Annotated in this window: 51 protein-coding genes, 4 tRNA genes and 1 other annotated feature (1 of these 56 running past the window's edge); of the genes, 45 read left to right on the top strand and 10 right to left on the bottom strand. The window is 49.6% G+C overall.

From position 1 onward, the window contains the following. The 3 genes from pyrG to queE form a co-directional block, all read left to right on the top strand. Positions 1 to 896, top strand: partial view of a glutamine hydrolyzing CTP synthase gene (gene pyrG / locus ACMV8I_RS19500; RefSeq protein WP_498866847.1) — the 3' portion only. It extends 742 nt beyond the left edge of the window; only the last 896 of its 1,638 coding nucleotides appear in the window; its start codon lies off the left edge, out of view; it ends in the stop codon at positions 894 to 896. 198 nt (positions 897 to 1,094) lie between these two features. Further along, positions 1,095 to 2,399, top strand: a complete 1,305-nt coding sequence (gene eno, locus ACMV8I_RS19495; RefSeq protein WP_498866846.1) for a phosphopyruvate hydratase — start codon at positions 1,095 to 1,097, stop codon at positions 2,397 to 2,399. Between the two features lie 169 nt (positions 2,400 to 2,568). Further along, a complete protein-coding gene (gene queE / locus ACMV8I_RS19490) occupies positions 2,569 to 3,240 on the top strand; it encodes a 7-carboxy-7-deazaguanine synthase QueE (protein WP_498866867.1) in 672 nt (223 codons plus the stop codon). Between the two features lie 130 nt (positions 3,241 to 3,370). On the opposite strand, the gene queD is transcribed toward queE, so the two are convergent. Next, the gene (gene queD / locus ACMV8I_RS19485; RefSeq protein WP_498866845.1) at positions 3,371 to 3,733 is read right to left on the bottom strand and encodes a 6-carboxytetrahydropterin synthase QueD; all 363 of its coding nucleotides are present in this window, start codon (positions 3,731 to 3,733) and stop codon (positions 3,371 to 3,373) included. Positions 3,734 to 3,981: 248 nt separating this feature from the next. On the opposite strand from queD, the gene ACMV8I_RS19480 reads away from it, so the two are divergent. The 4 genes from ACMV8I_RS19480 to ACMV8I_RS19465 all read left to right on the top strand — a co-directional run bounded on the left by ACMV8I_RS19480 (position 3,982) and on the right by ACMV8I_RS19465 (position 9,692). After that, the gene (locus ACMV8I_RS19480; RefSeq protein WP_498866844.1) at positions 3,982 to 4,983 is read left to right on the top strand and encodes a hypothetical protein; all 1,002 of its coding nucleotides are present in this window, start codon (positions 3,982 to 3,984) and stop codon (positions 4,981 to 4,983) included. Between the two features lie 217 nt (positions 4,984 to 5,200). Further along, positions 5,201 to 7,006: an NADPH-dependent assimilatory sulfite reductase flavoprotein subunit gene (cysJ, locus tag ACMV8I_RS19475; protein ID WP_498866866.1), complete on the top strand. Its 1,806-nt coding sequence runs from the start codon at positions 5,201 to 5,203 to the stop codon at positions 7,004 to 7,006. Between the two features lie 182 nt (positions 7,007 to 7,188). Then, positions 7,189 to 8,925, top strand: coding sequence for an assimilatory sulfite reductase (NADPH) hemoprotein subunit (gene cysI / locus ACMV8I_RS19470; RefSeq protein ID WP_498866843.1), 1,737 nt, complete (start codon positions 7,189 to 7,191; stop codon positions 8,923 to 8,925). A 35-nt stretch (positions 8,926 to 8,960) separates the two neighbouring features. Beyond that, complete coding sequence (locus ACMV8I_RS19465; protein ID WP_498866842.1) at positions 8,961 to 9,692, top strand: phosphoadenylyl-sulfate reductase; 732 nt, start codon at positions 8,961 to 8,963, stop codon at positions 9,690 to 9,692. A 148-nt stretch (positions 9,693 to 9,840) separates the two neighbouring features. Here ACMV8I_RS19465 and ACMV8I_RS19460 read toward each other — a convergent pair whose 3' ends face one another. Next, on the bottom strand, positions 9,841 to 10,875 hold the full coding sequence (locus tag ACMV8I_RS19460) for an aminopeptidase (protein WP_498866841.1): 1,035 nt from the start codon (positions 10,873 to 10,875) through the stop codon (positions 9,841 to 9,843). A gap of 299 nt (positions 10,876 to 11,174) precedes the next feature. On the opposite strand from ACMV8I_RS19460, the gene cysG reads away from it, so the two are divergent. The 13 genes from cysG (at position 11,175) to rpoS (ending at position 22,381) form a co-directional block, all read left to right on the top strand. After that, on the top strand, positions 11,175 to 12,599 hold the full coding sequence (gene cysG, locus ACMV8I_RS19455) for a siroheme synthase CysG (protein ID WP_498866840.1): 1,425 nt from the start codon (positions 11,175 to 11,177) through the stop codon (positions 12,597 to 12,599). A gap of 9 nt (positions 12,600 to 12,608) precedes the next feature. Beyond that, positions 12,609 to 13,517: a sulfate adenylyltransferase subunit CysD gene (cysD, locus tag ACMV8I_RS19450; RefSeq protein ID WP_498866839.1), complete on the top strand. Its 909-nt coding sequence runs from the start codon at positions 12,609 to 12,611 to the stop codon at positions 13,515 to 13,517. A 12-nt stretch (positions 13,518 to 13,529) separates the two neighbouring features. Then, entirely contained in the window at positions 13,530 to 14,957 is a 1,428-nt protein-coding gene (gene cysN / locus ACMV8I_RS19445; protein WP_498866838.1) for a sulfate adenylyltransferase subunit CysN, read from the top strand. A gap of 1 nt (position 14,958) precedes the next feature. Then, the gene (gene cysC, locus ACMV8I_RS19440) at positions 14,959 to 15,579 is read left to right on the top strand and encodes an adenylyl-sulfate kinase (protein ID WP_498866837.1); all 621 of its coding nucleotides are present in this window, start codon (positions 14,959 to 14,961) and stop codon (positions 15,577 to 15,579) included. Between the two features lie 61 nt (positions 15,580 to 15,640). Further along, entirely contained in the window at positions 15,641 to 15,997 is a 357-nt protein-coding gene (locus tag ACMV8I_RS19435) for a DUF3561 family protein (protein ID WP_498866836.1), read from the top strand. A gap of 164 nt (positions 15,998 to 16,161) precedes the next feature. Beyond that, complete coding sequence (gene ftsB, locus ACMV8I_RS19430; RefSeq protein WP_498866835.1) at positions 16,162 to 16,485, top strand: cell division protein FtsB; 324 nt, start codon at positions 16,162 to 16,164, stop codon at positions 16,483 to 16,485. A gap of 2 nt (positions 16,486 to 16,487) precedes the next feature. Continuing rightward, a complete protein-coding gene (gene ispD / locus ACMV8I_RS19425; protein ID WP_498866834.1) occupies positions 16,488 to 17,207 on the top strand; it encodes a 2-C-methyl-D-erythritol 4-phosphate cytidylyltransferase in 720 nt (239 codons plus the stop codon). Further along, positions 17,207 to 17,680, top strand: a complete 474-nt coding sequence (gene ispF, locus ACMV8I_RS19420; RefSeq protein WP_498866833.1) for a 2-C-methyl-D-erythritol 2,4-cyclodiphosphate synthase — start codon at positions 17,207 to 17,209, stop codon at positions 17,678 to 17,680. Before ispD ends, ispF begins: the two co-directional genes overlap by 1 nt. 19 nt (positions 17,681 to 17,699) lie before the next feature. Continuing rightward, on the top strand, positions 17,700 to 18,746 hold the full coding sequence (truD, locus tag ACMV8I_RS19415) for a tRNA pseudouridine(13) synthase TruD (protein WP_498866865.1): 1,047 nt from the start codon (positions 17,700 to 17,702) through the stop codon (positions 18,744 to 18,746). Further along, positions 18,727 to 19,491 (top strand): 5'/3'-nucleotidase SurE, encoded by a 765-nt coding sequence (gene surE / locus ACMV8I_RS19410; protein WP_498866832.1) that lies wholly within the window; start codon positions 18,727 to 18,729, stop codon positions 19,489 to 19,491. The genes truD and surE overlap by 20 nt, the downstream gene beginning before the upstream one ends. Further along, the gene (locus ACMV8I_RS19405) at positions 19,481 to 20,107 is read left to right on the top strand and encodes a protein-L-isoaspartate(D-aspartate) O-methyltransferase (RefSeq protein ID WP_498866831.1); all 627 of its coding nucleotides are present in this window, start codon (positions 19,481 to 19,483) and stop codon (positions 20,105 to 20,107) included. The genes surE and ACMV8I_RS19405 overlap by 11 nt, the downstream gene beginning before the upstream one ends. Positions 20,108 to 20,324: 217 nt before the next feature. Continuing rightward, positions 20,325 to 21,329, top strand: a complete 1,005-nt coding sequence (gene nlpD, locus ACMV8I_RS19400) for a murein hydrolase activator NlpD (RefSeq protein ID WP_498866830.1) — start codon at positions 20,325 to 20,327, stop codon at positions 21,327 to 21,329. Between the two features lie 50 nt (positions 21,330 to 21,379). Next, a complete protein-coding gene (gene rpoS / locus ACMV8I_RS19395; RefSeq protein WP_498866829.1) occupies positions 21,380 to 22,381 on the top strand; it encodes an RNA polymerase sigma factor RpoS in 1,002 nt (333 codons plus the stop codon). A gap of 118 nt (positions 22,382 to 22,499) precedes the next feature. On the opposite strand, the gene mutS is transcribed toward rpoS, so the two are convergent. Then, positions 22,500 to 25,055, bottom strand: a complete 2,556-nt coding sequence (gene mutS / locus ACMV8I_RS19390) for a DNA mismatch repair protein MutS (protein WP_498866828.1) — start codon at positions 25,053 to 25,055, stop codon at positions 22,500 to 22,502. An 843-nt stretch (positions 25,056 to 25,898) separates the two neighbouring features. Here mutS and ACMV8I_RS19385 point away from each other — a divergent pair. The 15 genes from ACMV8I_RS19385 (at position 25,899) to luxS (ending at position 38,892) form a co-directional block, all read left to right on the top strand. Further along, positions 25,899 to 27,143: a mechanosensitive ion channel family protein gene (locus ACMV8I_RS19385; RefSeq protein ID WP_498866827.1), complete on the top strand. Its 1,245-nt coding sequence runs from the start codon at positions 25,899 to 25,901 to the stop codon at positions 27,141 to 27,143. A gap of 234 nt (positions 27,144 to 27,377) precedes the next feature. Then, positions 27,378 to 28,484: a lytic murein transglycosylase B gene (gene mltB / locus ACMV8I_RS19380; protein ID WP_498866826.1), complete on the top strand. Its 1,107-nt coding sequence runs from the start codon at positions 27,378 to 27,380 to the stop codon at positions 28,482 to 28,484. A gap of 176 nt (positions 28,485 to 28,660) precedes the next feature. Then, positions 28,661 to 29,155 (top strand): nicotinamide-nucleotide amidase, encoded by a 495-nt coding sequence (gene pncC / locus ACMV8I_RS19375; protein ID WP_498866825.1) that lies wholly within the window; start codon positions 28,661 to 28,663, stop codon positions 29,153 to 29,155. Between the two features lie 110 nt (positions 29,156 to 29,265). Further along, positions 29,266 to 30,333, top strand: coding sequence for a recombinase RecA (gene recA, locus ACMV8I_RS19370; protein WP_498866824.1), 1,068 nt, complete (start codon positions 29,266 to 29,268; stop codon positions 30,331 to 30,333). Between the two features lie 229 nt (positions 30,334 to 30,562). After that, positions 30,563 to 31,108, top strand: a complete 546-nt coding sequence (gene recX / locus ACMV8I_RS19365; RefSeq protein ID WP_498866864.1) for a recombination regulator RecX — start codon at positions 30,563 to 30,565, stop codon at positions 31,106 to 31,108. Positions 31,109 to 31,245: 137 nt separating this feature from the next. After that, positions 31,246 to 33,873: an alanine--tRNA ligase gene (alaS, locus tag ACMV8I_RS19360; protein WP_498866823.1), complete on the top strand. Its 2,628-nt coding sequence runs from the start codon at positions 31,246 to 31,248 to the stop codon at positions 33,871 to 33,873. A 256-nt stretch (positions 33,874 to 34,129) separates the two neighbouring features. Continuing rightward, positions 34,130 to 34,315: a carbon storage regulator CsrA gene (gene csrA, locus ACMV8I_RS19355; RefSeq protein WP_013574027.1), complete on the top strand. Its 186-nt coding sequence runs from the start codon at positions 34,130 to 34,132 to the stop codon at positions 34,313 to 34,315. A 324-nt stretch (positions 34,316 to 34,639) separates the two neighbouring features. Continuing rightward, positions 34,640 to 34,732, top strand: a tRNA-Ser gene (locus ACMV8I_RS19350). 8 nt (positions 34,733 to 34,740) lie between these two features. Further along, positions 34,741 to 34,817, top strand: a tRNA-Arg gene (locus ACMV8I_RS19345). A 113-nt stretch (positions 34,818 to 34,930) separates the two neighbouring features. Continuing rightward, positions 34,931 to 35,007, top strand: a tRNA-Arg gene (locus ACMV8I_RS19340). Positions 35,008 to 35,194: 187 nt separating this feature from the next. Continuing rightward, positions 35,195 to 35,271 (top strand) — tRNA-Arg (locus tag ACMV8I_RS19335). A gap of 308 nt (positions 35,272 to 35,579) precedes the next feature. Then, a complete protein-coding gene (yqaB, locus tag ACMV8I_RS19330; RefSeq protein ID WP_498866822.1) occupies positions 35,580 to 36,146 on the top strand; it encodes a fructose-1-phosphate/6-phosphogluconate phosphatase in 567 nt (188 codons plus the stop codon). Then, positions 36,143 to 36,571, top strand: a complete 429-nt coding sequence (locus ACMV8I_RS19325) for a YqaA family protein (protein WP_498866821.1) — start codon at positions 36,143 to 36,145, stop codon at positions 36,569 to 36,571. The genes yqaB and ACMV8I_RS19325 overlap by 4 nt, the downstream gene beginning before the upstream one ends. Positions 36,572 to 36,655: 84 nt before the next feature. Next, a complete protein-coding gene (gene gshA, locus ACMV8I_RS19320; RefSeq protein ID WP_498866820.1) occupies positions 36,656 to 38,221 on the top strand; it encodes a glutamate--cysteine ligase in 1,566 nt (521 codons plus the stop codon). A 155-nt stretch (positions 38,222 to 38,376) separates the two neighbouring features. Further along, positions 38,377 to 38,892 carry an S-ribosylhomocysteine lyase gene (gene luxS / locus ACMV8I_RS19315; protein WP_498866819.1) on the top strand — a complete coding sequence of 172 codons (516 nt, stop codon included), beginning with the start codon at positions 38,377 to 38,379 and terminating at the stop codon, positions 38,890 to 38,892. A 79-nt stretch (positions 38,893 to 38,971) separates the two neighbouring features. On the opposite strand, the gene ACMV8I_RS19310 is transcribed toward luxS, so the two are convergent. Both ACMV8I_RS19310 and ACMV8I_RS19305 read right to left on the bottom strand, forming a co-directional pair. Beyond that, positions 38,972 to 40,261, bottom strand: coding sequence for an HlyC/CorC family transporter (locus tag ACMV8I_RS19310; RefSeq protein WP_498866818.1), 1,290 nt, complete (start codon positions 40,259 to 40,261; stop codon positions 38,972 to 38,974). A 34-nt stretch (positions 40,262 to 40,295) separates the two neighbouring features. Further along, complete coding sequence (locus ACMV8I_RS19305; protein ID WP_497231029.1) at positions 40,296 to 41,090, bottom strand: cytochrome c biogenesis protein CcsA; 795 nt, start codon at positions 41,088 to 41,090, stop codon at positions 40,296 to 40,298. A gap of 163 nt (positions 41,091 to 41,253) precedes the next feature. Between ACMV8I_RS19305 and ffh the strand changes: the two genes are divergently transcribed. The 5 genes from ffh (at position 41,254) to rplS (ending at position 44,881) form a co-directional block, all read left to right on the top strand. Then, positions 41,254 to 42,615, top strand: a complete 1,362-nt coding sequence (gene ffh, locus ACMV8I_RS19300; RefSeq protein ID WP_498866817.1) for a signal recognition particle protein — start codon at positions 41,254 to 41,256, stop codon at positions 42,613 to 42,615. A 189-nt stretch (positions 42,616 to 42,804) separates the two neighbouring features. Beyond that, entirely contained in the window at positions 42,805 to 43,053 is a 249-nt protein-coding gene (gene rpsP / locus ACMV8I_RS19295; RefSeq protein ID WP_104924471.1) for a 30S ribosomal protein S16, read from the top strand. Between the two features lie 18 nt (positions 43,054 to 43,071). Continuing rightward, complete coding sequence (gene rimM / locus ACMV8I_RS19290; protein WP_498866816.1) at positions 43,072 to 43,620, top strand: ribosome maturation factor RimM; 549 nt, start codon at positions 43,072 to 43,074, stop codon at positions 43,618 to 43,620. Positions 43,621 to 43,702: 82 nt separating this feature from the next. Further along, entirely contained in the window at positions 43,703 to 44,446 is a 744-nt protein-coding gene (trmD, locus tag ACMV8I_RS19285) for a tRNA (guanosine(37)-N1)-methyltransferase TrmD (protein ID WP_498866815.1), read from the top strand. A gap of 78 nt (positions 44,447 to 44,524) precedes the next feature. After that, positions 44,525 to 44,881 carry a 50S ribosomal protein L19 gene (gene rplS / locus ACMV8I_RS19280; RefSeq protein WP_188473327.1) on the top strand — a complete coding sequence of 119 codons (357 nt, stop codon included), beginning with the start codon at positions 44,525 to 44,527 and terminating at the stop codon, positions 44,879 to 44,881. A gap of 215 nt (positions 44,882 to 45,096) precedes the next feature. Here rplS and ACMV8I_RS19275 read toward each other — a convergent pair whose 3' ends face one another. Both ACMV8I_RS19275 and ACMV8I_RS19270 read right to left on the bottom strand, forming a co-directional pair. Next, complete coding sequence (locus ACMV8I_RS19275; protein WP_498866863.1) at positions 45,097 to 45,570, bottom strand: GNAT family N-acetyltransferase; 474 nt, start codon at positions 45,568 to 45,570, stop codon at positions 45,097 to 45,099. 145 nt (positions 45,571 to 45,715) lie between these two features. Next, a complete protein-coding gene (locus ACMV8I_RS19270) occupies positions 45,716 to 47,059 on the bottom strand; it encodes an anaerobic C4-dicarboxylate transporter (protein WP_498866814.1) in 1,344 nt (447 codons plus the stop codon). 456 nt (positions 47,060 to 47,515) lie between these two features. Between ACMV8I_RS19270 and ACMV8I_RS19265 the strand changes: the two genes are divergently transcribed. Both ACMV8I_RS19265 and tyrA read left to right on the top strand, forming a co-directional pair. Then, positions 47,516 to 48,592, top strand: a complete 1,077-nt coding sequence (locus tag ACMV8I_RS19265; RefSeq protein ID WP_498866813.1) for a 3-deoxy-7-phosphoheptulonate synthase — start codon at positions 47,516 to 47,518, stop codon at positions 48,590 to 48,592. A gap of 7 nt (positions 48,593 to 48,599) precedes the next feature. Next, positions 48,600 to 49,721, top strand: coding sequence for a bifunctional chorismate mutase/prephenate dehydrogenase (gene tyrA, locus ACMV8I_RS19260; RefSeq protein WP_498866812.1), 1,122 nt, complete (start codon positions 48,600 to 48,602; stop codon positions 49,719 to 49,721). A gap of 72 nt (positions 49,722 to 49,793) precedes the next feature. Here the strand turns inward: tyrA and pheA are convergent, their stop codons facing one another. The 3 genes from pheA to bamD form a co-directional block, all read right to left on the bottom strand. Further along, positions 49,794 to 50,951, bottom strand: a complete 1,158-nt coding sequence (gene pheA / locus ACMV8I_RS19255; protein ID WP_498866811.1) for a bifunctional chorismate mutase/prephenate dehydratase — start codon at positions 50,949 to 50,951, stop codon at positions 49,794 to 49,796. Positions 50,952 to 51,003: 52 nt separating this feature from the next. Continuing rightward, positions 51,004 to 51,129: a sequence feature (Phe leader region), on the bottom strand. A 131-nt stretch (positions 51,130 to 51,260) separates the two neighbouring features. Further along, positions 51,261 to 51,608, bottom strand: coding sequence for a ribosome-associated translation inhibitor RaiA (raiA, locus tag ACMV8I_RS19250; RefSeq protein WP_498866810.1), 348 nt, complete (start codon positions 51,606 to 51,608; stop codon positions 51,261 to 51,263). Between the two features lie 317 nt (positions 51,609 to 51,925). After that, positions 51,926 to 52,660 (bottom strand): outer membrane protein assembly factor BamD, encoded by a 735-nt coding sequence (bamD, locus tag ACMV8I_RS19245; RefSeq protein WP_188473312.1) that lies wholly within the window; start codon positions 52,658 to 52,660, stop codon positions 51,926 to 51,928. A 130-nt stretch (positions 52,661 to 52,790) separates the two neighbouring features. Here bamD and rluD point away from each other — a divergent pair, with 130 nt between their 5' ends. The 3 genes from rluD to clpB all read left to right on the top strand — a co-directional run bounded on the left by rluD (position 52,791) and on the right by clpB (position 57,210). Then, on the top strand, positions 52,791 to 53,768 hold the full coding sequence (rluD, locus tag ACMV8I_RS19240) for a 23S rRNA pseudouridine(1911/1915/1917) synthase RluD (protein WP_498866809.1): 978 nt from the start codon (positions 52,791 to 52,793) through the stop codon (positions 53,766 to 53,768). After that, positions 53,768 to 54,505 carry a purine nucleoside phosphorylase YfiH gene (gene yfiH, locus ACMV8I_RS19235; RefSeq protein ID WP_498866808.1) on the top strand — a complete coding sequence of 246 codons (738 nt, stop codon included), beginning with the start codon at positions 53,768 to 53,770 and terminating at the stop codon, positions 54,503 to 54,505. Before rluD ends, yfiH begins: the two co-directional genes overlap by 1 nt. A 131-nt stretch (positions 54,506 to 54,636) precedes the next feature. Further along, positions 54,637 to 57,210, top strand: a complete 2,574-nt coding sequence (clpB, locus tag ACMV8I_RS19230; RefSeq protein WP_498866807.1) for an ATP-dependent chaperone ClpB — start codon at positions 54,637 to 54,639, stop codon at positions 57,208 to 57,210. Positions 57,211 to 57,671: the final 461 nt, after the last annotated feature.

Genomic DNA, 57,671 nt, shown 5'->3' with positions numbered 1-57,671 from the left:
CGGCTCTATTGAAATCTCAGGGTCTTGACGACTATATTTGTAAGCGTTTCAACCTGACCCCGCCGGAAGCCAATCTTAGCGAATGGGAACAGGTTGTTTATGAGGAAGCTAATCCTGGTGGTGAAGTCACTATCGGGATGGTAGGCAAATATATTGAGCTGCCAGACGCTTACAAGTCTGTGATTGAAGCGCTCAAACACGGTGGGCTGAAAAATCGCCTGACAGTGAACATTAAACTTATCGATTCTCAGGATGTCGAAACGCGTGGTGTAGAAGTATTGAAAGGGCTGGACGCGATCCTTATCCCCGGTGGTTTCGGCTACCGTGGTGTGGAAGGCAAAGTGACCACCGCCCGCTATGCGCGTGAAAACAACATCCCTTACCTCGGCATCTGTCTGGGTATGCAGGTGGCATTGATGGAGTTTGCTCGCAACGTAGCGGGCATGGAAAATGCCAACTCAACCGAGTTTATGCCAGACTGTAAATTCCCTGTTGTTGCGCTGATCACCGAATGGCGCGATGAAGAAGGGAATGTTGAAGTTCGTTCTGAAGAGAGTGATTTAGGCGGCACCATGCGTGTGGGTGGACAGCAATGTCACCTTACAGAAGGTAGCTTGGTTCGCGAGATGTATGGCGAGCCGACAATAGTTGAACGTCATCGTCACCGTTACGAAGTAAACAATATGCTGCTCAAACAAATCGAAGCCGCAGGTTTACGCGTTGCAGGACGTTCTGGCGATAAGCAATTGGTGGAAATTATCGAGTTGCCAAACCATCCATGGTTTGTGGCTTGCCAGTTCCACCCTGAATTTACGTCAACGCCGCGTGATGGTCATCCGTTGTTTGCAGGCTTTGTGAAGGCTGCCGGTGAGTATCAGAAGCGTCAGGTAAAATAAAATACCAGGGAAGTGACGTTACAACGTTACGAGCCCAAAATAATTCGAATTGCATCAAGGCGGTAACTGAATGAATCCCTGGAGCTTACTCAGGTAAGTGACTGGGGTGAATGAAGGCAGTCAACGCAGAGGCAGTTTGAAGGATGAAGGGGCGTCACTTGTCTGAAGCTTTAGTTAACTTGTACTGAGGAAATCATAATGTCCAAAATCATTAAAGTCATTGGTCGTGAAATCATCGACTCCCGTGGTAACCCGACCGTAGAAGCTGAAGTTCATCTGGAAGGCGGTTTTGTTGGTCTGGCAGCTGCACCATCAGGCGCATCTACCGGTTCCCGTGAAGCACTGGAACTGCGTGACGGTGACAAATCTCGTTTCCTTGGCAAAGGCGTACTGAAAGCCGTTGCTGCAGTGAATGGCCCGATTGCTCAGGCTGTGATGGGTAAAGACGCGAAAGACCAAGCTAATATCGACAAGATCATGATCGATCTTGACGGTACTGAGAACAAATCTCAGTTCGGTGCCAACGCGATTCTGGCTGTTTCCCTGGCTGCTGCGAAAGCGGCTGCTGCTTCTAAAGGTCTGCCACTTTACGCTCACATCGCAGAACTGAACGGCACCCCAGGCAAATATTCTATGCCACTGCCTATGATGAACATCATCAACGGCGGCGAACATGCTGATAACAACGTTGATATCCAAGAGTTCATGATTCAGCCTGTTGGCGCAAAAACGCTGAAAGAAGCTGTTCGCATGGGTTCTGAAGTGTTCCACACCCTGGCTAAAGTTCTGAAGTCTAAAGGTATGGGTACTGCTGTTGGTGACGAAGGTGGCTACGCGCCAAACCTGGGTTCTAATGCAGAAGCTCTGGCTGTTATCGCTGAAGCGGTAAAAGCAGCAGGTTACGAGCTGGGTAAAGACATTACTCTGGCGATGGACTGTGCGGCATCAGAATTCTACAAAGACGGTAAATACGTTCTGGCTGGCGAAGGCAACAAAGCCTTCACTTCTGAAGAGTTTACTCACTTCCTGGAAGACCTGACCAAACAGTATCCAATCGTTTCTATCGAAGACGGTTTGGACGAGTCTGACTGGGATGGTTTTGCTTACCAGACTAAAGTTCTGGGCGACAAAATCCAGCTGGTGGGTGACGATCTGTTCGTAACCAACACCAAAATCCTGAAAGAAGGTATCGATAAAGGCATCGTTAACTCCATCTTGATCAAATTCAACCAGATCGGAACACTGACCGAAACTCTGGCTGCGATCAAAATGGCGAAAGATGCGGGTTACACTGCCGTTATCTCTCACCGTTCAGGCGAAACCGAAGATGCAACTATTGCCGATCTGGCAGTAGGTACTGCAGCAGGCCAGATCAAGACTGGTTCTATGAGCCGTTCTGACCGTGTTGCTAAGTACAACCAGCTGATTCGTATTGAAGAAGCGCTGGCTGCTCAGGGTACACCTGCGCCGTTCAACGGTCTGAAAGAAGTTAAAGGCCAGTAATTACTGCGCTTTTTAGACACTTTCATAAAAACCCGCTCCGGCGGGTTTTTTTATGGCTGAAATAAAGAGGCAGAAGAATTCTGCCATACTCATTTACAGCACAAGTTTGGCCTCGCTGGTCATATCTGTGATAATGCGCACTGATTTTTTAGATATGACTGAGAAGCCCATGCAGTACCCGATTAATGAGATGTTTGAAACCCTGCAAGGGGAAGGTTTTTTTACCGGCGTGCCGGCTATCTTTATTCGCCTGCAGGGCTGCCCGGTGGGGTGTAGCTGGTGCGACACTAAACATACCTGGGATAAAATTGCCGAGCGGGAAGTCGATGTGCAACGCATTCTGGTTAAAACAGAAGAGAGTGATGCTTGGGGAAATGCCACTGCCGAACAATTACAGCAGATTATTGAGCAGCAAGGTTATACCGCACGCCACATTGTTATCACCGGCGGCGAGCCATGCATTTACGATCTGTATCCTTTGACATCATTGCTGGAGCTGAACGGCTACAGTTGCCAAATTGAAACCAGCGGTACGCATGAAGTCCTCTGCTCAGTGAATAGCTGGGTGACGGTTTCACCGAAGGTGAATATGCGTGGTGGTTACGACATTCTGCCGCAGGCCTTGAAGCGTGCTGATGAAGTGAAGCATCCGGTAGCCCGCCAGCGTGACATCGACGCACTGGAGGCCTTACTGGCGACGTTGACGGACGACAAGTCACGCATTATTGCTCTTCAGCCGATCAGTCAAAAAGAAGACGCCACCAAATTGTGCATTGCGACCTGCATTGCAAAAAATTGGCGGCTATCAATGCAGACCCATAAGTACCTAAACATTGCCTGATCTCCTTTATCCTTCACGCTAACTCTGCGTTGGCTGCGCTTGTTCACCCCAGTCACTTACTTATGTAAGCTCCAGGGATTTACTCGCTTGCCGCCTTGATTTAGCGCGAATGATTTTGGAGATCTCGGTTCTAGTTACCTTTATATACGCAGCCCGCTGTGCAGGTTTCTTTCACGCGCACGGCGGAGAGCAGAGGCAACTTCGGTTTCATCTCATTCCAGATCCACTCTGCCAGAACTTCGCTGGTCGGGTTTTCTAATCCCGGAATATCATTCAGATTGTAGTGATCCAGGCGTTCGAGGGTTGGGTTGAACGCGGCTTTCAGATCGGCGAAATCCATCACCCATCCTGTATGCGGGTCCACTTCACCGGTAATTTCTATACGCACAGTGAAAGAGTGGCCGTGCAGGCGACCGCATTTATGGCCAGCCGGGACGTTCGGTAAATGGTGTGCGGCTTCGAACTGAAAATCTTTAAATAATATGGTGGTCATGATGTGGTCTCATTGCTCAAAAAACGCGGCATAGTAGCGGAAATCAGTCTTTCATGCCACGAATACCCTTCATGCTTCACGTCGCCTGGAGGCGCCTACTGTTGGTGCAGGGTGTTAGTGGTGACGTGCAGGATGAAGGGTACTGTACATGATTTCAGGCTGTACAAGGCGTTACCAATCGTTGCTTTACTCACCCCGTTTTACTGGCTTAAAGTGAAGTCAGTAAGCCTAACCTGTTGAGAGTTTGAATGATTACTGTGCTGCGTTGCGCGCTATTATCGCTGCTGTTCTCTGCAGGCGTTAGGGCTGAAACCCCTCCACCGCCTGTTGCAGCAGACTTACACCCAGCGGTTGTCGCTAAAGTTGAGGTGAAAGCTGCGGTTGCAGCGCCCGTCGCTAAGGCGATTGCTCTGGCCTTTCCGCCGGGATCTGGCAGCATGCACATCCCGCTGGGGCAGGGCACAAAGTCTCTGGAAGTTTTCACCTATCAGCCGTCTGGCGCTGATGCGTCCACGCCGATTGTGATGGTGATGACCGGCGTTGACCGTAATGCGGCCACTTACCGTAATGACTGGATTAGCGTAGCGGATCAATATCATTTACGGGTGGTCGTTCCGCATTTTAGCGAACAGGAGTTTCCGGGAGCTGCCGGTTACAATCTTGGCAATCTTGTGGATGGCAAAACGCATCGTAAACTTCCGCCTTCCCAATGGGCGTTCACTATCGTTGATACTCTATTCAGCCAGTTGCAGAAACAGGGTATCACCAACCAGCCGCAATATTATTTGTTCGGTAACAGCGCGGGCTGCCAGTTTGTCCACCGCATGTTAACGTTGCTGCCTCAACCTCAGGTAAAAGCTGCCGTCTGTGCCGCCGCTGGCTGGTGGACGTTGCCAGACACCGATCAGCACTGGCCTTATGGGTTGCGGCAGTCGCCGGTGGCCGTTAGCCAACAACAGTTGGCCAGTTACTTTGCTAAACCGATGCTGATTGCCGTTGGCAGCGAAGATGATGATCCCGAAAACCATTCGTTGCGCCGTTCAAAACAGGCGATGGCGCAGGGCAGTAACCGCCTCGAACGGGCTGAAAGTTACTTCACCACTTCTCAGCAACGCGCCGAGCAAAATAATACGCCGTTTAACTGGCATTTTATCGACTTGCCAGACACCGGACACAGCGGCAGTAAAATGTCAGTCTTTGCTGCCGGGCAATTTTCCTGGTTTGAACAGCATGGCGAATTCCATCTCTAAAGGTGCCTGCGAAGCACTCATGTAAACCTCGCTCCTGCGGGGTTTTCTTTCTACCACTTTTAGCGGTTATTCCTATCGCAAAAACCACTTAGTCATTTTGGTTATTATTTATTTCCATCACTTCTTTAATTGTTACTATCTGGCTGGTTAACCTACACACTCTCCAGGCCTTTTATGTCGGCCGGAATGGCTTATGCATAAGGGAATTCGTACCGTAATGACGACTCAGGCTCCTCTAACTTCTTTGCTCCCGTTATCGCCGGAGCAACTGGCCCGCCTTCAATCGGCGATTGGTGAATACTCACCCACCCAACTGGCCTGGCTTTCTGGTTATTTCTGGGGGATGGTTAATCAGCAACCTGGCGCTGTTGCAGCCTCAACTCCGGTGCAGGTTGCCGCTTCGGTCACGCTGATTTCCGCTTCGCAGACCGGTAATGCCCGCCGGCTGGCTGAACAGCTGCGTGATGATCTGGTTGCAGCAAAACTGAACGTTAATCTGGTTAATGCGGGTGATTACAAATTCAAGCAAATCGGCCAAGAGAAACTGCTGCTGATTGTCGCCTCTACGCAGGGCGAGGGTGAGCAGGCGGAAGAAGCCGTTGCGTTGCATAAGTTCCTGCAATCCAAAAAAGCCCCGCAGATGAAAGACACCGCGTTTGCGGTGTTTGCGTTGGGCGATACCTCCTACGAATTCTTCTGTCAGGCTGGTAAAGATTTCGATACCCGCCTCGGCGAACTGGGCGCGGAACGTTTGTTAGATCGCGTTGATGCCGATGTCGAATATAAAGAAGTGGCAGAAGAGTGGCGTAAACGTATCGTAGATGTGCTCAAACAGCGCGTGCCTGCTGATACGAATGCCGGGCAGCCTGCCGCGACGCTTGCCGGTGCTGTCAACCAAATCGACAGCAGCCCCTACACGAAAGATCAGCCACTGACCGCACTGTTGTCTGTAAACCAGAAAATAACCGGCCGTAATTCAGACAAAGATGTGCGCCATATCGAAATTGATCTGGGAGATTCCGGCCTGCGTTACCAGCCTGGCGATGCACTGGGTATCTGGTTTGCAAATGATCCGGCGCTGGTAGAGGAGTTGGTCGAATTACTGTGGCTGAAAGGCGATGAGCCGGTTGATGTGAATGGCACCCAATATGCGCTTCGCGAAGCTTTGCAGCATCATATTGAACTGACCCAAAACACCACGCCGATTATCGAGAAATATGCCACTTTATGTCGCGACGAAAAACTCATGGCGATGCTGGCAGATAAACAGGTGTTGCAGCAGTTCGCGCAAAATACGCCGTTTGTCGACATGGTGCGTCAGGCACCGACTGAGCTGGATGCACAGCAATTGATTGACCTGCTGCGCCCGCTGACGCCGCGGTTATATTCTATTGCGTCTTCACAGGCAGAAACCGAGTCCGAAGTGCATATCACCGTGGGTGCCGTACGTTACGAAATTGAGGGGCGTGCCCGCTCTGGCGGCGCTTCTGGCTATCTGGCAGACCGTCTGGTAGAGGATGACGAGGTGCGGGTGTTTATCGAGCACAACGATAATTTCCGCCTGCCATCCAATCCGCAAGTGCCGGTGATTATGATTGGCCCTGGTACCGGCATCGCGCCATTCCGCGCCTTTATGCAACAGCGTGAAAACGAGGCGGCGCCTGGCAAAAACTGGCTGTTCTTCGGTAATCCGCACTTTACCGATGATTTCCTCTATCAGGTCGAATGGCAGCGTTATGTTAAAGATGGACTGCTGACCAACATCGATCTGGCGTGGTCACGCGATCAGGCTGAGAAAGTTTACGTACAGGACAAACTCCGTGAGAAGGGCGCTGAAGTCTGGCAGTGGTTGCAGGAAGGCGCACACGTATATGTCTGCGGCGATGCCAACCGTATGGCGAAGGACGTAGAGCAGGCGCTGTTGGAAATTATCGGCCAATACGGTGTGATGGATCTGGAAACGGCTGACGAATACCTCAGTGAGCTACGTCAGGATCGCCGCTATCAGCGCGACGTTTACTAATACCCTGCATCCTTCAAGTTGCAGGGGTGTTGGCTTCCTTTATTCACCCGAATCACTGACTGTAGTTATGAACCTAAAAGTCAGCTCATCGGGATTCCTTCAGTTGCCGCCTGCCCGCACCAAAAGTAGGCGCCTCTAGGCGACTAGAATGATTTTGGGTATAAAGTTATGAGCGAGAAATTATGAGCAAAAAGTTGTGGAGTGAACTGAATCCTGGTCCTGGCCCTTTGGTGGTTGATGCGCCGTTGGCTGACGCTGAACGTCTGAAAAAGGAAAGCAATTTCCTGCGCGGGACCATCACCGAAGACCTGAAAGACGGGCTGACCGGCGGCTTTAACGGTGACAACTTCCTGTTAATTCGTTTTCACGGCATGTATCAGCAGGATGACCGGGATATCCGAGCTGAACGCGCTGAACAGAAGCTCGAACCGCGTCATGCCATGATGCTACGTTGCCGCTTGCCGGGCGGCGTGATGACGCCTTCACAGTGGCTGGGCATCGACAAATTTGCCGAAGAGAGCACGCTGTATGGCAGCATTCGTATCACCAACCGTCAGACTTTCCAGTTCCACGGCATCCTGAAGCCTAATGTCAAACCGGTACATCAGTTGCTGAATAAGCTGGGACTGGACGCACTGGCGACTGCCAACGACGTTAACCGCAACGTACTTTGTACGTCGAATCCAGTCGAGTCCGAACTGCATCAGGAAGCTTATGCATGGGCTAAGAAGCTTTCGGAGCATTTGTTACCGCGCACCCGTGCTTACGCTGAAGTGTGGTTGGATCAGGAGAAGGTCGAAACCACTGACGTTGAGCCCATCCTCGGCGCGACTTACTTGCCGCGTAAATTCAAAACCACGGTGGTGATCCCACCGCAAAATGACGTCGATCTGCATGCCAACGATCTCAACTTCGTAGCGATTGCGGACAACGGCAAGTTGGTGGGTTTCAACGTACTGGTAGGCGGCGGATTGTCTATCGCTCACGGCGACAAAGCGACTTATGCGCGCACTGCCAGTGAACTGGGTTTTATCCCGCTGGAAAATACGCTGGCGGTTGCTGAAGCGGTAGTCACCACTCAGCGCGACTGGGGGAACCGAACCAACCGTAAAAATGCCAAAACCAAATACACGCTGGAACGCGTCGGCGTGGAAGTCTTCAAGGCCGAAGTGGAAAAGCGCGCAGGCATCGAGTTTGCTGATGTGCGCCCTTATGAATTTACCGGTCGCGGCGATCGCATTGGCTGGGTAAAGGGTATCGACAACCAGTGGCATCTGACGCTGTTTATCGAAAATGGTCGTATTTTGGACTATCCGGGCAAACCGCTGAAAACCGGTTTAGCAGAAATCGCCAAGATCCATAGAGGCGATTTCAGGCTTACTGCTAATCAGAACCTGATCGTCGCCGGTGTTGCCGAACAGGATAAAGACGCGATTGAAACGCTGGCCCGTGACCACGGGCTGATCGACGATAGCGTTAGCGATCAGCGCAAGAACTCGATGGCTTGCGTCTCGTATCCAACCTGTCCATTGGCGATGGCTGAGGCAGAACGGTTCCTGCCGGAGTTTGTCACCAAGGTCGAAGGCATTATGCATAACCATGGCGTCGGTAAAGAGCACATTGTTTTGCGCGTTACTGGCTGTCCGAACGGCTGTGGCCGTGCGCTGCTGGCCGAGATAGGCCTGGTGGGTAAAGCGATGAACCGTTACAACCTGCATCTGGGCGGTAACCGCGCGGGTACGCGGATCCCGCGCATGTATCGCGAGAACATTTCTGATACTGAAATTCTGACCGTCATCGAAGAGCTGGTGGGGCGCTGGGCCAAAGAACGTGAAACAGACGAAGGTTTCGGTGACTACGTGATCCGTGCTGGGATCATTCGTCCGGTACTCGATCCGGCCCGGGATTTTTACGATTAATAACGGTACGACTGAATCTGAAAGACGGAGAGTGTATGAGTTTGCTTACTCTTGCTGAACTGAATGAATTACCCAAGTCTGGGCAGGCGCTGGCGCTGGCTGAAACCAATGGTCAGTTGGAAAAGCTCTCTGCACAGGATCGCGTCAACTGGGCGCTGGAAAATTTGCCGGGAGAGTTCGCTCTCTCTTCAAGCTTTGGTATTCAGGCTGCGGTATGTCTGCATCTGGTCAACCGTCAGAAAGCTGATATTCCGGTGATCTTAACTGACACCGGTTATCTGTTTCCTGAAACCTATCAGTTTATCGACCAGCTTACTGAACAACTCGATCTCAACCTTCAGGTGTTCCGCGCAGCCCATTCGCCAGCCTGGCAGGAAGCGCGCTATGGCAAACTGTGGGAGCAGGGCGTAGAAGGGATCGAGCGCTATAACGACATCAATAAAGTCGAACCGATGAACCGTGCACTGGAAACACTCGGTGCGAAAACCTGGTTCGCGGGACTGCGCCGTGAACAGTCAGGTAGTCGGGCCCATCTGCCGGTGCTGGCAGTGCAGCGCGGGGTGTTTAAAATCTTGCCGATCATTGACTGGGATAACCGGCAGATCTTCCAATATCTGAAAGAGAACGGCCTGAGCTATCACCCGCTATGGGAGCAGGGCTATTTATCCGTGGGCGATACTCACACCACTAAAAAGTGGGAAGAGGGTATGAGCGAAGAGGAGACGAGATTTTTCGGGCTTAAGCGCGAGTGCGGCTTACACGAATAAATCCCCGTCATACTTCCAGCTGCAGATGCGTTGGCTGCGTGCACTTACCCCGGTCACATAGTTATCTATGCTCCCGGGGATGCGTTTACTTGCCGCCTTCCTGCCGCTCGAATTATTTAGGGGACTGTGCAATATCAGGACTAGCCAGTCAGACCGGTTTAACTGGCTTCGCCAGCTCTTTAATCAACGGCAATAAAATCTTAACGCTCTCTTTGGCGCGTTTATCGATGCGGCCGGGCAGTACGCGATCCAGATATTGCAGGTTATCCAGTTGTCCCTGATGACGGGATGTCCCCGCCGGGAAATGCGCGCTGATGGCACGCTGCTGTGTGCCGTCTTTCTTGCCTAATGCATAATCGGTTGCGTTGACTATTAGCAGGGGAATATGTGCATCATCCAGCGCCTGCATACCGCTACAGCAATCTTTGCCAGCGTAGCTCTCAGCGGCAATGCCATAACGGTGTGCTAGTTTAACTGCCCGGTCACGGGTCAGTTTGGTCACGGCTGCTGAGGTGTTTTTACCACTTTTGAAATAGAGCTTATCGCCAACAATCAGTGAATCGAGGTCCACGGCCAGCAGGGTATTTTTTCTCTCTTCCAGCGACATCCGCTGAACATAATTCTCAGCACCTTGCGCACCGGTTTCCTCCGCACTGAGTGCCACAAAGCGCAAACTGTAGTGTGTCTTCACTTTGCTGAGCTGTTCGGCCAACTCCAGCATGACACCCACGCCTGAGGCATTATCGTCTACACCCTGCAATGTCAGACCACCGAGATTGTGGTCTGAATCTGCGTCGCTTTGCGGCAGATAAGTGTCGAAGTGCGCCATAACAAGAATCTGCTGCGGTACCTCACCGGCCCTGGCCGCTATCACCGACGTGGCGTGTACGTTATGCCAGCTCTGTTTGCCATCTTTGCTGCTATAGAGATAGCGGGTGTCAAAACCGCGTAAATCACTCTGGTAACCCAGTTTGGCGAAGTACTGATTCAGATACTCTGCGGCGATAAGTTCGCCCGGACTGCCTGCCATTCGCCCCGGGAAATAGGTCGCAATATGGCGGATTTGCGCCGCGGCGATAACGCCAGGAGCTGGCTCAACCGCAGGCTTAATCGCATGAGCAAAACCCACGCAGCTGATACTGATAGCCAGCAGTGCGAGCTTCATGCGTAAAGTGGAAAACATAGCCGAAAAATCCTTATCAGAAGATCTGGGAGGCCGGAGGATATCATCCGTCATCCTGTAAATATGCAGCAGGCTGCTTTGGTGGTCTCTAGTGCACAATAGTATGCGACTGCGGAGCCGAATAGACAATTTATCGTCATCTCAAATGGCTCTTTTTGTTCCTGAAAAACGTAATCTTCTGAAGAATTTTGCGGCCTATATTCCATTCTGGAACTATTCATTCCATTTCGTCATTTCAGATCAATTATTACCACCACGTATAGTCATGTGAATTCTCTTCGCTATTAAATAAGGCCGTTGTGGACTATCTACCTATTTTCGCCGACCTCAGACAGCGCCCTGTGCTGGTCGTAGGAGGCGGTGAAGTTGCAGCACGCAAGATTGATCTTCTCCTGCGTGCCGGCGCTACAGTGCGCATCGTCTCACAATCACTTTCTCCGGAACTCGAACAGCGTCGTCAGGCATCGCAGGTGATCTGGCTGGCAGAACGTTTTGTGCCACAACAGCTTGATGACGTTTTCCTGGTGATTGCTGCAACGGATGACGCGCTGCTTAATGCCGAAGTCTTCGAGCAGGCCAACCAGCGTCAGTTATTGGCTAACGTGGTGGATGACCAGCCAAAGTGCTCGTTTATTTTTCCGTCAATTGTCGACCGTTCACCGATTGTAGTGGCCATCTCGTCGAGCGGTACCGCACCGGTGCTGGCACGCATGCTGCGTGAAAAATTTGAAACTTTACTGCCAGCCAGCCTTGGCAAAATGGCTGAAATTGCGGGAGGCTGGCGCGAAAGAGTGAAACAGCGGTTTAGCTCAATGAGAGCCCGGCGCCGTTTCTGGGAGCAGGCATTCGACGGCAGCTTTGCCTCACTGGTGAATGCGGGACAGATTCCACAGGCTGAGCAGGTGTTGCAGCAACAGTTAGATAACCCTGAATCCATCGCGCAAAACGGAGAAGTGACGCTGGTTGGTGCAGGACCGGGTGATGCAGGATTGCTCACTTTGCGCGGTTTGCAGGTTATGCAGCAGGCTGATGTGGTGTTGTATGACTATCTGGTCAGCGAAGAGGTTTTAGATCTGGTGCGCCGTGATGCAGATAAAATTTGCGTTGGTAAACGAGCCAGCAGCCATTCAGCGGCGCAGGATGATATTAATCGTCTGCTGGTTAAACTGGCGCAGCAGGGCAAAAAGGTGGTGCGTCTCAAAGGTGGCGATCCGTTTATTTTTGGTCGTGGTGGCGAAGAGTTACAGGCGCTGAAAGCGGCGGGCATTCCTTTCCAGGTTGTCCCCGGCGTCACCGCAGCGGCGGGGGCTACGGCTTACGCGGGTATTCCGCTGACGCACCGTGATCACGCGCAGAGCGTGGTATTCGTGACCGGCCATTGCCGCCCTGAAGACAATGGCGTGCAGTGGGAAACGCTCGCGAAGGGCAAGCAGACATTAGCCATTTACATGGGCACGCTTAAGGCTGCGGAGATCAGCCAGCAGCTGATCGCTTATGGTCGTGCGGCTTCCACTCCGGTGGCTGTCATCGGGCGAGGTACTCGTGCAGACCAACAGGTACTGACGGGGACTCTGGCTAATCTTGAACACTTAGCTCAACAGGCGCCGACACCGGCGCTACTGGTGATCGGTGAGGTGGTAGCACTTCACTCTCAACTTGCCTGGTTTGGGCATCATCCACAGGCTGGCGGCGTTCAGCGCCCGACAGTCGTGAATTTGGCTTAAGGATCTGTTATGGACGAAAAACGACTCACACATTTGCGGCAACTGGAGGCGGAGAGTATCCATATCATCCGTGAAGTCGCGGCTGAATTTGCCAACCCGGTGATGATGTACTCTATCGGGAAAGACTCGTCGGTAATGTTACATCTCGCGCGTAAAGCTTTCTTTCCCGGCAAGCTGCCTTTCCCTTTACTGCATGTGGACACCGGCTGGAAGTTCCGCGAGATGTACGCGTTTAGAGATCGTACTGCCAAGAATTACGGTTTTGAATTGCTGGTGCATAAGAACCCGGAAGGTGTCGCAATGGGCATCAATCCATTTGTGCATGGCAGCGCCAAACATACCGACATCATGAAAACTGAAGGCCTAAAGCAGGCGCTGAATAAATACGGTTTCGATGCTGCCTTTGGTGGTGCGCGTCGTGACGAAGAGAAGTCGCGTGCGAAAGAGCGTATTTACTCGTTTCGCGACCGTTTTCACCGCTGGGATCCGAAGAATCAGCGCCCGGAGTTGTGGCATAACTACAACGGTCAGATTAACAAAGGCGAAAGCATCCGTGTCTTCCCGCTATCTAACTGGACTGAACTGGATATTTGGCAGTATATCTATCTGGAAAATATAGAGATTGTTCCACTCTATTTGGCTGCACCACGTCCGGTACTAGAGCGTGACGGAATGTTGCTGATGGTGGATGACGATCGCATTGACCTGCAAGCGGGTGAAGTGATTGAACAAAAAATGGTGCGTTTCCGTACCCTTGGCTGCTGGCCACTCACCGGCGCGGTTGAGTCTGAAGCGCAGACGCTTCCTGAGATCATCGAAGAGATGCTGGTGTCGACCACCAGTGAGCGGCAGGGTCGGGCAATTGACCGTGACCAGGCCGGTTCGATGGAACTGAAAAAACGTCAGGGCTATTTCTGAGGAGCGACCAAAATGAACAATGCTATTGCACAACAAATTGAAGAACAGGGCGGCGTAGAAGCCTACCTGCACTCACAGCAACATAAAAGCCTGCTGCGTTTCCTGACCTGCGGCAGCGTCGATGACGGAAAAAGTACCCTGATTGGTCGCTTGCTGCACGACACCCGTCAGATTTATGAAGATCAGCTTTCATCTTTGCATAACGACAGCAAGCGTCATGGAACACAGGGCGAAAAACTTGATCTGGCACTGCTGGTGGATGGTTTGCAAGCCGAGCGTGAACAGGGCATCACCATTGACGTGGCGTACCGCTATTTCTCCACCGAGAAGCGTAAATTCATTATTGCTGACACGCCGGGACATGAGCAGTACACCCGCAATATGGCCACCGGAGCCTCAACGTGCGATCTGGCGATTTTGCTGATTGATGCACGTAAAGGCGTGCTGGATCAAACGCGTCGCCACAGCTTTATCGCCACTCTGTTAGGGATCCGCCATCTGGTGGTGGCCGTCAATAAAATGGATCTGGTTGACTACAGCGAAACCATTTTCGAACAGTTCAAGGCAGATTATCTCGACTTTGCCCAGCAACTGCCGACCGATCTGGATATCAAGTTTGTACCGCTGTCCGCCCTCGAAGGTGACAACGTGGCAAGCCCGAGTGATAAAATGGGCTGGTATACCGGTCCTACACTGCTCGATGTGCTGGAAACCGTGAATGTCATTAATATCCGCGAACAACAACCGATGCGTTTCCCGGTGCAATACGTTAACCGGCCTAACCTCGATTTCCGTGGTTATGCCGGTACGCTGGCATCCGGCTCCATTCGTGTCGGTCAGAAAATTAAAGTATTGCCTTCTGGTGTTGAATCAACCATTGCGCGCATTGTGACGTTTGACGGTGATCTGCAGCAAGCCTGGGCTGGCGAAGCCATTACGTTGGTGCTGGCGGATGAACGCGATATCAGTCGGGGAGATTTGCTGGTTGATGCTGGTGAAACCGTTAAAGCCGTGCAAAATGCCAAAGTAGATATCGTGTGGATGGCTGAGCAATCTCTGAGTGTCGGGCAGAGCTACGACATCAAGGTCGGCGGTAAAAAAGCCCGCGCTCGCGTTGAAAATATCGAATATCAGGTGGAGATTAATTCGTTGGCCCAGCAAACCGTTGATAGCTTGCCGCTCAATGGCATCGGTTTGGTCGAACTGACCTTCGATGAGCCTCTGGCATTGGATAACTACCAAAACAATGCGGTAACCGGCGGAATGATCTTTATCGATCGGCTGACCAATGTCACCGTGGGTGCTGGCCTGGTGCGTGAAGCGCTCGAGCAGGTATATCAGGAATCAGACAAGTTCAGTGCTTTTGAACTGGAACTGAATGATCTTATTCGTCGCCACTTCCCGCATTGGGGCGCCCGCGACCTGTTAGGTGGAAAATAGGATGGCTTTACAGGAAGCGAACGCAGACAACGAGAATGTCGTCTGGCATCCGCACGCTTTAGCCCGTGAGGATCGCGAACAGCAGCATGGTCATAAAGGGGCCGTGCTGTGGTTTACCGGGCTGTCAGGTTCCGGGAAGTCTACCGTTGCTGGCGCGCTTGAGCAGGCGCTTCATGCACTCGGCGTCAGTACGTATCTTCTTGATGGCGATAATGTTCGTCACGGTTTGTGCCGGGATTTGGGCTTCAGCGATGACGACCGGCGCGAAAATATCCGCCGCGTGGGGGAAGTCGCCAAACTGATGGTGGATGCTGGGTTGGTGGTGTTGACGGCTTTTATCTCACCTCATCGTGCCGAACGTAAAATGGTACGTGATCTATTGAATAGCGGGCAGTTTATTGAGGTCTTTGTTGATACTCCACTCGCCATCTGCGAAGTGCGCGATCCTAAAGGCCTGTATAAAAAAGCACGTGCCGGTGAGCTGAAAAACTTCACCGGGATCGACTCTGAATATCAGCCGCCGCAAGCTCCGGATGTGCATCTTGATGGTGAACAATTGGTAACACATTTGGTCGCGCAATTGTTAGGTGTACTGCGGCATCAGGCTATTATCAATCCCTGAATGTTACCGGCCAAACATCCCAGAACGTGCCGGTTTACACTGTTATTACGGGGATCTCTCTATGCAGGCATTACTTCACAAAATAGTCCGTCGGATCCGGATAGAAAGCCCCGTAGCTTTATCTTACGATCCTGCCCCTGAGGCAGACGATCCCTCGTACTCCTTTTTCGGCGGAAGTGCAGGCTTTGTTTTTTACTGGCTGGCATTTACCATCCCATTCTTGATTCACGGCTCTAACACCCTGTTTTTCCTTCTCTATACCTGGCCTTTCTTCCTGGCTCTGATGCCTGTTGCCGTGCTTATCGGTATCGCTTTTAGCATGCTATTTACGGGCAATTGGTGGCAAACACTGCTCGCTACCGGTGTTGCGGTCATTGGGATGTTCTGGACCGTCTTCTCTTTCCTGTCCGGCTGGTAAATTCTGAACAATTTTTCAGCAATTTATTATCTCTATGTAAACCATTGTGTCATTCTCACCCGTAATTACCGCCTTAACTCTGAATCTCACCGCCAATATCCTTGTCAGTGTGGAGTCCAGTTGAAAGTTGTGGGATGATTGAGCGGCTTTTTTAGGGGGCGGGGATGGGCAAATTAACGCTGCTATTACTGGTTTTGCTTGGCTGGTTACAGTATTCGCTGTGGCTGGGTAAGAATGGTATTCACGATTATGTTCGTGTGAATGATGACGTTGAGGTACAGCAGGCCAACAACGGCAAACTCAAGTCACGAAATGATCAACTCTTTGCTGAAATCGATGACTTAACCGGCGGTCAGGAAGCTATCGAAGAACGCGCGCGTAATGAACTGGGTATGATTAAGCCCGGTGAGACTTTTTATCGCCTGGTGCCTGACCAATCAAAGCGTAATGTAGGTGTCAGTACTTCGCAAAATAATTTAAAACAATAGCTATGAGTCACTTCGCAGGTTCCCTTCCAGAGATTATTGCTGTTTTGCCCGCTGCCGGTATCGGCAGCCGTATGCAGACAGAATGTCCTAAACAGTATCTCTCTATTGGCGGTATGACACTGATCGAACATTCGATTCGTGCCCTGTTGCAGAGTACGCAAATTTCAAAAGTTGTGGTGTCGCTTAGCCCGCATGATGTGCAATTTGCACAGTTAGCCATTGCTTCAGATCCGCGCATTCAACGGGTGACGGGGGGAAGTCAGCGTGCGGACTCGGTGATGGCTGGCCTCGAACAGGCTGGCTCTCATGGCTGGGTGTTGGTACATGACGCAGCCCGTCCCTGTCTGCACATCGACGATCTGAACCGTCTGCTGGCAATTTCTACATTCAGCGACGTCGGCGGCATTCTTGCCACGCCGGTGCGCGATACTATGAAGCGCGGTGAGCACGGCAAGAGTGGCATCTCACATACCGTCGATCGCGAAGAGTTATGGCATGCGCTGACACCACAGTTTTTTCCTCTCGGACTCCTTAAAACTTGTCTGCGTCGTGCGCTGGATGAAGGGGCGACGGTGACGGATGAAGCTTCTGCGATGGAATATTGTGGTTTTCATCCTTTGCTGATAGCTGGACGTTCAGACAATATTAAAATTACCAGGCCGGAAGACCTGGCCCTGGCAGAATTCTATTTAACCCAGCTTTATCAAAAGGAGAACGTATAATGCGTATCGGTCACGGTTTTGACGTGCATAAATTCGGCGGTGAAGGCCCATTGGTGATCGGCGGCGTGCGTATCCCTTTTCCTCAGGGTTTAGTGGCCCATTCTGACGGTGATGTTGCCCTGCATGCGGCAACTGACGCGCTACTGGGGGCTGCGGCGATGGGCGATATCGGTAAGCTGTTCCCTGATACAGATCCCGCTTTTAAAGGCGCTGACAGCCGCGAGCTGTTGCGAGAAGCCTACCGTCGGATCCGTGCCAAGGGTTATACATTGGGCAATATCGATATTACCATTATTGCTCAGGCACCCAAGATGGCCCCGCATATCCCACAGATGCGGGTATTTCTGGCTGAAGACTTGCAATGTCATATGGATGAGGTGAACGTTAAAGCCACGACGACTGAACAGCTAGGCTTCACCGGTCGCGGCGAAGGTATTGCCTGTGAGGCCGTTGTCTTGTTGATCAAGGACTGAGCCGGTGGAAAATAATCCGTTGGATATGTCCCGTCTGACCTGGTTGTATGGTGAGCCGCTTTCAACCGGCAAACTGAAAGCCAACCCGGAAGATTTCATCGTCGAGGAAGATCTCGGTTTTGAACCTGAGGGTGAAGGCGAACATCTGCTGGTGCGTATTCGTAAAAACGGCTGTAACACCCAGTTTGTGGCCGAACAACTGGCGCGCTTTGCCTGCATTCATCCACGCTCGGTCAGCTATGCCGGATTAAAAGATCGTCATGCGATAACCGAACAATGGTTCTGTCTGCACCTGCCGGGTAAAGAGGATCCTGAACTCAGCCAGTTTGTGCTGGAAGGGTGTGAAGTGGTTCGCGCTGCACGTCATCGTAAGAAAATGCGTATTGGTACCCTGAAGGGTAACACTTTTACACTGGTGCTACGTCAACTGAGCAATCTCGCCGATATCGAAGCGCGTCTGCAAAACATTCTTTTGCGAGGGGTGCCGAACTATTTCGGCGAGCAGCGTTTTGGTCGCGGTGGCAATAATCTGGTGCAGGCCCGAAAGTGGGCGAATAACGAAATCCGCGTTAAAGAGCGGCCAAAGCGTAGTTTTTACCTCTCTGCCAGCCGCAGTGCGATGTTTAATATTATTGCCAGCCAGCGGCTTGCCGATAATACCCACCGTCAGGTAATGCTGGGTGATGCACTGCAACTTAGCGGACGTGGCAGTTGGTTCGTGGCGAAAGAGGACGAATTTGATACTCTTCAGCCGCGTGTTGATAGTAATGAATTATTGATCACCGCGCCTTTGCCGGGGGATGGCCCGCTGGGTACCTGCGATATGGCCGAGGCTTTCGAGCAGGGTTGTCTTACTGAATGCAACGAGTTGTTGTCGCTTATTCAACGTGAACGGGTTGAACCGGCCAGGCGTGCGGTCATGCTTCAGCCTTTACACTTGAGCTGGAAAGGCTTGGATGAGGTCACACTGGAGCTGAAATTCTGGCTTCCTGCCGGCAGTTTTGCGACCAGTGTGGTACGGGAACTGATGCGCCAGGAAAATATTGATGCGGATATTACTGAGTAATGACGATGGTGTGCTGGCGTCAGGGATCCAAACGCTGGCTGCTGCATTGCGAGAGTTTGCTGATGTCAAACTGGTGGCACCCGATCGCAATCGCAGTGGTGCCTCCAACGCCCTGACGCTGGATGCTCCCTTACGTATTCAGTCTTACCCTAATGGCGACATCGCGGTGATTAACGGGACGCCAACTGACTGCGTTTATCTTGGGGTTAACTCGCTGATGCGACCACGCCCGGATATCGTCGTGTCGGGTATCAATGCCGGCCCGAACCTTGGCGATGACGTGATTTATTCCGGCACGGTAGCCGCCGCGATGGAAGGCCGTCATCTGGGATATCCCGGACTGGCGATCTCCCTCGACGGGCATCAACACTATGATACAGCTGCCGCCATCACTTGCCGGATTTTACGTGCGCTGGCCATCGAGCCGATGCGCACCGGTAAAATCCTCAATATCAATGTCCCGGATCTGCCGCTTTCTGAAATTAAAGGCATTCGCGTTACCCGCTGCGGCAGCCGTTATCCCGCGGAACAGGTATTTAGCCAGCAAGATCCCCGCGGTCAGAGTTTGTACTGGATTGGCCCGCCGGGTGATAAGTTCGATATCGCGCCTGACACGGATTTTGCCGCGGTCGCGCAAGGGTATGTTTCTGTCACACCACTTCAGGTCGATTTAACGGCTTATGCCGCTCAGGATGTGGTGAATGCGTGGTTAGCTAAAGCTGGGGTCAACAGGCATGGTGAGTAAACCGATGTATAACTTGCTGGAGCAACTGCGGCAGCAGGGGATTCAGGACGAAAATTTACTGCACGCCATTGAAACTGTTCCCCGTGAGCGTTTTATTGATGAAGCCTTCCAGCACAAGGCTTACGAAAATACGGCATTGCCGATCGGCTCTGGCCAGACAATCTCTCAACCTTATACTGTGGCCCGGATGACTGAACTGCTGCATCTGACGGCAACGTCACGCGTGCTGGAAATTGGTACCGGTTCGGGTTACCAAACCGCGATTCTGGCGCACTTGGTCGAACACGTTTTTTCCGTTGAGCGTATCAAAGGTTTGCAATGGCAGGCGAAACGCCGCCTGAAACAGCTGGATTTACACAATGTTTCGACCCGCCATGGAGACGGTTGGGAGGGGTGGCCGTCACGCGGTCCATTTGATGCGATTATCGTCACTGCCGCACCGCCGGAAATACCTCAGGATTTGCTTCAGCAACTGGACGAAGGCGGGGTGATGATTTTGCCTGTGGGCGAGCAAAATCAAATACTACAGCGTATTACGCGGCGTGGGAGCGAGTTTGTTGTCGAGAATATCGAAGCAGTACGATTTGTCCCGCTGGTGAAAGGCGAATTGGCCTGAATTCGGCCTGCAGGCTGCGTCATTCAGAACTAACCCCTTAAAATTTAAATACAAATGTTATATGGTGCTGTACTGGTGATGTTGATAGCATCCCCTACAGTTTTTTACTGCCCGGATGTGTTACCCGTTTACACTGTGCCAGTAGGCATTTGGACCGCATGTAGCGGCTTGTAAGCGGTGAATAGATAAATTCTAAGATCGCCGTAACGGGGGAAATATGAGCACAGGAAGCCCAATGAAAACCTTAAGCCGCATTGCGGTGTGTACATTTGTTAGCGCCTGGATGGTGGGATGTACTAATAGCGCCTCGACTTCGGCCCCCATTAGCAGCGTAAACGGCGGCGATGGCGGGCAGAGTGCTGCGAATTCCGCGCCCGTAAATACGGCGAATAGCCCAGAAGGTCACATCGTTTATAACCGCAGTTATAACTCGATTCCCAAAGGTAGTTATAGTGGAAGTACTTATCAGGTGAAGCGCGGAGACACGCTGTTTTATATTGCCTGGATCACCGGTAATGATTTTAGGGACCTTGCTGCACGCAACAATATTGCTGCTCCTTACAGCCTGAATGTCGGCCAGACGGTGCAGATAAATAATGTTTCATCCAACGCCAGCACCGGTGGGATGTTAGCCACCACGGATGCGACAAATGGCGGTGTTCCAAAAGCGCCTTCCACTGGAATGATGCAAGGAACGGTGGTTGCATCTCAACCAACTACCACGTATTCTGATACTTCGGGTAAACAGAATGTAGGTAAAATGTTGCCTTCATCAGGTGTGGTTACCACCACAGCACCTGTTGCCGTAGCCAGTACTCCTGTCACCAGCACGACGAATAATGGCGGTCCGGTTTCCTCTTGGAAATGGCCGACTGACGGGAAGATTATCGATAATTTCTCAGCTTCCGAAGGGGGAAATAAAGGGATCGATATAGCTGGTTCGCGTGGACAATCTGTCGTAGCTACTGCCTCTGGGCGTGTGGTTTATGCAGGTAATGCTCTTCGCGGTTACGGTAATCTCATCATCATTAAACACAATGATGACTACCTGTCCGCCTATGCTCATAACGATTCAATGCTGGTCCGGGAACAACAAGAAGTGCAGGCGGGACAGAAAATAGCCACGATGGGTAGCACCGGAACCAGCTCAGTTAGATTGCATTTTGAAATTCGTTACAAGGGGAAATCCGTAAACCCGCTGCGTTATCTTCCGCAGCGATAACTCGGGCAGAGTCTTAATTCTGCCCTCGGGACCACGGGTAGGAGCAGCATATGCAACAGAATACGCTGAAAGTTAACGAGTTACATGATGATGTAGATTTCGATGAGAACAGCGCTGAAGCCTTTGACGATAAAGACACAGTCGAAGAGGCGGCTGATAACGACACTATTGATGCTGATGCTGAAGAAGAGTTGTTGTCACAGGCTGTAAGCCAAAGAGTGTTGGACGCAACTCAACTGTACCTTGGTGAAATCGGTTACTCTCCTCTGCTGACTGCAGAAGAAGAGGTTTATTTTGCACGCCGTGCGCTGCGGGGCGATGTTCCATCCCGCCGACGTATGATCGAAAGCAACCTGCGTTTGGTGGTTAAAATTGCCCGCCGCTACAGTAATCGCGGACTGGCACTGCTGGATTTGATCGAGGAAGGTAACCTTGGCCTTATCCGTGCTGTTGAAAAATTTGACCCAGAACGCGGTTTCCGCTTTTCAACTTATGCTACATGGTGGATTCGTCAGACGATCGAACGGGCAATTATGAATCAAACCCGTACTATCCGATTACCTATTCACATCGTTAAAGAGTTGAATGTTTACCTGCGTACTGCACGTGAACTTGCGCACAAACTGGACCATGAGCCGAGTGCTGAAGAGATTGCTCAGCAACTCGACAAGCCGGTACAAGACGTCAGTCGTATGTTGCGTCTGAATGAGCGTATTACGTCAGTGGATACACCGTTAGGTGGTGACTCTGAAAAAGCGCTGTTAGACATTCTGGCGGACGAAAAAGAAAACGGTCCGGAAGACACCACTCAAGACAACGATATGAAACAGAGTATCGTGAAGTGGTTATTCGAGTTGAACGCAAAGCAGCGTGAAGTTCTGGCGCGGCGCTTCGGTTTGTTAGGTTACGAAGCAGCAACACTGGAAGATGTGGGCCGTGAAATAGGCCTTACGCGTGAACGTGTTCGTCAGATTCAAGTTGAAGGGTTACGCCGCCTGCGTGAGATTTTGCAGGCACAGGGCTTGAGCATTGAAGCTCTGTTTCGCGAGTGACTTGCTCGTTTAGTAACCGTGACACACTGACGGCTTATCGTTAACCATACAGTCTTTAGCAAGCAAAAACGCCGGGGTATTTGATACTCCGGCGTTTTTTTGTGTCTCACGAAATCGGTTACACCAACTCTTTCAGGCGGTAGATCCACTCCAGCGCCTGACGCGGCGATAGCGAGTCAGCATCAAGCGCTTCAAGCGCTTCCACGGCGGGTGAAACATCTTCTGTCAGTAATGCCAACTGGGGACCGTCCACTTTACTGGCTGCTGCGCTGTTTGAGAGAGTTTCCAGCTCTTTGAGTTTCTGGCGCGCCCGTTTGATCACGTCACGTGGCACCCCTGCCAATGCCGCAACGGCCAGACCGTAACTTTTACTGGCGGCACCTTCCTGAACACTGTGCATAAAAGCGATGGTATCGCCGTGTTCGATGGCGTCGAGGTGGACGTTTACCGCGCCCTCCATTTTTTCCGGCAAGGTGGTCAGTTCAAAATAGTGGGTGGCAAACAACGTCATGGCTTTAATGCGGTTGGTCAGGCTTTCAGCACAGGCCCAGGCTAACGACAGCCCGTCATAAGTAGACGTACCCCGGCCGATTTCATCCATAAGTACCAGACTGTTTTCTGTGGCGTTGTGCAGAATATTCGCCGTTTCGGTCATTTCCACCATAAAGGTCGAACGCCCTGATGCCAGATCATCGGCTGCGCCCACGCGGGTAAATATACGATCAACCGGGCCAATTACTGCCTGGTCGGCAGGGACATAGCAACCAATATGCGCCATCAATACAATCAGCGCTGCCTGGCGCATATAGGTACTTTTACCCCCCATATTGGGGCCGGTTATGATCAACATGCGGCGCTGTGGCGACATGGACAGAGGGTTGGATATAAAGGGTTCGCTGAGAACCTGCTCCACCACCGGATGGCGGCCACCGGTAATGCTAATACCTGGTTTAACGCTGAGTGTCGGGCAGGCATAGTTCAGCGTATAAGCCCGCTCGGCAAGATTACTCAACACGTCAAGTTCAGCCAGCGCATTGGCGCTCTGTTGCAGTGCATTAAGATGCGGCATGAGTAGATCGAACAGCTCTTCGTATAGCGCTTTTTCCAGCGAAAGCGCCTTGCCTTTCGATGTGAGTACTTTATCTTCATATTCCTTAAGTTCAGGAATGATGTAGCGCTCAGCATTTTTCAATGTTTGGCGACGGACGTAATGAATAGGAACTAAGTGGCTCTGCCCGCGGCTGACCTGAATGAAATAACCATGAACGCCGTTAAAACCAACTTTGAGCGTATCCAGCCCGAGTTTTTCGCGTTCGCGGATCTCCAGTTGGTCGAGATAATCGGTCGCACCGTCTGCCAGCGCCCGCCATTCGTCCAGTTCGGCGTTATAGCCAGGCGCAATCACGCCACCGTCACGGACTAATACGGGTGGCGCCTCAACCACAGCATGTTCCAGCAGGGCAACCAGCTCATTAAACTCACCGCAGTTTTTGACCAGCGCTTGAATGTGGGCTATTTGCAGTGGCTGCAACAATGTACGAATTTCCGGCAGTTGCTGCAATGCATGGCGCATACGGGCTAAGTCACGTGGCCGCGCACTGCGCAGTGCCAGGCGAGCGAGAATGCGTTCAAGATCGCCAACCTGTCGCAAAACCGGCTGTAACTCAGCACTCAGATCTTGCAACGATCCCAGGGCCAACTGACGGTGATTCAGCACTTTTACATCGCGGGTTGGCATGTGAATCCAGCGCTTAAGCATGCGGCTGCCCATCGGCGTTACTGCGTGATCGAGTATCGCTGCCAGCGTATTTTCAACGCCACCGGACAGGTTTTGCGTTAATTCCAGATTACGGCGTGTAGCGGCATCCATAATAATGCCGTCCTGCAGACGCTCCATGGTCACACCGCGGATGTGAGGCAGGGCAGTGCGCTGGGTATCTTTTACATATTGCAGGAGACAGCCAGCGGCACGCAGTGCCTGAGGTGACTGCTCAACACCAAAACCGCTCAGGTCACGGGTACCAAATTGCAGATTGAGCTGTTGTTTGGCTGTCTCAAGTTCAAATTCCCATATTGGGCGACGGCGCAGACCACGACGTGAAGAGATAAGTGGCATGGCTTCAAAATTTTCCGGATACAGCAGCTCTGCCGGATTGGTACGCTGTATTTCAGCCGCCATGGTTTCCAGATCTTCGGGCTGCGCTACGCGAAAACGACCGGAGCTGATGTCCAGTGTGGCATAGCCAAAACCTCGTCCGTCCTGCCAGATAGCAGCCAGTAAGTTGTCATGACGTTCATTGAGTAAGGCTTCATCGCTGACCGTTCCCGGCGTGACAATACGTACTACTTTGCGCTCAACGGGCCCTTTACTGAGTGCAGGATCACCGATTTGTTCACAAATCGCCACCGACTCACCGAGCTGTACCAGCTTGGCTAAATAACCTTCGACAGCGTGATAAGGCACGCCCGCCATTGGAATCGGTTCACCTGCTGAGGCACCGCGTTTAGTCAGGGAAATATCCAGCAACTGCGAAGCACGCTTTGCATCATCATAGAACAGCTCGTAGAAATCTCCCATGCGGTAAAACATCAGGATCTCAGGGTTCTCGGCCTTCAGGCGAAGGTACTGCTGCATCATCGGGGTGTGGCCATCTAAATTTTTGTTATCAGTCATAAACTTAATCTTATTAATCCATTGAATTTAAAGGAAATTGTGATTTTATTTGTTGTCATTCGTTATCACAATGTCTTACTGGCGAGTACCCGGCTCAGGCTTGTGGGTACGGAGTTTTATCCCGCTATATTAGCCCACTGACCAATAAGCTGTCACAGGTAAAAATTGGAGACATCCCGCAAGCTACGCTTGCAATGGCAGATATGAAGTTGCAAGACACTACGTGGCATGTGCGGTCAGAGTATTACAAAGTACAAGATAACTTCGTGTTAGATATTAACGATGTTTCAATGTTTAGATTAACCCGTTCCCTTTTTATCTGGTTTATGTCCCAGTAATATAACCAATTTTTTTAAATCATTTATGTTCAGTATGGAAGTTACAGTAGGAATTGCCGGGAGACGATATAAGAATAAAATTTTAAAGATGTATTACCTTATTAAGGGCGGGGGTCCGCATTAATTTATTATTTCATCCTCCTATTATTTCGGCTGTCCTGGAATATTGCGACTTATGAAAGAGGATAACTCAGTGGTATTTTAGTGAGTAATCACCCACTCACTGAATGAGGTGGAATAGCCTGGTGGCTGGAGACTAATGATAAGCTAAACAGCCGCTATGAAATTCATAAACCTGCATTCGATTGGATTTTTTGCTATTTTTTACGGCATCTTTTTTAAGATGAAGGATTAATCTCTTTAATAAAAACAAACTGTTATATTGGCTAAGAATACTATAATGGAGATTCGTTAATGTAAAAAACCTGTTGTACTCATTTATTGTAAGGGTTGAATTTGTGACGACCACAGTGCATGATCGTCGCTTGCTTAAAAAGGAGATTTTATGCAACAGTTGACCACAATTCTAAAAGAGTATGGGATAGATTCAAACCACTCGATATCATTGATTGTTATTTTCGGGATTATTTTACTCACCGCGTTAATTGTTCACTTTATTTTGCACCGCATTGTTCTGCGTGTTTTTGAACGGCGTGCACAAGCAAGTAGCCATCTTTGGCTGCAGATTATTACCGGGAATAAGTTGTTTCACCGGCTGGCGTTTACTCTGCAAGGGATGATCGTCAATATCCAGGCTGTACTGTGGCTGCAAAAGGGCAGCGATGCCGCGCTTATTCTTACCACCTGCGCTCAACTGTGGGTCATGCTTTATGCGCTGATGTCCTTTTTCTCACTGCTGAATGTCATCTCTGGTCTGTCGCATCGTTTCGCTTTCGCCTCGCAGTTCCCACTGAAGGGGATTTTTCAGGGCGTTAAGTTGGTGAGTGCAATTGTCATTGGCATCATGATGATATCGCTGCTGATCGGCAAATCTCCGGCGATACTGATTAGCGGACTGGGCGCGATGGCCGCTGTGCTGATGTTGGTGTTTAAAGACCCGATCCTTGGACTTGTCGCGGGAATTCAACTTTCTGCCAACACTATGCTGAAACTAGGCGACTGGCTGGAAATGCCGAAATATGGCGCTGACGGTGAGGTGACCGACATTGGGCTGACCACGGTAAAAGTGCGCAACTGGGATAACACTATCACTACCATTCCAACCTATGCGCTGGTGTCGGATGCGTTTAAAAACTGGAGTGGAATGTCTGCCTCCGGTGGGCGACGTATTAAGCGCTGCATTAATATAGATACTACCAGTATCCGTTTTCTCTCACAGGATGAGCAGGAAAATCTGATGCAGGCGCGCTTGCTGAAGCCTTATATGGCGGTCCGTCAGGAAGAAATTGATAGTTGGAATGGACAGGTCGATGCCACGGCTTCCGTGCTCAATCAGCGAAACATGACCAACGTCGGGACATTTCGGGCATACCTGACCGAGTATCTGCGTCAGCATTTGTCTATTCGCCAAGATATGACGCTTATGGTGCGCCAACTTCCTCCCGGTTCAGAGGGCTTACCCATTGAGATATATGCGTTTACCAATACGGTTGCTTGGCTTGAGTATGAAAGTATCCAGGCCGATATTTTCGACCATATCTTTGCTGTGGTGGGTGAGTTCGGTTTACGCATTCATCAGGCACCCACTGGCAGTGACATGCGTGCGATCGCGGGGTTAGTTTCGCCGTAAGCTAAGAGTGAGATTGATGCTGGAAATACGAGATAAGCACTCCGGCATCGATATCAGCTACGGGAATAAGATGATTTATTCTTCAATTTAACAATGTCTTCATGTGCACATCTTTTTTTGATCTTTAGAGTAGACCCGCTGGAAAGCAATTCATCTCCAGATTCCGGTTTGTCCACGCGGGGCAATGCTTTAACATGGCCGTACTTATTTCTTGTATGGCTATACGGATATCTGATGCGTCATTTGGCTGCCATTCTTCCTGTTATTACTCTGCTCGCAGCCTGCAGTAGCAAGCCTGCGCCGGAATATTCCGGTAATCCTTTTAAAGGTGGCGTGGCGACTCCCACCACCAGGAGCAACATCAGCGGTGGTTTCATGCTGCAACCCGAGCATACCGGCCAGTTGCAAAACGGCGATTTTGCCTACGACGCAGGAATGAACCGGTTCGTGGACAAGATGGTCAGCGAGCATGGTTTTGACCGTCAGCAGTTGCATGACGTGCTGGCGCAGACCAAGCGTCTGGGTTTTGTGCTCAGGCTGATGGATCAACAGGCACCATCTGGCGGCCCGTCGACCGTGCCGAATGGTGCATGGAATCGCTATCGCAGTAAATTCATTACGCCGGACAACGTCCAGAATGGCGTGGTGTTCTGGAATCAATACAAGGATGCATTGCAACGCGCCGAACAGATTTATGGCGTACCCCCTGAAATCATTGTTGGCATTATTGGTGTAGAAACCCGATGGGGGCGCGTGATGGGTAAAACCCGCATTATTGATGCGCTGGCAACGCTATCCTTTGCCTATCCACGTCGGGCTGATTATTTCTCGGGCGAACTGGAAACCTTCCTGCTGATGTCACGCCGCGAAGGAGATGATCCCCTGAGTTTACGTGGCTCTTTCGCCGGTGCGATGGGCTATGGTCAGTTTATGCCATCCTCTTATAAAGATTATGCGGTGGATTTCAACGGTGACGGTCATGCCAATCTTTGGGATCCGGTTGATGCTATCGGCAGCGTTGCCAATTATTTCAAAGCCCATGGCTGGACCAAAGGGGCATCTATTGCCATTCCTGCCGCCGGTCAGGCTCCGCTGCTGGAGAATGGTTTCAAAACCAAATATCCACTCTTTACGCTGAAAGCCGCAGGGCTTAGCCCTTTGAGTTCTCTTGGGGAATATCAGGAGGCCAGCTTGCTGCGACTGGATATGGGTACCAATTACCAGTACTGGTACGGGTTACCTAACTTCTACACCATTACCCGCTACAACCACAGCGTGCATTATGCGATGGCTGTGTGGCAACTAGGTGAAGCGGTAAGTAAGGCCAGGCAGAGGTACTGAGTTTCCACTGAATTACCCATAAGGGCCACGTGACGTGGCCCTTATGCTTTGTCAGGATTCAGCGATTAGTAACGAATTTTTCTCCGAATATGTCTCGCAAAAAACAGGCTCAGACTGATTTATGTGACGCAGAAGTGCTAACATCGGCGCATGTGATCAATGCCTAAGGATCGGTTATGAGCGAGCATCAGCTACGTCAGTTAAGCGTGCTGGCAGGCAACAGCCTGAAACAAAAAGGATTATGGATCACCTGTGCCGAGTCGTGTACCGGTGGTTGGGTGGCAAAAGCGATTACTGATATCGCAGGCAGTTCAGCATGGTTTGACCGCGGCTTCGTGACCTACAGCAATACTTCAAAACATCAACTTTTGGGTGTGGCGGAGGCGACACTGAATGAATTCGGCGCGGTCAGCGAACAAACCGTACGCGAAATGGCGCAGGGTGCTTTGCATGCAGCGGGAGCGAACCTGGCGCTTTCTATCAGTGGGATCGCTGGCCCTGATGGTGGTTCTGAGGCCAAGCCTGTTGGCACAGTATGGTTTGGTTTTGCTGACAGCGAAGGGCGAATCTTGGCTATCAAACAGCACTTTTCCGGCGATCGCGAGTCAGTCCGTTTACAAGCTGCTGTTTTTTCATTACAAACAGCATTGAGTGAGTTTCTTGAAAAATAGGCTTGATACTGTATGAGTATACAGTATAATTAAACTCAATTACCTGTACATAAATTACATTCAGTGACGCGAGTGAGGTCATTCACTCTATGTCAGACGAAGGAGTAAAAATGGCTATTGATGAGAATAAGCAAAAGGCGTTAGCTGCAGCACTGGGCCAAATTGAAAAGCAGTTCGGTAAAGGCTCCATCATGCGTCTTGGTGAAGATCGCTCTATGGACGTGGAAACGATCTCTACCGGCTCTTTGTCTTTGGATATCGCGTTAGGTGCCGGCGGTTTACCGATGGGCCGTATTGTTGAAATTTATGGCCCGGAATCATCCGGTAAAACTACGCTGACTCTGCAGGTTATTGCTTCGGCGCAACGCGAAGGTAAAACCTGTGCGTTTATCGATGCGGAACACGCACTTGACCCAATTTATGCTAAAAAGCTTGGCGTTGATATCGACAACCTGCTGTGCTCGCAGCCTGATACCGGTGAGCAGGCGTTGGAAATCTGTGATGCATTGACCCGCTCTGGCGCTGTTGATGTGATCATCGTTGACTCCGTGGCTGCCCTGACACCAAAAGCTGAAATCGAAGGCGAAATTGGTGACTCTCATATGGGCCTGGCGGCGCGTATGATGAGCCAAGCCATGCGTAAACTGGCAGGTAACCTGAAAAATGCCAATACTCTGCTGATCTTCATCAACCAGATTCGTATGAAAATTGGTGTGATGTTCGGTAACCCAGAAACCACGACTGGCGGTAACGCGCTGAAATTTTATGCCTCTGTGCGTCTTGATATTCGCCGTATTGGCGCCATCAAAGATGGTGATGTAGTTATTGGTAGCGAAACGCGTGTAAAAGTGGTTAAGAACAAAATCGCTGCACCGTTCAAGCAGGCTGAATTCCAGATCTTGTATGGTGAAGGCATCAATATCCATGGCGAGTTGGTCGATTTGGGCGTTAAGCATAAATTGATCGAAAAAGCCGGCGCATGGTACAGCTACAATGGTGAGAAGATTGGACAGGGTAAGGCTAATTCCAGCAATTTCCTGAAAGAAAATCCAAAAATTGCCGCCGAGATAGACAAGAAGCTGCGAGACATGCTGCTTAATGGCGGCACCGGTGAAATCAGCGCGAAGGCTACCGTTGAAGATCTGGGTGACAGTGTTGAAACTAGCGAAGAGTTTTAATTTCGCCGGATCCTGAACCTGCTGTTCAGGGATCCTATGCACTCTACAAAACGCCAGCCTGAATCTCAGGCTGGCGTTTTGCTCATATAAGGTGACCAAAATGTCTGATGACAGCGCGGTAAATCTTGAAAGTCGTTTCCCAGGTGATGAATCAGATGATGTTTCCTCGCTTTTTTCGCCAGTAAAAGAGAGCGATGCCGGAAAAGTTAATGCGTTGATTAGCCGGGCTATGCGGTTGTTATCTCAGCGTGATCATGGCGAAATAGAACTCAGTCGTAAACTGCTGACGCCGCCTGTGACCTTTAATAAACCTTCCTATTCTAAGCCTCCCAAAACTGACGCTCGCAAATCCACGCTCTCCTTCTCAAAAGAGTGGCAAGAAGAAGATGAGCAGAAAAAAATAGAGCGTCAAATCCCTGAAGACATTTCCCCTGAGCACGTACAGTCCGTCATCGATTACTGTTACCAGCACAATTGGCTAGATGACGCTAAATTCGCCGATCATTATATTTCAGGGCGGAGTAGAAAAGGCTACGGTGCTCAGCGTATCCGTTCAGAGCTGCAGCAAAAAGGAGTGGATAAAGAAATCATCGCCACTGCATTAGAAAACAGTGATATTGACTGGTGTGTAATCGCGCGCGATCTTGCTGTACGAAAATTCGATGAGCCGTTGCCAACTGACTGGAAAGAAAAATCGAAAGTAATGCGTTATTTGCTCTATCGGGGCTTCTATAACGAAGAAATCCAGTCAGTTTATCGTGATTTTGATGATTGATCGCATACGGGATTTTACTTCCCCGCGAAGAAAATTTATCTTATCCACACTTTTTGTTCGTGGGATGCGCAGTCTGATGCTGAATTTTGCACTTTCTCGCTCGCGAACCGTTCTTCAAGCCAGACTCCGGGACATTTATGAGCAAGAGCACCGCTGAGATCCGACAAGCGTTTCTCGATTTCTTCCATAGTAAGGGACACAACATTGTTTCAAGCAGTTCGCTTGTCCCTACTAACGATCCGACACTGTTGTTTACCAACGCTGGGATGAACCAATTTAAAGATGTTTTCCTGGGTCTGGATAAACGCGATTACAGCCGTGCGACCACATCTCAACGTTGTGTACGCGCAGGCGGTAAACATAACGATCTGGAAAATGTCGGGTATACCGCCCGTCACCACACTTTCTTCGAGATGCTGGGTAATTTCAGCTTTGGCGATTATTTTAAGCATGATGCCATCAGCTATGCCTGGGAATTATTAACCGGCGAAAACTGGTTCAATCTGCCAAAAGAGAAACTGTGGGTTACGGTGTATGAGACCGATGACGAGGCTTTCGATATTTGGGAAAAAGAAGTCGGTATACCTAAAGAACGCATTATCCGCATCGGTGACAACAAAGGCGGTGCCTTCTCGTCAGACAATTTCTGGCAGATGGGTGACACCGGTCCTTGCGGACCTTGTACCGAGATTTTCTACGATCATGGCGACCACATCTGGGGTGGCCCTCCTGGTTCTGCTGAAGAAGATGGCGATCGTTATATCGAGATCTGGAATATCGTCTTTATGCAGTTCAACCGCCAGTCTGATGGCACCATGCTCCCGCTGCCTAAACCATCTGTTGATACCGGGATGGGTCTGGAACGTATTACTGCGGTAATGCAGCATGTGAACTCAAACTACGATATTGATCTGTTTAAGAAACTGATTGCAGCCGTTGCTCAGGTTACCGGCACGAACGACTTGAACAACAAATCACTGCGAGTTATCGCCGACCACATTCGCTCCTGCGCGTTCCTTATCTCTGACGGCGTGATCCCGTCGAATGAAAACCGTGGATATGTATTGCGCCGTATTATTCGTCGCGCAATTCGTCATGGCAACATGCTTGGCGCTAAAGATACCTTCTTCTACAAACTGGTTGCTCCACTGATTGAAGTGATGGGCCCAGCTGCACAAGAGTTGAAAGAGCAACAAGGGATGGTTGAGCAGTTGCTGAAAACCGAAGAGGAGCAATTTGCTCGTACGCTTGAGCGCGGCCTGGCATTGCTTGACGAAGAGTTGTCCTCTATGAAAGGCGATACTCTTGATGGCGAAATTGCTTTCCGCCTTTACGACACCTTTGGTTTCCCGCTGGATTTAACTGCCGACGTTTGTCGCGAGCGTGATCTCAAAGTTGATGAAGCCGGATTTGAAAGAGCCATGGAAATTCAGCGCCGTCGTGCGCGTGAATCCAGCGGTTTTAGTGCTGATTACAACAGTATGGTACGCGTTGATAGCGTCACCCATTTCTCCGGATATGAGTACCTGGAACGTCAGTCAAAAGTAGTGGCTTTGTTTATCGATGGGCAACCCGTTGATGCAATCAGCACAGGTGATAACGCCATAGTCGTGCTGGAGGACACCCCATTCTATGGCGAGTCTGGCGGCCAGGTTGGCGATAAAGGTGAACTGAAAACGGGATCCGGTGTTTTCACTGTATCTGATACACAGAAATACGGCAAAGCCATCGGTCATCAGGGTTCTCTCAGTGCAGGCAAACTGAGCATCGGTGATGTTGTCGACGCCGTCGTTGATGTTGCCCGTCGTGAACGCGTTCGGTTGAATCACTCTGCCACGCATTTGCTGCATGCAGCATTGCGTCAGGTTTTGGGCAAGCATGTTGCTCAGAAAGGCTCATTGGTGAATGATCACTATCTACGTTTCGATTTCTCTCATTTTGAAGCAATGAAGCCGGGGGAGATCCGTCAGGTTGAAGACCTGGTGAACGCGCAAATCCGCCGCAACTTGCCAATTCAGACCAAAATCATGGCGTTGGATGATGCAAAAGAGCAGGGTGCAATGGCGCTGTTCGGCGAGAAGTATGATGACAGCGTCCGCGTATTATCGATGGGCGACTTTTCCACCGAGCTTTGTGGTGGTACTCATGCCAACCGTACCGGTGATATTGGGCTGTTCCTAATTCAGAGTGAGTCAGGCACTGCTGCAGGTATCCGTCGTATCGAAGGTATCACGGGTGAAAATGCTATCGCGGCACTGCATCAGCAGAGTGATTTGTTGCAGGACGTGGCACATTTAGTGAAAGGCGACGTGAGCAGTGTTGCGGATAAAATCCGTACGTTGATCGAACGTTCGCGTTTGCTGGAAAAAGAGCTTCAGCAAGTGAGAGCTCAGCAGGCTGCGCAGGAAAGTGCTTCACTCTCCAGCCAGACCAGAGAAGTTAAAGGCGTTAAATTACTGGTGAGTCAACTGGACAATGTTGAGCCTAAACTGCTGCGAACCATGGTCGATGATCTGAAAAATCAGTTGGGCTCAGCCATTATTGTTTTAGCGACAATTGCAGATGATAAAGTCAGTATGATCGTTGGCGTGACCAAAGATCTGACCGATCGTGTTAAAGCAGGTGAGTTGATTGCTTCTATCGCGCAGCAGGTCGGCGGTAAAGGCGGTGGCCGTCCTGATATGGCACAGGCAGGAGGTAGCGACGTTCATGCCCTTCCTGACGCTCTTGCGAGTGTGGAGGCCTGGGTTGCCGCTAAACTGTAATAAGAAATAAATCACTACACAAAGAAACGCCATAATGTATTGTACAGTATGGCGTTTTCACTATCGCAGGTAGGATAGGTTAGGCCAGGAAAGCCACAAAGGTCTTGTTTTCAGCTAAGCTTAAAATATTCATGGCTTATGTCGCAGGCTCGTTACACTAAGTGTGAGGGTCATGGCTTACGTTTTACCCGCGATTAATAGATAATGGCCGGGAAACTGAGAGACCCGACTCTTTTAATTCTTCAAGGAGCAAAGAATGCTTATTCTGACTCGCCGAGTTGGTGAAACCCTCATGATTGGCGATGAGGTAACTGTTACCGTTTTAGGTGTTAAAGGTAACCAAGTGCGTATTGGTGTTAATGCGCCCAAAGAGGTCTCTGTGCATCGTGAGGAGATCTATCAGCGCATTCAGGCTGAGAAGTCTCAACAAACAAGTTACTGATTGACCGGGCGTCTCGCTAACGGCGAGGCGCTGACCTTTTTTCTGCCTATTTCTACTTTTCCTTGTGTTTTGTCCCGCATTTTATTCGGCTTTTTCTAAAATCGCACCTCATCCTCTGATGCCTATCTCAAGAAAAAATAATGTTTTTTATGGTCCAAACACCACTATTTGCCGTCAAACTGCTCATGTTGCGCGTGAATTGTCCAAACAGTCCGATGTTGGAAAAAAAGGGTTTGACTTATAAGTGCGGGAAAGTAATATGTGCGCCACGCAGTGCCGATGAGCTTGAACAAAGTTAGTCAGCATAACTCGAAAGAGGCGTATGGTGAGGTGGCCGAGAGGCTGAAGGCGCTCCCCTGCTAAGGGAGTATGCGGTCAAAAGCTGCATCCGGGGTTCGAATCCCCGCCTCACCGCCATTTAAAATGCACCCATAGCTCAGCTGGATAGAGTACTCGGCTACGAACCGAGCGGTCGGAAGTTCGAATCTTCCTGGGTGCACCATACTTTCCAGAGCGTATGTTGATTTGCAATCAAATGAGCGTAATGGGCAGAAGCACAAGCTTATGCAGTAGGGACAAAAATGGTTGGGTAAAATCTGCAGTAAGAATCAAAATGCACCCATAGCTCAGCTGGATAGAGTACTCGGCTACGAACCGAGCGGTCGGAAGTTCGAATCTTCCTGGGTGCACCATATTTTGTGTATGCTGAAGTGATTGTGGATATTTTATAGCGCACTCGACATACAGATTGCACGAAGGATGATAACGTTGCTTTAGCAACGGCCCGCAGGGCAAGGCGCGAGCCGAGTAATCTTCCTGGGTGCACCATTCTTTTCCTCTGCTTTTCCCTAGTTGAATAAAACACAAACGATTAAACCTGCACCCATAGCTCAGCTGGATAGAGTACTCGGCTACGAACCGAGCGGTCGGAAGTTCGAATCTTCCTGGGTGCACCATATTTTGTGTATGTTGAAGCGATTGTAGACTTTCTATAGCGCGCTCAACATACAAATAGCACGAAAGAAGATAACGTTGCTTTAGCAACTACCCGCAGCGTGAGGCGCTAGCCGAGTAATCTTCCTGGGTACACCCTATTTAGAGAAACTCGCTTCGGCGAGTTTTTTGTTTTATGGCCTTTCTTAACTCTTCAGATTTACATTCCTCTCATTGCCAGGCTCTACTTATATGTCCCTGACAAAATGCGACTTTAAGCAGACTTTACGCTAAAGTGGTTTCCTGTTTTTATCGTGAGCAGGAGGACAAGATGTACGATGTCTACGAGGGTTTGATCTTTGATATGGATGGAACCATATTGGATACAGAACCGACGCACCGTAAGGCTTGGCATCAGGTATTGTCCAAATACAATATGCACGTTGATTTTGAAGCGATAGTTGCTCTCAATGGTTCGCCGACGTGGCGCATCGCTAAGTTTATTATTGAGCATAACCAGCTGGAGTTGGATCCTCACCTCCTTGCCGCCGAGAAAACTACAGCCGTGCAAGAGATGCTTCTGGATACCGTGCAACCACTGCCGCTCATTGAGGTGGTGAAGTTCTACCACGGTCGCCGCCCGATGGCTGTAGGTACAGGCAGTGAACGCTGGATGGCGGATGCACTCCTTCGCCACTTAGGTTTACGTCACTGTTTTGACGCCATTGTAGGCGCCAGTGATGTACTGAATCACAAGCCGGCACCGGACACCTTTTTACTTTGCGCTGAATTAATCGGCGTACCACCTGAAAAATGCGTAGTATTCGAGGATGCTGATTTTGGCATTCAGGCTGCACAACGGGCCAATATGGCCGTAGTGGATGTCCGTTCGCTTTGAATACAACTCTGGCGCTGACCTCTCTCTTTGGCAGCAGTTTTCTCAGTGCGACCTTGTTGCCGGGAAATTCAGAGATACTATTGATTGGCTTGTTATCGGCTGGTAGCGCGTCGCCACTTTTATTGGTGGTAGCTGCATCTTTTGGCAATACCTTGGGTGGAATTACCAATATTATCATCGGTCGGTTACTGCCCGGGTTGAAACCCCAGCGCGGCTTCAATACCGCAATGGCATGGTTGAATCGTTTTGGTCCTGCTGCACTGTTGCTCAGTTGGCTACCGGTAGTGGGTGATGTTTTATGTGTGTTGGCAGGCTGGTTGCGCATGCCCTGGGGTCCAGTGGTGTTTTTCCTCTTTATAGGTAAAACAATACGTTATGCGGTATTAACCGTCATTACGTTACAGGGGATTTCATGGTGGAGTTAGATTGGTATCGCTTATCATGATGGTTACGTCTATGCAGATTCAGTATGCTTGCAAGTTAATGATTTTAAATAGCGGGAGGTCAATTTGATCCCGGATGTATCTCAGGCGCTTTCTTGGTTGGAAGCACATCCTCAGGCAGTAAAAGGTATTCGTCGTGGCATAGAGCGTGAAACGCTGCGTGTTAATCTTGATGGCTCACTTGCGGCGACAGGGCATCCAGAGGCTTTAGGTGCTGCGCTAACGCACCACTGGATAACAACTGATTTCGCGGAACCCCTCCTGGAGTTCATTACTCCGGTTGATGGTGATATTGACCATCTGTTGAAATTCCTGCGTGATATTCACCGCTACGTTGCCCGAGAGCTGGGTGATGAAAGAATGTGGCCATTGAGTATGCCTTGTTTTGTTGGTGCGGAGCAGGAGATTGAACTGGCGCAATATGGCTCTTCCAATATTGGGCGTTTAAAAAACTTGTACCGTGAAGGTTTGAAGAACCGTTATGGCGCATTGATGCAGATTATTTCTGGCATTCATTATAATTTTTCGCTACCGCTAGAATTTTGGCAAGCACGTCTTGGCATCACTGACGCGGAAAGTGGAAAGCATGAAATTTCTGCTGCCTATTTTAAACTCATTCGTAACTACTACCGTTTCGGCTGGGTTATTCCTTATCTGTTCGGAGCATCTCCGGCTATCTGTTCCTCCTTCCTGAAAGGGCGCGAAACAGACTTACCGTTTGAGACCACTGAATCAGGAATGTGCTATTTGCCTTACGCCACTTCATTGCGTCTGAGTGATTTGGGTTACACTAATAAAGCGCAAAGTAATCTTGGCATCACATACAACGACCTCGAAACTTATGTGAAAGGCGTAAAGCAGGCGATCCGTACTCCTTCCGAAGAGTACGCTGCAATGGGCGTCAAGAATAAAGACGGCCAATATCTGCAATTGAACACCAATGTGTTACAGATTGAGAACGAACTTTATGCTCCGATCCGTCCGAAACGCGTGACCCGTTCTGGCGAAACGCCTTCAGAAGCACTGTTACGCGGAGGGATCGAATATATTGAAGTGCGCTCTCTTGATGTGAATCCCTTCTCGCCAATTGGTGTCGATGCGTCTCAGGCGCGTTTCCTTGATCTGTTTTTGATATGGTGTGCTTTGGCCGATGCGCCAGAGATGAATAGCGATGAACTGCTGTGTACGCGTAAAAACTGGAATCGTGTGATCCTTGAAGGGCGTAAGCCAAATCAGACGATTGGTATCGGTTGTCACGACGAGCGTACGCCACTTGATCAGGTGGGGAAGGCGCTGTTTGCCGATTTGCGCCGTGTGGCCGAGGTGTTGGATGGTCAGAATGGTAATCAGCAATATCAGGGGGTTTGTAACGAGCTGGTTGTTGGGTTCGATGATCCTGAGCAGACTTACTCCGCACGCATCTTAAGAGATATCAAAGCGCAGGGTGCCGGTAGCCTGGGGCTGGAGTTAGCGGATAAATATCGCCAGATGCTGATGCAGGAACCGCTGGAAATTCTTAGCACTGAACAGCTCGCCGCAGAATCAGCAGCTTCATGGCAGCGGCAGCGCGACCTTGAAGCAAATGATAAGCTAAGCTTTGAAGAGTATCTGACCGCACTCAACGGCGGTTAAAAAGAAAAAGGCCACAATTAATGTGGCCAAATAACATCTCTGTTTACAGGGATGATGATAACGAATGTGCGTCTTGCATATATTCAGACTCGCATTGTGGGAAAAGGTTTCCTGAGTTCGATAAAAAAACATTTTTTCTTTAGGAGGGTGACGATATGCCACTGTTGGATAGCTTTACCGTAGACCATACTCGTATGGCAGCACCTGCTGTTCGTGTCGCAAAAACCATGAAAACCCCACACGGGGATACTATCACTGTATTCGACCTGCGTTTTTGCCGTCCGAATATTGAAGTCATGCCTGAGCGTGGCATTCATACTCTGGAACACCTGTTCGCTGGTTTCATGCGTAACCATCTTAATGGGAATGGTGTTGAAATCATTGATATTTCACCAATGGGTTGTCGTACCGGGTTCTACATGAGCCTGATTGGTGTCCCTACGGAGAAATTGGTTGCTGACTCCTGGAAAGCGGCAATGGCCGACGTTCTGAAAGTGACTGACCAGCGTAAAATTCCTGAGCTGAATGAGTTTCAATGTGGGACTTACGAAATGCATTCCCTGAAGGAAGCTCAGGAAATTGCACAACACATTCTCGATAACGAAGTGGTCGTCAATCACAACGAAGATTTGGCGTTGCCAAAAGAGAAACTGACTGAACTGCATATTTAGTTTTAATGCATTTTAATCACAAAAAAGACGCGATATCGCGTCTTTTTCTATTTAGAAGAACCTAAAATAGGTTCTTGGATTAGTGCCAGTTAACGCTGTTTTTCAGCGGTTGCATAGGCCTAACCTGAACTTGTTTAATCATATTATCCTGTACCGCGAGGATTTCTACTGCGTAATTTTCAACGCGCAGACTGGCTCCTGCCTGAGGGATCTCTTCCAGTATTTCCAGCAGCATGCCATTAACCGTGCGTGGGCCATCGGCTGGTAAGGTCCAGTTGAAGGCTTTATTTAGCTCTCGGACGTTGGCGCTGCCTTCAATAATCACTGAACCATCGCTTTGCGGCATGACCTCTTCTGCCAGCGTTGGGGACATTGAGGTCGTAAAGTCACCTACGATCTCTTCAAGGATATCCTCGACCGTCACCAGTCCTTGTATATCGCCATATTCGTCGACCACAATGCCGACTTTCTTCTTATTGCGCTGAAATTTTACCAACTGGATGTTGAGCGGTGTGCCTTCAGGGATAAAATAAACCTCATCGGCGGCGCGCAGCAGGTTCTCTTTGGTGAACTCTTTTTTCTCGGTCATTAGGCGGTAAGCTTCACGCAGGCGCAGCATACCGATGGCGTCATCCAGAGAGTTACGATAAAGCAGAATTCGTCCGTGCGGGGAGTGCGTCAGCTGGCGGATGATTGACTTCCAGTCATCATTAATATCAATCCCGACAATGTCGTTACGTGGGACCATAATGTCATCCACGGTGACTTTTTCCAGATCGAGAACGGACAGCAACATGTCTTGATTGCGGCGGGAAATCTGCGAGCGTGATTCATTCACGATAGTACGCAATTCCTCTTTACTTATCGCGTCGCTGATTCCGACATTGGTTTTTATCCCACACATGCGCATTAGCAAACGTGACAAGCTGTTAAGGATCCACACCAGCGGCATCATGATGGTTTGCAGCGGCCGCAGCAGCAGACTGCTAGGAAATGCAATACGTTCTGGGTTTAGCGCCGCGAAAGTTTTAGGCAGCACTTCGGCAAAAAGCAGCACCACAAAGGTCAGAATACCGGTCGCGATGGCGACACCTGCATCACCATATAAGCGGATGCCAACAATGGTTGCCAGAGCGGAAGCGAGGATATTGACCAAGTTATTGCCGATGAGAACCAGACTTATCAGCTGGTCAGGGCGTTTCAGCAGCTTCTCAACGCGGCGCGCTCCACGGTTGCCTTGCTTGGCAAGGTGGCGTAACCGGTATCGGTTGAGGGTCATCATGCCGGTCTCGGAGGCGGAAAAATAAGCCGAAACCACCACCATAATGATCAATGTGATGATGAGGGTAGTTGTCGAGACGTGCTCCAACGGGGAATTCCTTATTTATTAATTAAACTGTAATTTATTGATGAACCATCAGTTGCTGGATCATGCGGCTGCCAAAATAGGCCAATGTCAATAACACGGCACCCGCCATGCTAAACCATACCACCCGGCGACCACGCCAACCTTCATGATAGTGGCCCCACAGTAAAACGATATAGACAAACCATGCGAGAATCGACAGTACTGCTTTGTCTATGTTTTCCCGACTGAATAGATTATCCATATATAACAAGCCGGTGCAGAGCGTCAGCGTCAGTAAAACAACGCCCACCTGCGTTATATGAAAGAGTTTACGCTCGATAGTCATCAGCGGCGGCATGTCATTGTTGAATGTCAGACGTTTATTTTTTAGCTGATAGTCCAGCCAGGCAAGTTGCAGCGCATAGAGCGCCGCGATAATAAGTGTCGCATAAGCAAATAGCGCGAGACCGATATGCACTAAAAGCCCTTTGCTTTGCTCAAGGTGAGTGATGAACTCGCCGGGAAGGAAGGTAACAAATGCCAGATTGATCAGTGCGAAACTATAAACAATAGGTAAAATAAACCAACCGCGGTTGCGCGAAGCAACAATGGTCATTACCGTACATATAATCAGACTGACCACTGAGCCGATATTCACCAGACTCAGATTTTGACCAGTACTGACATCGAAGATGCGTTGCTGGAGTGCCACTGCATGGCAAATCAGCGCGACGATCACGGAAATCAATGCTAAACGCCGATATGCACCCGTCTTCCTGATAATGCTCGGGATGATCAGGGCAAGGCTGAGCAGGTAGGCCAACATGGCAACAACGGGGAAAACTGACATAGCGTTTCATTAGCATCAAAAATGAATTAGACAGTCAGTATAACGTTACGCGCGTCACGCTCCAACCTATCTGAGATGCCAAAGCAGAGATCGTCAACGCTTCGTGTTATAATCTCGCAATTGTGTCGCTAAGGCGGCCTGTCATTACGTTGAGCAAGAGACGATGTTTGAGAATTTAAGCGATCGATTGTCGCGCACATTGCGCAATATCAGCGGCCGTGGGCGGCTGACCGAAGAAAACATTAAAGAAACATTACGTGAAGTTCGTATGGCATTGCTGGAAGCTGACGTTGCGCTGCCGGTCGTGCGGGACTTTATCAACCGGGTGAAAGAGAGTGCCGTTGGCCATGAGGTCAACAAAAGCCTGACACCGGGTCAGGAATTCGTAAAAATAGTCCAGAAAGAGCTGGAAACGGCCATGGGCGAGGCGAATTCAGAGCTTAATCTCGCTGCCCAGCCACCGGCTGTCGTGTTGATGGCTGGCCTGCAAGGTGCAGGTAAAACGACCAGCGTTGCGAAACTGGCAAAGTTCCTTAAAGAGAAGAAAAAGAAGAAAGTTCTGGTTGTCTCTGCCGACGTCTATCGCCCTGCCGCGATCAAACAGCTAGAGACACTTGCCGAGCAGGTTGGTGTTGATTTCTTTGCTTCCGATGCGCAAGAGAAACCCGTTGATATTGTTAACCGCGCACTGCAACAAGCCAAGCTCAAATTCTATGACGTTCTGATTGTCGATACCGCTGGCCGTTTGCATATCGACGAAGCGATGATGGATGAAATCAAACAGGTTCACGCGGCAATAAAGCCGGTAGAAACACTGTTTGTTGTCGACGCGATGACCGGACAGGATGCGGCTAATACGGCGAAAGCCTTTAACGAGGCGCTGCCATTAACGGGTGTTATTCTGACGAAAGTCGACGGTGATGCCCGCGGCGGTGCGGCGTTATCTATTCGCCATATCACCGGAAAGCCGATTAAGTTCCTCGGTATGGGTGAAAAAACGGATGCGCTTGAGCCGTTCCATCCAGATCGTGTAGCCTCCCGCATTTTGGGTATGGGCGACGTTCTTACACTTATCGAAGATATTGAGAGTAAAGTTGACCGGGCTCAGGCTGAAAAGCTGGCGAACAAACTTAAAAAAGGTAATGGCTTCGATCTTACCGACTTCCTTGACCAGCTTAAGCAAATGCGCAACATGGGTGGCATGGCCAACATGATGAGTAAACTGCCTGGCGTGGGTCAGCTGCCGGATAACGTCAAGTCACAAATGGACGATAAAGTGTTGGTCCGCATGGAGGCGATCATCAATTCGATGACCGTTAAAGAGCGCGCCAAGCCAGAAATTATTAAAGGTTCCCGCAAACGTCGCATCGCGATGGGTTCCGGCATGCAGGTGCAGGACGTCAACCGCTTACTCAAGCAGTTTGACGATATGCAGCGCATGATGAAGAAAATGAAGAACGGCGGCATGGCAAAAATGATGCGTGGCATGAAAGGTATGATGCCACCGGGTTTCCCAGGGCGCTGATCGACAATACTGGCTATTTATTAGCCACATAAACTGCTCAGAGACCACTCAGGTAAATAGTGAGCGAGGCAATCTACGCTTTCGGTTGCTTTTTGCGCCAAAATGAGTAAAATTTTCGGGCTTTTTATATTGCAGCCAGACCCCGTTCCCCGATGGGGTCTGGCTGTTTTATTAACTAAAGAGGATGTTATGGTAACAATTCGTTTAGCACGTGGCGGCGCAAAAAAGCGTCCGTTTTATCAAGTAGTAGTGACCGACAGCCGCAATGCCCGTGATGGTCGTTTCATCGAGCGCGTAGGCTTCTTCAACCCATTGGCATCTGGCCAGGCTGAAGCACTGCGTCTGGACCTGGATCGTATTACCCATTGGGTAGATTTGGGTGCAACCGTTTCTGATCGCGTTTCTTCGCTGATCAAAGACGCTAAGAAAGCGGCTTAATCTGTCGCGGTGGTAACAATGAGCAAGCAACTCAATCCAGTGACGCCCGCTGAGCCGATAGTTCTTGGCAAAATGGGGTCAACATACGGCATTCGTGGTTGGCTCAGAGTGTTTTCATCCACCGAAGACGCCGAAAGCATCTTCGAATACCAGCCTTGGTTTATCCAACAAGCTGGTAAGTGGCACGTTGTCGAGCTGGAAGGCTGGAAACGCCACACTCAGGACCTGATCATCAAAGTCAAAGGCTATGACGATCGGGAAGCCGCGAATCTTCTGACCAATTGCGAAATTGTGGTCGATTCAAAGCAACTTCCATCACTGGAAGACGGCGACTATTACTGGAAAGACCTTTTTGGCTGCCAGGTAGTCACAACTACAGGTTACGAGCTGGGCAAAATCATCGATATGATGGAAACCGGTTCTAACGATGTCATCGTTGTTAAAGCCAACCTGAAAGATGCCTTCGGAATCAAGGAGCGGTTGATTCCGTTCCTCGATGGGCAGGTTATCAAGAAAGTCGATCTCACTACTCGAATTGTCGAAGTAGATTGGGATCCTGGTTTTTGACCTCCGTAGCGTTTACTGACGTATTTAATACTGAAGTCGCTAAAGGCAGGTTGAGTGGAATGTTGTCTGACGGGAGTAGGCTATGTGGATTGGTATAATTAGCCTGTTTCCTGAGATGTTTCGCGCGATCACCGATTACGGGGTAACTGGCCGGGCAGTAAAGAATGGCCTGTTGAGCGTAAATTGCTGGAGTCCACGTGACTTCGCATACGATCGACATCGTACCGTGGATGAGCGGCCTTATGGCGGCGGTCCCGGAATGCTGATGATGGTGCAACCCTTACGGGAAGCGATTCATGCAGCTAAAGCGGCGGCAGGCGAAGGTGTTAAAGTGATTTATCTTTCACCTCAGGGGCGCAAGCTGGATCAAACCGGCGTTTGTGAACTGGCGGCCTATCAGAAAATCATTCTGGTATGTGGTCGTTATGAAGGGATTGATGAGCGCGTAATCAAAACCGAGATTGACGAAGAATGGTCGATTGGCGATTACGTTCTCAGTGGTGGGGAGTTACCGGCAATGACGCTGATTGATTCAGTCTCCCGTTTTATACCGGGTGTCCTGGGTAGTCAGGCTTCAGCAGAAGAAGATTCTTTTGTTGATGGATTGCTCGATTGTCCACACTATACCCGCCCTGAAGTGTTAGAAGGCATGGAGGTACCGTCGGTTTTACTGTCGGGAAACCACGCTGATATACGTCGCTGGCGCCTGAAACAGTCGCTGGGTCGAACCTGGCTTAGAAGACCTGAACTTCTGGAAAACCTAGCTCTGACTGACGAGCAAGAGGTGTTGCTGAGAGAGTTCCGTAAGGAACATCGCCTCAGTTAACAAAACTATGAAGGGATCGCGTGAGCAATTTGCCATGCCGTCCCGATATATCAGTTTACCTAGGGTAAGAGACATATTATGAGCAATATCATTAAACAGATCGAACAAGAGCAGATGAAGCAAGACGTACCTGCATTCCGTCCGGGTGATTCCGTGGAAGTTAAGGTATGGGTCGTTGAAGGTTCTAAAAAACGTCTGCAGGCATTCGAGGGCGTGGTTATCGCTATTCGTAACCGCGGTCTGCACTCTGCATTCACTGTTCGCAAAATTTCTAACGGCGAAGGTGTTGAGCGTGTATTCCAGACTCACTCCCCAGTAATCGACAGCATTGCTGTTAAACGTCGTGGTGCCGTTCGTAAAGCTAAACTGTACTACCTGCGTGAGCGTACTGGTAAGTCTGCTCGTATTAAAGAGCGTCTGACTAAGACTCGCTAACGCGACATTTAAAAAGCTCTTAGTTAACAAGGGCCTGGCGAAAGCCAGGCCCTTTTTTATGAAAAAATGGCGGCAGAGATTGAGAGTGTGGTGGCCGCGCATAAAAAAACCTGCAGTCGTGGGCTTGCTCTTCAATGCATCTGAAAGGATTGCTGATTTTGTTATCGTTTACAGTGCCTTATATCACCCCATGTACCAGGTTCATAGAGTGTTGCTTAGAGATCGCAGCTCATATCCATGCAACGCAGCTCGACATTTGCCATACGGGAATAGTGGAAACTTTCTTTGATCAAAGTGAAGCCATTCTTTTTATAGAATTCAAAAGCATTAGGCGTTGAAGATAAAACCAGTGTTTTTATCCGCCGTCTTTTAGCTTCCGTTTTTATAGCTTCAAGAATGATTTTTGCCATTCCCTGTCCCATAAATTCAGGAAGAGTAAATATAGCCTCGACACTTTGGCTTTCGAGATCCAGAAAGCCAGTGGCGACGGGATTGTCACCGGCAGGTGAATCAATCACGAAAAATGGATTATCGGAGATAGTTTTGCGAAAACTCTCAGGCATTTCATTTTGCGTCCATACCATGATGGTCTTTTCATCATAAGAAGTTTTGCAGCCGTGCCGTATAGCTCTGTTTCTAATTTCCCATAGTTTTTCCGCTTCATGTGTTAACGCAAACCTGACAACCATCATGCTCTCCTTATCTCTCTATTCGATTCATATAGTGTTAGTTACCATAATCTTGAGTCTGGCGCACTACCATTGGCACCTTTGAATGCGGCCTCTGAAGCGAATCGTCGAGATGCTCTTTATTTTGAGTTGCTGAATACTGCTGCTACATAAACGTTGTCACCAGTAGATAACCCGAGAGGCAAGAGCATGACACGCCAATCAAACCGGGAATGATGAAGCTGTGGTTAATAATGTACTTGCCGATTTTAGTGGTGCCTGAACGGTCAAAGCCGATGCATGCTAAGTCGCTGGGATAGGTTGGCAGTACAAAATAGCCATAAGATGCTGCAAAGAAAGCGATAAGCATTTTAGGGTCAACCCCGAGCTGTAATGCCATCGGTGCTATCGCTGTTAGCGCCGCGGCCTGGCTGTTCACCAACTTTGACACTAAAAAAAGCACCAGGGCATAAGCCCATGGATGGACCTGAACCACGCCTTGCAGTGCGGTTTTTAACTCGCCAAGATGGGCCTGAAAGAAGGTATCACTCATCCACGCGACACCAAATACTGAAAAGATTGCTACCATACCGGCTTTAAATACTGGACCATTAGCGATATCCGCCGACTTCACTTTACACCCGATAAGGATCACGGCGCCGGCGATCAGCATCATCATTTGAATGACCAGATTCATCGATAAGGGCCGCATTTTGCCACCGATTTCAAACGATGGGCGCAGTTCGGAAATGGAACCTAATAAGACCACGATAATAATCGCGGCGAAAAATATCCAGGTTGACCAATAGGCTTGTTTAGGGAAAACATGATTAAGCAAAGTCTCAGTATTGCCGTAAATATATTCCCGTTGTTTGGGTTCTGCAATTTTTCGTTGGAAATCCAGATCATCCTTTAACTCCTTTCCCCGCTTTAAACTCCAAAACGCCGCCATTAATACACCAAATAATGATGAGGGAATGGAAACTGCCAAGATCTGCAAAATACTGTACGCCTGTCCAAGCCCATGCCCTGCTGCAATGATCGATACCAAAGAGACCACTGCCACGGAGACCGGTGAGGCGGTGATCGCCATTTGCGAGGCGACTGAAGCCACTGCCATTGGACGTTCAGGACGGATACCTTTTTTTAGCGCAATGTCAGCAATGATCGGGAACATGGTGTAGACAACATGTCCGGTCCCACACAGGAAAGTCAACGTCCAGGTGGTCAATGGCGCGAGTATCGTGATGTGTTGCGGATGTTTACGTAACAGCTTTTCCGCAAATTGCATCATGACATTCAGACCACCCGCCGTTTGTAATACGGCAGCGCAACCAATGACCGCCAGTATCGTCAGCATCACGTCGACGGGCGGTTTACCTGGTTCCAGTCCGAAAACGAAGGTTAGAAAAAATAAGCCGATCCCGCTGATCAGGCCCAGGCCCATACCGCCAAATCGGGTACCAATAAGCAGACAAATTATAATAATAGCGAACTGAAGCGTGATCATATTTCCCCCGGTAAAGTGAAAAACTTAAAATTAAGAAATCGAATAGACGTGTGGAAAAGATGAGATGAATAGTTAATGAATAAAGCCAATAAAAATGCGAGAGGGATCGTCTTTTTCTAGTAAGCCCTACTGTTGTTGTTGTTTTTATTATTTCAGTACGAAAATTGTTATTAACTAATTAAATAAATTCAGGTTTTTTGTTTTATAAATAATGCATATTGCTATGACGATGTAGATTTTATGAGGCGATTTTCCGACAGGCTCTTAACGTCAACGCTGTGCGATGCAGGCCAGAGGCATTACAAATTACACGTAACGTAATGTTTACAGTAATTCGAGTATTTACAGATATAGTAATAATAAGTTTACATATAAGGTTTGAAATCTTTACGGTCTGTGTTAACGTCACCGTATGCTGATAAGCAGCACCTCTTTTACTGACAGCGGATGGCCACCATGCAAAAAGATGCACTTAATAACGTACATATCACCGCAGAACAAATTCTCATTACTCCTGAAGAGCTGAAAGTTCGTTTTCCATTAGGCATTAATGACGAAAACAACATTTCCCAGGCACGGAAGACCATCGCGGATATCGTCCATGGTCGCGATCCTCGTTTACTGGTGGTTTGCGGCCCTTGCTCAATTCATGATTTGGATGCAGCGCTGGATTATGCGCGCCATTTGAAAACCTTATCTGAAGAGCTAAGCGACCGTTTGTACATTGTTATGCGCGTCTACTTTGAAAAACCACGTACGACTGTGGGCTGGAAAGGCTTAATTAACGATCCACATATGGATGGTACTTTTGATGTGGAAGGTGGGTTGCATATTGCACGTAATCTGCTGCTGCAATTGGTTGGCATGGGGTTACCACTGGCGACTGAAGCCTTAGATCCTAATAGCCCACAATACCTGGGCGATCTGTTCAGCTGGTCAGCTATCGGGGCGCGTACTACTGAATCCCAGACTCACCGGGAAATGGCTTCTGGTCTTTCAATGCCGGTTGGTTTCAAAAATGGGACCGACGGTAGCCTCGGCACTGCCATTAATGCCATGCGTGCAGCGGAAATGCCGCACCGTTTCGTGGGTATCAATCAGGCCGGTCAGGTTTGTTTGCTGCAAACTCAGGGCAATCCCGATGGGCATGTCATTCTGCGCGGCGGCAAGACGCCAAACTACAGCAGCGAAGATGTTCATGCCTGCGAAAAACAGATGCAGGATGCGGGACTCCGCCCTTCCTTGATGATAGATTGCAGCCATGGTAATTCGAACAAAGACTACCGCCGTCAGACGGTGGTGGCGCAGTCAGTCATCGATCAAATCAAGGCGGGCAACCGTTCAATAACCGGTTTGATGCTGGAAAGTAATCTGCACGAAGGCAACCAGTCTTCTGAACAACCTCGTTCAGAGATGAAGTACGGTGTCTCAGTGACGGATGCCTGCATTAACTGGGAAAACACAGAAACATTGCTGCGTACTATGCATCAGGAATTGGGCGAGTCGCTGGCGGCACGAATCGCAGGAGAGTAGATTTTATATGGTGGCTGAACTTAACGCGTTGCGCGATCAGATTGATGAAGTTGATAAAGCTTTGTTAGATCTTCTATCCCGCCGCCTGAATCTGGTGGCGGAAGTAGGGGAGGTGAAAAGCCACTACGGTTTGCCTATTTATGTGCCTGAACGAGAAGCTGCCATGCTGGCTTCTCGCCGAGAGGAGGCACAGCAGATAGGTGTTCCTCCAGACCTGATTGAAGATGTTTTGCGCCGCGTAATGCGCGAGTCTTATTCCAGTGAAAATGATAAGGGCTTCAAAACTCTTCACCCAGAATTACGGCCCATCGTAATTGTCGGCGGCCGGGGGCAGATGGGACGTTTATTTACCCGTATGCTTGAGCTGTCGGGCTATCAGGTCAAAGTGCTTGAACAAGACGATTGGCCGCAGGCAGAAGCGCTGCTTTTTGATGCCGGTATGGTTATCGTTAGCGTGCCGATTCATCTGACCGAAGAGGTGATTGGTCGGTTACCGAAACTGCCTGATGACTGTATTCTTGTTGATCTCGCGTCAGTGAAGAATCGCCCTCTTCAAGCGATGCTTGCAGTCCATGAAGGGCCAGTGCTTGGCCTGCACCCAATGTTTGGACCCGACGTTGGCAGCCTAGCCAAACAGGTTGTGGTCTATTGTGATGGTCGTGAGCCACAGGCGTACCAGTGGCTGCTGGAGCAGTTGCAAGTCTGGGGGGCAAGGTTGCATAAAATCAGCGCGGTTGAACACGATCAGAACATGGCGTTCATCCAGGCTCTGCGACATTTTGCGACTTTCGCTTATGGTCTTCATTTGTGTGAAGAGAATGTACAAATTGAGCAACTGCTGGCTTTGTCTTCACCGATTTATCGCCTTGAACTGGCCATGGTTGGACGACTATTTGCCCAAGACCCCCAGCTTTATGCTGATATCATTATGTCTTCGGAAAGTAATCTGGCATTGATCAAACGCTATTATCAGCGTTTTGGTGATGCACTGGAGCTGCTTGAGAACGGCGATAAGCAGGCATTTATAAGCAAGTTCAAACAGGTTGAGAGTTGGTTCGGTGATTATGCGCCACGTTTTTTGAAAGAGAGTGGCTCGTTGCTGCGACAGGCGAACGATAACCGACGTTAATTACGTTCTGAATGTATAAAAAAGGCCATCCGGTTAAGCCGGTATGGCCTTTTTTGTTATTCAGCGTATAAGTCAGCTCGGATTAACAGCGACGACGTTCTCACCGGGATAGCAGCCCAGCACTTTCAGCGAGCGGGTTATGGCACTCAGGCCGCGTAACGCTGTCTCCATGGCCTCCGAACGCAGGTTGGCCTGCACATCAATATAAAACATCTCTTCCCACGGATTACCGTTAATCGGCCGGGATTCGAGCCTGGTCATGATAATGCCCTGTTCACGTAGCACCAGCAACGCTTCAACCAGTGCACCGGCCTGTTGTCCTGTAGCCATTATGAAGGTGGTTTTCGCCGGAACCTGCTCGGTCACTTCGATGGCTTTACGGGCCAGCACGATGAAGCGGGTTATATTCTGTTGCTGGTTGGCTAGATTATATTCCAGTACCTGCAGGCCATACAGTGCACCGCCTGCTTCGCTCCCAAGCGCTGCAACATGTGGTGATTTCGAGGCTGCCACTTTTTCCATTGCCGCAGCGGTGCTTTCGCAATATTCAATTTTCCAGTGCGGGAAGCGGTTTATGAACTGGCTGCACTGTTGGAAAGGCTGCGGATGGCTGTAGACCGTTTCAATTTTAGATAGGTCAGTATCTGCGGCAACCAACACGCAGTGATCGATTGGGGTGGTCAGTTCTCCGACAATCGACAAACTGGTGTGCTGCAGTAGATCGTAGACGTCATTAATTGAACCAGAGCTGGTATTTTCAATCGGTAGCACTGCGTAGTCAGCCTGGCCGGTTTCGACCTGAGTGAAGATATCTTGGAATTTCTGGCAGCCGCATTCGATGAATTGTTCGAAATGGCGCGCGGCGTATTGTCTGGCGGCAAGATGGGAGTAGGAGCCTTTTGGACCAAGGAAAGCGATGCGTGCGGAGTCAGATGTCGTCTGATTTAGGTGTTGTTGTAATAACGCCTGCTGAGTCAGAACGGAGTCTTCAATAATGAGCTGATAAACGCGAGTAATGTAGTGGCCGTCCAGCCCCTGTTTTTTTCCTTCCAGAATGAGGGCATTAATTAACTCTTTTTCACGTCCCTTATCACGGATCGGCCGGTGAGAATGCATTTTTGACTGGCCGACTTCTACTGCAAGGTTGCGTCTTTCACCTAACAACGCCAGTAATTTAAGGTCCAGCGCGCTAATGCGTTCACGTAGTGCCAGCAATGGATTCTCGGTCATTGTCTCATCCTTTTTATGTGCTTTGTTCTATCGAATTTGCCAAACTATGAGCATAAAAAAAGCCCCCTTTTCAGGAGGCTTTATTGTTCGTCTTCGCATTCATTCTTATACGACGAAACGCCTCCCAAGTCAGGGGAAGGTAAAAAAGAATGCGAAGAAAAACAGTTTTGCGTTCATATGTTGCGTTTTCTCTGATTAGCCCTGCCTCTAAAGTAACCGCTGGCTTTTCCCTGTGTCAATACAATTTCCTGCGCACATAAAAAACGCGCTCCTGGGAGCGCGCTGTTCTTTGCTATTAAAGGTTGGAAATTACTTCTCTTCCTCTTCTTCCTCTGGTTCAAGGTTGATCTCTTTAACGCAAGATTCTGCGCGGCGGGCTTCGCCTTTGTGTTGCGCCTTGTTCAACTGACGTTCGAGTTTCGCAATCAACTCATTGACGGCAGCATACATATCATCGTGTGTGGCACTGGCAACCAGTGGACCATTAGCAGTAGTAATGGTGGCGTCCGCAACAAATCCCTGAGGTTCTTTCGAAAGAACAATATGTGGGTTAATTAACTGAGTTTGCCATTTTTCCAGTTTTTTTAGACGGTCTTCGACGTGGTCCCGAATTGCTGTGGTGATGTCCATTTGTTTGCTGGTAATGTTGACTGTCATGTAATTTACCTCTCTGTCTTTCCGTCTAGGATAGTTTCAGCATACCTGCCTTTGAGACAAAATGCGTGATGGAAATCACGTTTTTTTGTCACTTTTTGTCAAGTGAAACAAAACTGTGACTTGGGGTAATTAACGGCAGACTAGAACTTGTGATTTTTAGCAGGGTAAAGCAATCTTGATAAGATATATGCAATCAGACTCCCCCTCCCAGAGTCGCCTCTGCTTTAAAAATCATCAATTTACTTATCCAATAAAAAAACGGCAGCCTGAGCTACCGTTTGTTCCGAACAAGAATGCTATTGAGACTTATCGCTGAATTATGACGCGTTGTTGGTCGCGATAATTTTCGCCACCTTGTCCGCTTCGTTATTCAACTGCAGTTGACGATAGGCATTTTCCATCATTGGCAGCGCATCACGCGTTGCTTTGGTATCCGGGTAATCCTTAAGCATTTGCTCTACACGATTAACGACGGCGACGTAAGCACCACGTTTAGTGTAGTATTGCACGACCGACAGCTCATATTTGGCCAGACGATCTTTCAGGAATACCAGACGCTTATTGGCATCGGTAGCATACTGACTGTTCGGATAGCTATGAATTAGCTGGCTGAAGTCACGGAAGGCGGCACGTGCATGTTGTGGATCACGGTCTGAACGATCAATACCGAAGAAGCCCTGCAACGCACTGTCGTCCAGCGCCATATCCGTCAGACCACGCATATACATGACGTAATCAATGTTCGGATGGGTGGGGTTCAGGCGCATAAAGCGATCAATAGAGGCCTGAGCCAAAGGCAAGTCAGCAGACTTGTAGTAAGCGTAGATCAGGTCTAACTGCACTTGTTGTGAGTAAGGTCCGAATGGATAGCGGTTATCCAACGCTTCTAATTGAGCAATTGCGCCCTTAAAATTACCGTCCTGCAGCTTTTGCTGGGCAGTAGCATAAAGTACGTTTGGCGGGTTATCGGGAACCGTTTCTTTGGAACCAGAGCAACCGACCAGCGCCAGGCTCAACGTGGCTGCCGCCACCAGATATTTCACACGCGTCATGACGTTTTGATTATCCTCAGGTGTTATTCTGGGAGACTGTCCGTTAAGCTCCCGACAAAGACCAGCTACAATAGCACATTATTTTAAACGGCATCGCCGTGAAAACCCAACGTTAACCAAGAAGCTGCATATGGCACAACAAGTACAACTCACCGCAACGGTGGCCGAATCTCAACTCGGTCAACGTTTAGATCAAGCTTTAGCCGAATTGTTCCCTGATTATTCACGATCTCGCATAAAAGATTGGATCCTGGATGACAGAGTGCAAGTTAATGGCAAGAAAGTGACCAAACCAAAAGAAAAAGTGTTGGGTGGCGAGGCTATCGCAATCGATGCGCAAATTGAAGAAGATGCGCGTTGGCTACCACAGGATATCGCGTTAAACATAGTTTACGAAGATAACGATATTTTAGTCATCAATAAACCCCGTGGTCTGGTTGTTCATCCTGGCGCAGGTAATCCGGATGGCACAGTGCTGAATGCATTATTACATTATTACCCTGAAATCATGGACGTACCACGCTGTGGCATTGTTCATCGTCTTGATAAAGACACCACAGGTTTGATGGTGGTGGCTAAGACAGTTCCTGCGCAAACCCATTTGGTTGAAGCTTTACAGGCGCGCGAAATTACCCGTGAATATGAAGCGGTGGCGATGGGTACCATGACGGCTGGTGGTACGGTTGATCAACCTATTGCCCGTCATTCGACCAAGCGCACGCACATGGCAGTTCACCCAATGGGTAAACCTGCGACTACGCACTACCGCATCATGGAGCATTTTCGTGCCCATACGCGTTTGCGTTTGCGTCTGGAAACGGGTCGTACACACCAGATCCGCGTGCATATGGCACACATTAACCATCCTCTATTAGGCGACCAGCTTTATGGTGGTCGTCCACGCTTACCGAAAGGTGCTTCGGAAGCATTTATTGCCACGTTGCGCAGTTTTGACCGTCAGGCTTTGCATGCCACCATGCTGCGTCTTTATCATCCAGTAACCGCGATTGAGATGGAATGGCATGCGCCGCTTCCGCAGGATATGGTTGATATGATAAATGCTTTAAAAGCCGATACCGAAGAGTTCAAGGATCAGATGAATTGGTGATGAGCCCGCTCATCTTGCCTCAATGGCCGCAGCCTGCAACGGTGCGGTCATGCACTACAACACGTCAGGGCGGTGTCAGTTTGCCGCCCTACGGCGAGCTTAATTTAGGTTTGCACGTGGGCGACGATCCTCACGCCGTTAATGCCAATCGCCTTTCTCTTATTGATTTAGCTGGCCTCCCTGCGGCACCTCACTGGCTTGAGCAGGTGCACGGGACTGACGTTGTTCGACTCACTAAATCCACTCCCTATTTGCCAACCTTTGTCGCTGATGCTGCCTACACCAACCAACCCGGTGTGGTCTGCGCTGCCATGACTGCCGATTGTCTTCCAGTACTTTTTTCCAACCGTGCAGGAAATGAAGTCGCCGCTGCGCATGCAGGGTGGCGCGGGCTTTGTGCGGGCATACTCGAAAAAACCGTGGCTGAATTCTCTACAAAACCTTCAGACATTATTGCCTGGCTGGGACCCGCAATTGGTGCGCAACAGTTCGAAGTGGGCGGTGAGGTGCGTGAAGCGTTTATTTCTGTAGACTCACAGGCCAGCGCAGCTTTTCAACCCGCTGGAAGTAAATTTATGGCCAATATCTACCATTTAGCGCGCCTGCGGTTGATATCTTGCGGGGTGACACATATCTATGGCGGCGAATATTGCACCGTCACTGATAACACAACATTTTACTCTTACCGACGTGACATCAAAACCGGACGGCTGGCAAGTTTAATTTGGTTCATATAACCTTCCTGATCAAGACGATCCGCCGGCGCATGGCGTTGTACTCATAATATACTGACAAGATAACCTTGAAAACTTCAGGGTTGACCTCATCTATTCTCCAGTAGCAATTTTGTTCAGCAATAGGAGGTGTTATGCGTCTGGATCGTCTTACCAGTAAATTCCAGCTTGCCCTCGCCGACGCCCAGTCCCTGGCACTTGGGCGCGACAACCAATTTATCGAACCTGTTCACCTGATGAGCGCTTTGCTCACTCAGGAAGGCGGCACCGTTCGTCCGTTACTTACTGCTGCCGGGATTGATGCCCAGAAACTGCGCACGGACATCGAACAGGCTTTGGGGAGATTGCCGCAAGTTGAAGGCACCGGTGGTGATGTTCAACCATCCGGTGAATTGGTACGTGTTTTAAATCATTGTGACAAATTGGCGCAACAACGCGCTGATACGTTTATTTCATCCGAACTGTTTATTCTCGCGGTGCTTAAAGACCGCGGTATGTTGACTGATCTGCTTAAAGCCAGCGGCGCAACCGTGGAGAAAATCAGTGCGGCGATTGATCAAATGAGAGGTGGCGACAAAGTGGATGATCAGGGAGCTGAAGACCAACGTCAGGCTTTGAAAAAATACACTATCGATCTGACCGAACGTGCGGAACAAGGAAAACTTGATCCGGTGATTGGTCGTGACGAGGAAATTCGTCGTACCATCCAGGTATTGCAGCGTCGTACCAAAAATAATCCGGTGTTAATCGGTGAGCCAGGTGTGGGTAAAACGGCGATTGCCGAAGGCTTGGCTCAGCGGATTATTAATGGAGAGGTCCCTGAAGGGCTAAAAAACAAACGCGTTCTTTCTTTAGATATGGGCGCGCTGGTGGCAGGTGCCAAATACCGTGGTGAGTTCGAAGAGCGCCTGAAAGGCTTGCTTAACGACCTGTCAAAACAGGAAGGTAATGTCATCCTGTTTATTGATGAATTACACACTATGGTTGGGGCGGGTAAAGCCGATGGTGCAATGGACGCAGGCAATATGCTTAAGCCTGCGCTCGCACGCGGCGAACTTCACTGCGTAGGCGCCACGACCTTAAATGAATACCGTCAGTATATAGAGAAGGATGCGGCGCTTGAGCGTCGTTTCCAAAAAGTGTTTATCGCCGAGCCTTCTGTCGAAGACACCATCGCGATATTGCGTGGTCTGAAAGAACGTTATGAACTGCATCACCATGTGCAAATCACCGACCCGGCTATCGTAGCGGCAGCGACATTGTCGCATCGTTATATCTCTGACCGCCAGTTACCGGACAAGGCGATTGACCTGATAGATGAAGCTGCATCAAGTATTCGTATGCAGATGGACTCTAAGCCGGAAGCGCTCGATCGGCTGGAACGCCGCATCATTCAGCTAAAACTGGAACAACAGGCGCTGAAGAAAGAGTCTGATGATGCAAGTGTTAAACGCCTGGAAATGCTTAACACTGAACTTCAGCAGAAGGAACGCGAGTTCTCGGAACTTGATGAGGAGTGGAAGGCAGAGAAAGCCTCTTTGACCGGTACTCAGAATATTAAATCTGACCTTGAGCAGGCAAAGATCACGCTTGAACAGGCACGTCGTATGGGCGATCTCGGCCGCATGTCTGAGTTGCAGTATGGTAAAATTCCAGAATTGGAAAAACAGCTCGCTGCCGCAACTCAGGCTGAAGGTAAAACGGTGAAAATGTTGCGTAACCGCGTAACAGATGTGGAAATCGCCGACGTATTGGCCCGCTGGACTGGGATTCCGGTCGCCAGGATGTTGGAAGGCGAACGCGAAAAGCTGCTGCGTATGGAAGATGCTTTACATCAGCGAGTCATTGGCCAGGATGAAGCGGTTGAAGCTGTGTCGAATGCGATTCGTCGTAGCCGTGCAGGTTTGTCAGATCCAAACCGCCCAATTGGTTCATTCCTGTTCTTGGGGCCAACGGGGGTGGGTAAAACCGAACTGTGTAAAGCGCTGGCGACTTTCCTGTTTAACAGTGATGACGCGATGGTGCGTATCGACATGTCAGAGTTCATGGAGAAGCACTCAGTCTCTCGTTTGGTCGGTGCACCTCCGGGCTATGTCGGTTATGAAGAAGGAGGCTATCTGACCGAGGCGGTTCGTCGTCGTCCGTATTCCGTCATCTTATTAGATGAAGTGGAAAAGGCGCATCCGGATGTATTTAATATCCTGTTGCAGGTATTGGACGATGGACGCCTGACAGATGGGCAGGGCAGGACAGTTGATTTCCGTAATACTGTGGTGATCATGACGTCGAACCTAGGTTCCGATCTGATCCAGCAGCATTTTGGTGTGGCAACTTATGCGCAGATGAAAGAATCAGTGATGGAAGTTGTGACTCATAACTTCCGTCCTGAGTTCATCAACCGCATTGACGAGGTGGTTGTGTTCCACCCATTGGGTCATGCACATATTAAGCATATTGCGCAAATTCAGCTTGGGCGGTTATACAAACGTCTCGAAGAACGCGGCTACACTGCGACTTTAACAGATGCTGCACTTGAGTTGCTTGGTAACAGTGGTTTTGACCCGGTATACGGCGCACGACCATTGAAACGGGCAATTCAGCAGGAAATCGAGAACCCGCTGGCGCAACAGATACTCTCAGGGAAGCTAATTCCTGGAGTGCCGATTACGATAGATGTCGAAAATGGCCATATCATAGCGCGTCAGTAATTCTCTATTTAGCTTGGATGAAACCGATAAAAAGGGCTTAGAGTTAATCTGGGCCCTTTTTTTGTTCTTATATTAATCAAAAAGCGCGTGTTTGTTTGAAATGTGAACGGTCAGTAATTTATTTGAAATTAGGGGTTGCGGCCTTCTGAGAACTCCCTATAATGCGCCTCCACTGACCGGGAACAACGACTCCTCTAACGAGAACCAAGTCGCTCAGTCAGAAAGTGTCAACCCGGTGAAAACACCGTGTCTCGCAAGAGAAAAAGGTTGACTCTTCAGCGGGAAAGCGTATTATCTGCCTCCCGCGTTACTGAGAAATTATCCAGTAACGAACGCTCTTTAACAATTTATCAGACAATCTGTGTGGGCACTCACAAGACGATATCAGCCACCTCGGTGGCAAAATAATATCAAGTCTTGAAGAGTGACCAAGCAGTAATTCATTTAGTTGAATTATTACG

This window comes from Ewingella sp. S1.OA.A_B6 (assembly GCF_049889095.1).
In the GTDB taxonomy this organism is placed as follows: Bacteria; Pseudomonadota; Gammaproteobacteria; order Enterobacterales; family Enterobacteriaceae; genus Ewingella.
This window is presented reverse-complemented; position numbering and strand designations above follow the sequence as displayed.

Bases quoted from the DNA above. Each gene is read 5' to 3' on its own strand.
- ACMV8I_RS19275 (WP_498866863.1), bottom strand. From the start codon at position 45,570: ATGGTTGTCAGGTTTGCGTTAACACATGAAGCGGAAAAACTATGGGAA.
- queE (WP_498866867.1), top strand. From the start codon at position 2,569: ATGCAGTACCCGATTAATGAGATGTTTGAAACCCTGCAAGGGGAAGGT.
- rimM (WP_498866816.1), top strand. From the start codon at position 43,072: ATGAGCAAGCAACTCAATCCAGTGACGCCCGCTGAGCCGATAGTTCTT.
- ffh (WP_498866817.1), top strand. From the start codon at position 41,254: ATGTTTGAGAATTTAAGCGATCGATTGTCGCGCACATTGCGCAATATC.
- mltB (WP_498866826.1), top strand. From the start codon at position 27,378: ATGCGTCATTTGGCTGCCATTCTTCCTGTTATTACTCTGCTCGCAGCC.
- ACMV8I_RS19465 (WP_498866842.1), top strand. From the start codon at position 8,961: ATGAGTTTGCTTACTCTTGCTGAACTGAATGAATTACCCAAGTCTGGG.
- ACMV8I_RS19460 (WP_498866841.1), bottom strand. From the start codon at position 10,875: ATGTTTTCCACTTTACGCATGAAGCTCGCACTGCTGGCTATCAGTATC.
- ftsB (WP_498866835.1), top strand. From the start codon at position 16,162: ATGGGCAAATTAACGCTGCTATTACTGGTTTTGCTTGGCTGGTTACAG.
- ACMV8I_RS19270 (WP_498866814.1), bottom strand. From the start codon at position 47,059: ATGATCACGCTTCAGTTCGCTATTATTATAATTTGTCTGCTTATTGGT.
- rpoS (WP_498866829.1), top strand. From the start codon at position 21,380: ATGCAACAGAATACGCTGAAAGTTAACGAGTTACATGATGATGTAGAT.
- csrA (WP_013574027.1), top strand. From the start codon at position 34,130: ATGCTTATTCTGACTCGCCGAGTTGGTGAAACCCTCATGATTGGCGAT.
- ispF (WP_498866833.1), top strand. From the start codon at position 17,207: ATGCGTATCGGTCACGGTTTTGACGTGCATAAATTCGGCGGTGAAGGC.
- yqaB (WP_498866822.1), top strand. From the start codon at position 35,580: ATGTACGATGTCTACGAGGGTTTGATCTTTGATATGGATGGAACCATA.
- mutS (WP_498866828.1), bottom strand. From the start codon at position 25,055: ATGACTGATAACAAAAATTTAGATGGCCACACCCCGATGATGCAGCAG.
- recA (WP_498866824.1), top strand. From the start codon at position 29,266: ATGGCTATTGATGAGAATAAGCAAAAGGCGTTAGCTGCAGCACTGGGC.
- surE (WP_498866832.1), top strand. From the start codon at position 18,727: ATGCGGATATTACTGAGTAATGACGATGGTGTGCTGGCGTCAGGGATC.
- alaS (WP_498866823.1), top strand. From the start codon at position 31,246: ATGAGCAAGAGCACCGCTGAGATCCGACAAGCGTTTCTCGATTTCTTC.
- cysD (WP_498866839.1), top strand. From the start codon at position 12,609: ATGGACGAAAAACGACTCACACATTTGCGGCAACTGGAGGCGGAGAGT.
- cysI (WP_498866843.1), top strand. From the start codon at position 7,189: ATGAGCAAAAAGTTGTGGAGTGAACTGAATCCTGGTCCTGGCCCTTTG.
- ACMV8I_RS19385 (WP_498866827.1), top strand. From the start codon at position 25,899: ATGCAACAGTTGACCACAATTCTAAAAGAGTATGGGATAGATTCAAAC.
- trmD (WP_498866815.1), top strand. From the start codon at position 43,703: ATGTGGATTGGTATAATTAGCCTGTTTCCTGAGATGTTTCGCGCGATC.
- ispD (WP_498866834.1), top strand. From the start codon at position 16,488: ATGAGTCACTTCGCAGGTTCCCTTCCAGAGATTATTGCTGTTTTGCCC.
- bamD (WP_188473312.1), bottom strand. From the start codon at position 52,660: ATGACGCGTGTGAAATATCTGGTGGCGGCAGCCACGTTGAGCCTGGCG.
- cysJ (WP_498866866.1), top strand. From the start codon at position 5,201: ATGACGACTCAGGCTCCTCTAACTTCTTTGCTCCCGTTATCGCCGGAG.
- pheA (WP_498866811.1), bottom strand. From the start codon at position 50,951: ATGACCGAGAATCCATTGCTGGCACTACGTGAACGCATTAGCGCGCTG.
- ACMV8I_RS19305 (WP_497231029.1), bottom strand. From the start codon at position 41,090: ATGTCAGTTTTCCCCGTTGTTGCCATGTTGGCCTACCTGCTCAGCCTT.
- queD (WP_498866845.1), bottom strand. From the start codon at position 3,733: ATGACCACCATATTATTTAAAGATTTTCAGTTCGAAGCCGCACACCAT.
- yfiH (WP_498866808.1), top strand. From the start codon at position 53,768: ATGAGCCCGCTCATCTTGCCTCAATGGCCGCAGCCTGCAACGGTGCGG.
- raiA (WP_498866810.1), bottom strand. From the start codon at position 51,608: ATGACAGTCAACATTACCAGCAAACAAATGGACATCACCACAGCAATT.
- tyrA (WP_498866812.1), top strand. From the start codon at position 48,600: ATGGTGGCTGAACTTAACGCGTTGCGCGATCAGATTGATGAAGTTGAT.
- luxS (WP_498866819.1), top strand. From the start codon at position 38,377: ATGCCACTGTTGGATAGCTTTACCGTAGACCATACTCGTATGGCAGCA.
- ACMV8I_RS19405 (WP_498866831.1), top strand. From the start codon at position 19,481: ATGGTGAGTAAACCGATGTATAACTTGCTGGAGCAACTGCGGCAGCAG.
- pncC (WP_498866825.1), top strand. From the start codon at position 28,661: ATGAGCGAGCATCAGCTACGTCAGTTAAGCGTGCTGGCAGGCAACAGC.
- rluD (WP_498866809.1), top strand. From the start codon at position 52,791: ATGGCACAACAAGTACAACTCACCGCAACGGTGGCCGAATCTCAACTC.
- ACMV8I_RS19265 (WP_498866813.1), top strand. From the start codon at position 47,516: ATGCAAAAAGATGCACTTAATAACGTACATATCACCGCAGAACAAATT.
- ACMV8I_RS19435 (WP_498866836.1), top strand. From the start codon at position 15,641: ATGCAGGCATTACTTCACAAAATAGTCCGTCGGATCCGGATAGAAAGC.
- nlpD (WP_498866830.1), top strand. From the start codon at position 20,325: ATGAGCACAGGAAGCCCAATGAAAACCTTAAGCCGCATTGCGGTGTGT.
- cysN (WP_498866838.1), top strand. From the start codon at position 13,530: ATGAACAATGCTATTGCACAACAAATTGAAGAACAGGGCGGCGTAGAA.
- rpsP (WP_104924471.1), top strand. From the start codon at position 42,805: ATGGTAACAATTCGTTTAGCACGTGGCGGCGCAAAAAAGCGTCCGTTT.
- cysC (WP_498866837.1), top strand. From the start codon at position 14,959: ATGGCTTTACAGGAAGCGAACGCAGACAACGAGAATGTCGTCTGGCAT.
- rplS (WP_188473327.1), top strand. From the start codon at position 44,525: ATGAGCAATATCATTAAACAGATCGAACAAGAGCAGATGAAGCAAGAC.
- ACMV8I_RS19480 (WP_498866844.1), top strand. From the start codon at position 3,982: ATGATTACTGTGCTGCGTTGCGCGCTATTATCGCTGCTGTTCTCTGCA.
- recX (WP_498866864.1), top strand. From the start codon at position 30,563: ATGCGGTTGTTATCTCAGCGTGATCATGGCGAAATAGAACTCAGTCGT.
- eno (WP_498866846.1), top strand. From the start codon at position 1,095: ATGTCCAAAATCATTAAAGTCATTGGTCGTGAAATCATCGACTCCCGT.
- clpB (WP_498866807.1), top strand. From the start codon at position 54,637: ATGCGTCTGGATCGTCTTACCAGTAAATTCCAGCTTGCCCTCGCCGAC.